General features: G+C 37.6%; 38 protein-coding genes, 1 other RNA gene and 2 pseudogenes. 20 read left to right on the forward strand and 21 right to left on the reverse strand.

Going from position 1 to position 56,946, the window contains the following annotated elements; all coding sequences use genetic code 11:
* Positions 1-1,216: 1,216 nt before the first annotated feature.
* From SAGCYANO_RS10030 to SAGCYANO_RS10050, 6 genes and pseudogenes are all read left to right on the forward strand, one after another.
* Positions 1,217-1,810, forward strand: a pseudogene (locus SAGCYANO_RS10030) (NTP transferase domain-containing protein).
* A gap of 610 nt (positions 1,811-2,420) precedes the next feature.
* Complete coding sequence (gene sufU, locus SAGCYANO_RS10035; RefSeq protein WP_202219946.1) at positions 2,421-2,861, forward strand: Fe-S cluster assembly sulfur transfer protein SufU; 441 nt, start codon at positions 2,421-2,423, stop codon at positions 2,859-2,861.
* Between the two features lie 504 nt (positions 2,862-3,365).
* Complete coding sequence (locus SAGCYANO_RS10040; protein ID WP_202219947.1) at positions 3,366-3,689, forward strand: CU044_2847 family protein; 324 nt, start codon at positions 3,366-3,368, stop codon at positions 3,687-3,689.
* A gap of 146 nt (positions 3,690-3,835) precedes the next feature.
* Positions 3,836-3,958: a hypothetical protein gene (locus tag SAGCYANO_RS47460; protein WP_255502521.1), complete on the forward strand. Its 123-nt coding sequence runs from the start codon at positions 3,836-3,838 to the stop codon at positions 3,956-3,958.
* A gap of 444 nt (positions 3,959-4,402) precedes the next feature.
* Positions 4,403-5,890: a SulP family inorganic anion transporter gene (locus tag SAGCYANO_RS10045; protein ID WP_202219948.1), complete on the forward strand. Its 1,488-nt coding sequence runs from the start codon at positions 4,403-4,405 to the stop codon at positions 5,888-5,890.
* A 531-nt stretch (positions 5,891-6,421) separates the two neighbouring features.
* On the forward strand, positions 6,422-7,432 hold the full coding sequence (locus SAGCYANO_RS10050) for a Gfo/Idh/MocA family protein (protein WP_202219949.1): 1,011 nt from the start codon (positions 6,422-6,424) through the stop codon (positions 7,430-7,432).
* Between the two features lie 633 nt (positions 7,433-8,065).
* On the opposite strand, the gene SAGCYANO_RS10055 is transcribed toward SAGCYANO_RS10050, so the two are convergent.
* The gene (locus tag SAGCYANO_RS10055; RefSeq protein ID WP_202219950.1) at positions 8,066-10,153 is read right to left on the reverse strand and encodes a sensor histidine kinase; all 2,088 of its coding nucleotides are present in this window, start codon (positions 10,151-10,153) and stop codon (positions 8,066-8,068) included.
* A gap of 955 nt (positions 10,154-11,108) precedes the next feature.
* Here SAGCYANO_RS10055 and SAGCYANO_RS10060 point away from each other — a divergent pair.
* Both SAGCYANO_RS10060 and SAGCYANO_RS10065 read left to right on the forward strand, forming a co-directional pair.
* Complete coding sequence (locus SAGCYANO_RS10060) at positions 11,109-12,761, forward strand: cryptochrome/photolyase family protein (RefSeq protein ID WP_237396033.1); 1,653 nt, start codon at positions 11,109-11,111, stop codon at positions 12,759-12,761.
* A 984-nt stretch (positions 12,762-13,745) separates the two neighbouring features.
* Positions 13,746-13,970 (forward strand): DUF2811 domain-containing protein, encoded by a 225-nt coding sequence (locus SAGCYANO_RS10065; RefSeq protein WP_202219979.1) that lies wholly within the window; start codon positions 13,746-13,748, stop codon positions 13,968-13,970.
* 165 nt (positions 13,971-14,135) lie between these two features.
* Here SAGCYANO_RS10065 and SAGCYANO_RS10070 read toward each other — a convergent pair whose 3' ends face one another.
* Positions 14,136-14,270, reverse strand: coding sequence for a helix-turn-helix domain-containing protein (locus tag SAGCYANO_RS10070; protein ID WP_375339911.1), 135 nt, complete (start codon positions 14,268-14,270; stop codon positions 14,136-14,138).
* Between the two features lie 172 nt (positions 14,271-14,442).
* On the opposite strand from SAGCYANO_RS10070, the gene hemG reads away from it, so the two are divergent.
* Positions 14,443-15,885 (forward strand): protoporphyrinogen oxidase, encoded by a 1,443-nt coding sequence (gene hemG / locus SAGCYANO_RS10075; protein WP_202219951.1) that lies wholly within the window; start codon positions 14,443-14,445, stop codon positions 15,883-15,885.
* Positions 15,886-16,940: 1,055 nt separating this feature from the next.
* On the opposite strand, the gene SAGCYANO_RS10080 is transcribed toward hemG, so the two are convergent.
* From SAGCYANO_RS10080 to corA, 7 genes are all read right to left on the reverse strand, one after another.
* The gene (locus SAGCYANO_RS10080) at positions 16,941-17,627 is read right to left on the reverse strand and encodes a response regulator transcription factor (RefSeq protein ID WP_202219952.1); all 687 of its coding nucleotides are present in this window, start codon (positions 17,625-17,627) and stop codon (positions 16,941-16,943) included.
* A gap of 494 nt (positions 17,628-18,121) precedes the next feature.
* Positions 18,122-20,278 carry a tetratricopeptide repeat protein gene (locus SAGCYANO_RS10085; RefSeq protein ID WP_202219953.1) on the reverse strand — a complete coding sequence of 719 codons (2,157 nt, stop codon included), beginning with the start codon at positions 20,276-20,278 and terminating at the stop codon, positions 18,122-18,124.
* A 1,430-nt stretch (positions 20,279-21,708) separates the two neighbouring features.
* On the reverse strand, positions 21,709-21,882 hold the full coding sequence (gene psb34, locus SAGCYANO_RS10090) for a photosystem II assembly protein Psb34 (protein WP_202219954.1): 174 nt from the start codon (positions 21,880-21,882) through the stop codon (positions 21,709-21,711).
* 73 nt (positions 21,883-21,955) lie between these two features.
* Entirely contained in the window at positions 21,956-22,792 is an 837-nt protein-coding gene (locus SAGCYANO_RS10095) for a thiazole synthase (RefSeq protein WP_202219955.1), read from the reverse strand.
* A 1,728-nt stretch (positions 22,793-24,520) separates the two neighbouring features.
* Entirely contained in the window at positions 24,521-25,390 is an 870-nt protein-coding gene (locus SAGCYANO_RS10100; RefSeq protein WP_202219956.1) for a phytanoyl-CoA dioxygenase family protein, read from the reverse strand.
* 704 nt (positions 25,391-26,094) lie between these two features.
* Positions 26,095-26,484: RNase P RNA component class A (gene rnpB, locus SAGCYANO_RS10105), an RNA gene on the reverse strand.
* Positions 26,485-29,163: 2,679 nt separating this feature from the next.
* Positions 29,164-30,330, reverse strand: coding sequence for a magnesium/cobalt transporter CorA (corA, locus tag SAGCYANO_RS10110; protein ID WP_202219957.1), 1,167 nt, complete (start codon positions 30,328-30,330; stop codon positions 29,164-29,166).
* 510 nt (positions 30,331-30,840) lie between these two features.
* Between corA and SAGCYANO_RS10115 the strand changes: the two genes are divergently transcribed.
* The gene (locus SAGCYANO_RS10115) at positions 30,841-32,058 is read left to right on the forward strand and encodes a lipid-A-disaccharide synthase-related protein (RefSeq protein WP_202219958.1); all 1,218 of its coding nucleotides are present in this window, start codon (positions 30,841-30,843) and stop codon (positions 32,056-32,058) included.
* A gap of 670 nt (positions 32,059-32,728) precedes the next feature.
* On the opposite strand, the gene SAGCYANO_RS10120 is transcribed toward SAGCYANO_RS10115, so the two are convergent.
* The 4 genes from SAGCYANO_RS10120 to SAGCYANO_RS10135 all read right to left on the reverse strand — a co-directional run bounded on the left by SAGCYANO_RS10120 (position 32,729) and on the right by SAGCYANO_RS10135 (position 36,766).
* Positions 32,729-33,442, reverse strand: a complete 714-nt coding sequence (locus tag SAGCYANO_RS10120; RefSeq protein WP_202219959.1) for a hypothetical protein — start codon at positions 33,440-33,442, stop codon at positions 32,729-32,731.
* Between the two features lie 597 nt (positions 33,443-34,039).
* Positions 34,040-34,672 (reverse strand): hypothetical protein, encoded by a 633-nt coding sequence (locus SAGCYANO_RS10125; protein WP_202219960.1) that lies wholly within the window; start codon positions 34,670-34,672, stop codon positions 34,040-34,042.
* Between the two features lie 278 nt (positions 34,673-34,950).
* A complete protein-coding gene (locus SAGCYANO_RS10130; protein ID WP_202219961.1) occupies positions 34,951-35,982 on the reverse strand; it encodes a leucine-rich repeat domain-containing protein in 1,032 nt (343 codons plus the stop codon).
* 637 nt (positions 35,983-36,619) lie between these two features.
* On the reverse strand, positions 36,620-36,766 hold the full coding sequence (locus tag SAGCYANO_RS10135) for a hypothetical protein (protein ID WP_202219962.1): 147 nt from the start codon (positions 36,764-36,766) through the stop codon (positions 36,620-36,622).
* A 391-nt stretch (positions 36,767-37,157) separates the two neighbouring features.
* Between SAGCYANO_RS10135 and SAGCYANO_RS10140 the strand changes: the two genes are divergently transcribed.
* Positions 37,158-37,310 (forward strand): hypothetical protein, encoded by a 153-nt coding sequence (locus SAGCYANO_RS10140; protein ID WP_202219963.1) that lies wholly within the window; start codon positions 37,158-37,160, stop codon positions 37,308-37,310.
* Positions 37,311-37,393: 83 nt separating this feature from the next.
* The gene (locus tag SAGCYANO_RS10145; protein WP_202219964.1) at positions 37,394-37,597 is read left to right on the forward strand and encodes a hypothetical protein; all 204 of its coding nucleotides are present in this window, start codon (positions 37,394-37,396) and stop codon (positions 37,595-37,597) included.
* A gap of 319 nt (positions 37,598-37,916) precedes the next feature.
* Here the strand turns inward: SAGCYANO_RS10145 and SAGCYANO_RS10150 are convergent, their stop codons facing one another.
* Positions 37,917-38,639 (reverse strand): M15 family metallopeptidase, encoded by a 723-nt coding sequence (locus SAGCYANO_RS10150; RefSeq protein WP_202219965.1) that lies wholly within the window; start codon positions 38,637-38,639, stop codon positions 37,917-37,919.
* Positions 38,640-39,084: 445 nt separating this feature from the next.
* On the opposite strand from SAGCYANO_RS10150, the gene SAGCYANO_RS10155 reads away from it, so the two are divergent.
* The 3 genes from SAGCYANO_RS10155 to SAGCYANO_RS10165 all read left to right on the forward strand — a co-directional run bounded on the left by SAGCYANO_RS10155 (position 39,085) and on the right by SAGCYANO_RS10165 (position 41,595).
* Complete coding sequence (locus tag SAGCYANO_RS10155; protein WP_202219966.1) at positions 39,085-39,624, forward strand: EF-hand domain-containing protein; 540 nt, start codon at positions 39,085-39,087, stop codon at positions 39,622-39,624.
* 246 nt (positions 39,625-39,870) lie between these two features.
* On the forward strand, positions 39,871-39,999 hold the full coding sequence (locus SAGCYANO_RS47465; RefSeq protein ID WP_255502522.1) for a hypothetical protein: 129 nt from the start codon (positions 39,871-39,873) through the stop codon (positions 39,997-39,999).
* Between the two features lie 12 nt (positions 40,000-40,011).
* A complete protein-coding gene (locus SAGCYANO_RS10165) occupies positions 40,012-41,595 on the forward strand; it encodes an AMP-binding protein (protein ID WP_255502524.1) in 1,584 nt (527 codons plus the stop codon).
* A gap of 551 nt (positions 41,596-42,146) precedes the next feature.
* Here SAGCYANO_RS10165 and SAGCYANO_RS10170 read toward each other — a convergent pair.
* Positions 42,147-43,304, reverse strand: coding sequence for an alpha-hydroxy acid oxidase (locus SAGCYANO_RS10170; protein ID WP_202219968.1), 1,158 nt, complete (start codon positions 43,302-43,304; stop codon positions 42,147-42,149).
* Positions 43,305-44,069: 765 nt separating this feature from the next.
* Here SAGCYANO_RS10170 and SAGCYANO_RS10175 point away from each other — a divergent pair.
* Positions 44,070-46,508 carry an RNA polymerase sigma factor gene (locus SAGCYANO_RS10175; RefSeq protein WP_202219969.1) on the forward strand — a complete coding sequence of 813 codons (2,439 nt, stop codon included), beginning with the start codon at positions 44,070-44,072 and terminating at the stop codon, positions 46,506-46,508.
* Positions 46,509-46,735: 227 nt separating this feature from the next.
* Positions 46,736-47,332, forward strand: coding sequence for a hypothetical protein (locus SAGCYANO_RS10180; RefSeq protein WP_202219970.1), 597 nt, complete (start codon positions 46,736-46,738; stop codon positions 47,330-47,332).
* Between the two features lie 172 nt (positions 47,333-47,504).
* Here the strand turns inward: SAGCYANO_RS10180 and SAGCYANO_RS10185 are convergent, their stop codons facing one another.
* Complete coding sequence (locus SAGCYANO_RS10185; RefSeq protein ID WP_202219971.1) at positions 47,505-47,657, reverse strand: hypothetical protein; 153 nt, start codon at positions 47,655-47,657, stop codon at positions 47,505-47,507.
* Positions 47,658-48,290: 633 nt separating this feature from the next.
* Between SAGCYANO_RS10185 and ltrA the strand changes: the two genes are divergently transcribed.
* Complete coding sequence (gene ltrA / locus SAGCYANO_RS10190; protein ID WP_202219972.1) at positions 48,291-49,955, forward strand: group II intron reverse transcriptase/maturase; 1,665 nt, start codon at positions 48,291-48,293, stop codon at positions 49,953-49,955.
* On the opposite strand, the gene SAGCYANO_RS10195 is transcribed toward ltrA, so the two are convergent.
* Positions 49,939-50,805, reverse strand: coding sequence for a reverse transcriptase domain-containing protein (locus SAGCYANO_RS10195; protein ID WP_202219973.1), 867 nt, complete (start codon positions 50,803-50,805; stop codon positions 49,939-49,941). The two genes, ltrA and SAGCYANO_RS10195, sit on opposite strands and share 17 nt — an antisense overlap.
* A gap of 34 nt (positions 50,806-50,839) precedes the next feature.
* Here SAGCYANO_RS10195 and SAGCYANO_RS47470 point away from each other — a divergent pair, with 34 nt between their 5' ends.
* On the forward strand, positions 50,840-50,974 hold the full coding sequence (locus tag SAGCYANO_RS47470; RefSeq protein ID WP_255502523.1) for a hypothetical protein: 135 nt from the start codon (positions 50,840-50,842) through the stop codon (positions 50,972-50,974).
* Between the two features lie 259 nt (positions 50,975-51,233).
* On the opposite strand, the pseudogene SAGCYANO_RS50195 reads toward SAGCYANO_RS47470, so the two are convergent.
* A pseudogene (locus SAGCYANO_RS50195) lies at positions 51,234-51,428 on the reverse strand (hypothetical protein); the annotation flags it as partial.
* 220 nt (positions 51,429-51,648) lie between these two features.
* Entirely contained in the window at positions 51,649-53,274 is a 1,626-nt protein-coding gene (locus SAGCYANO_RS10205) for a flavin monoamine oxidase family protein (protein WP_202219975.1), read from the reverse strand.
* 293 nt (positions 53,275-53,567) lie between these two features.
* Between SAGCYANO_RS10205 and SAGCYANO_RS10210 the strand changes: the two genes are divergently transcribed.
* Positions 53,568-54,071: a hypothetical protein gene (locus SAGCYANO_RS10210; RefSeq protein ID WP_202219976.1), complete on the forward strand. Its 504-nt coding sequence runs from the start codon at positions 53,568-53,570 to the stop codon at positions 54,069-54,071.
* Here SAGCYANO_RS10210 and SAGCYANO_RS10215 read toward each other — a convergent pair.
* Together SAGCYANO_RS10215 and SAGCYANO_RS10220 are read right to left on the reverse strand one after the other, a co-directional pair.
* Positions 54,068-54,553, reverse strand: coding sequence for a hypothetical protein (locus tag SAGCYANO_RS10215; protein WP_202219977.1), 486 nt, complete (start codon positions 54,551-54,553; stop codon positions 54,068-54,070). The two genes, SAGCYANO_RS10210 and SAGCYANO_RS10215, sit on opposite strands and share 4 nt — an antisense overlap.
* A gap of 358 nt (positions 54,554-54,911) precedes the next feature.
* A partial coding sequence (locus tag SAGCYANO_RS10220; protein ID WP_202219978.1) for a vitamin B12 dependent-methionine synthase activation domain-containing protein occupies positions 54,912-56,946 on the reverse strand: 2,035 nt, incomplete at its 5' end.

Genomic DNA, 56,946 nt, shown 5'->3' on the forward strand with positions numbered 1-56,946 from the left:
TAACTTCATTTATGCTGACTCTAGATTATGTGATTAGTATTTTGACTTTTCTAATTTTTTTTTATTCCCTTAGTTTTGTATTTTTTTGCTGCTAAAATCTTTAATCAAGTCTATATAATTTTCTATTTTTTTCTAGGTAAATTAAGTTTTAACTTTAGATTCAATTGCTTAATTTTTACCAAAAATATAGGTATTTTAACAAATGAAAAAAAGAAATTAAGCGGTCAAAAATTCAATATGTACAACAAGTCAAAACCAGTGGTTTTAAAGGAAATAGATTTTCATCATGGGGCTTATTAATCAAAACAGCAAATCGAGAGTATAATATTCTTTCCTATCAATCTTATGACAAAACTAAATGGCTAGGTCATGTTATTGCCGCGTGGGCTAAAGTCAAATACCTGCCATTATCGAAGGAGTCAGGAGTCAGAAGTCAGAAGTCAGGAGTTAGAATTAATCAAAAAAATTATAAAATAGGACAGCAATTTTAATAGTTTAAACTTTTATAGCTGTCCACATAGAATTTATCAAATCCGGTTGAATACTTATTAGAGTTGTTGGGGCGAGTAGGGAGTAGGGGAGTAGGGGAGTAGGGAGATTGAAGCCTTGAAGTATAGTTATAAACATATACTATATAACCGGATTCTATATAATTTATCAAACTGTCAAAATATATAGCAGAATGAAAAAGAAAAAAGGCAGAAGTTTGATTATTGATATTTGATTGTTTCTCCTGCGGAGTGCTACGCAAACAACTGTTCCATAGTAAGCATTTCCTCCGGAATGCTGCGCAAACAGCTGTCAGCTATTAGCTAGCCTCCTATGGTCGGAACTGCGCAATTCAGCTATTAATGTTGGGAAAGGCAAAAGAAACCTTTGAAATTTAGAAATAATAAAAAGTTAATGTCAAAGTCTCTTTCCCCAACCTGATAAGTAATTATTCATTATTAATTGCTGAATTGGAGCGCATTCCAAAGAAATAGCTAACTGCATTTAGGAATACTCGGACCCTGCAGAAGAACCGAAAAATTATTAGCAGAAATTTCCATAGATGAGCAATACAAAAAACGTTTATATGCTCCAGTTGGTCTAGATATTGGTGCTGATAATCCACAATAAATTGCTTTAGCAATTATTGCAGAAATTCAAGCAGTAATTTCTAACCGTTCAGCAGGTTTTTTACGTCACCGTAACCTACCAATTCATAGTCAAAATAATGAATAAATCTATCGGAATTATAATTTTAGCTGCTGGTGCATCAACCCGTTTAGGTCAGCCCAAACAATTGTTGATTTACAAAGGGAATAGTTTGATTTTCAATACTGTTGAAATTGCTGTTAATTCTGGTTGTTCACCAATTATTGTAGTGCTTGGTGCTTATGGCAATCTAATACTTCCTGAAATTAGTAATTTACCAGTAAAAATTGTAGAAAATTATGATTGGCAGGAAGGCATGAATACTTCAATCAGAGCTGGTATTAATACTTTGCAAACTACTCAATAAATTATAGAAGCAGTAATAATAATGGTTTGCGACCAGCCTTTTTTATCTACTCATTTAATCCAGAAAATGATTGATATTTATTATTTAAAATCAAATCCAATAGTTGCTTCTGAATATACTGGAGTTTTAGGAGTTCCAGCTTTATTTAGTTCTAGTCTTTTTCCAGAAATGCTCAACTTAAAAACAGATAAAGGTGCGAAACAAATAATTAATAAATATGCTCGCCAAGTAGCAACAGTTAATTTTCCTAGAGGAGAAATAGATATTGATACTTTTACTGATTATGAATCTCTAACAAGGGAGTAGGGAGTAGGGAGTAGGGGAGTGGGGAGTGGGGGAGTGGGGGAGTAGGGGAGTAGGGAGTGTGGGAGATAAGAATAATTAATAGAATAATTAATATGCTACTGGCTAATAATCAAAAATGTCATTGCATCTGTGTTATAGCAACTGCCAGGTTGGTGTTTGATATCAAATCCGTTTAATTCGGTATAAAAAAATGTTCTATCTTCAACAATTACCAAATATTTCTTGATCTACCCCTAACCCCATCTCTCCATCTCCCTACCTCCCCATCTCCCCACCCTCCCCACACTCCCCACCCTTTAATTACACCGATGCTACCGGATTTGATATGACAATTAGTGCGAGCATCTTGCTCGCGTCATAAATCATCATACAGCACTTTGCGACTTTATGAAGTACACCCATCGCGGGCAAGATGCCAGCACTACAAGATTTTCACCATTTACCTTGTACATCATTTGACTGAAATATGCTGTAATTACCCGATTTTCTAACTATAGTGGCGACTGCTATAATTACTTAATAATTGAAGTTTAACCTCACAAAAGCATTCTTTTTTCACGGTTGATATAATACCTAAAAGCTAAAACCTAACACCTAAAACCTACCACCTATGAATACTCAAAACCATCTTCGTAACCTTCAACATCAAACAATTCTTGAACGCGCTAAATATCCAAAAAATCAAGGAAAAACCAACCCTATAGACCGCTATCAAATAGGAGATAACCCTTCATGTGGCGACCGCATTGAACTGACAATAAAATTTAGTCAAACAAAGCAAATTATAGAAGATATAAAATTTCAAGGAAAAGGTTGTGCCTTAACTATTGCTTCTGCAGACTTAATGGCAGAAATATTGTTAGGAAAAACTAGAGAAGAAGCTTTAGAAATTACAGAAAAATTTCGTCAAATGCTCAAAGGAGAAATTAGTCTTTCCGATAATTTACCAAAACTAAATATCTTTCAAGGAGTTGCCCAATTTCCCATCAGAATTAAATGTGTTTTACTAAGCTGGCACACCCTGAAAACAACACTAGAATCACTAAATTAAAGCATTCAGCAGTTCAGCAATCAGCTTTTTTTACAACTGTTTGCTACAAATAGCTAGGCTATTTATTAGGAGTCAGGAGTCATAATGAATAGCTTTGATCCAATTTTTTAGGTCGTAATTTATCTTTTTAGTTAAAAGAACATTTTCTGTAGATTCTTTTCATTGCCCTTATTATTAATAAAATTATTTTTTAAATCGGTATTATTCTGAAAATCACTAAAATGTGCTTGAATAGAATGTAAGCATTTCCTACGGAATGCTGCGCAAACAACTATTAGCTGTTAGCTATCAGCAACAAGACTCTCTCCTTTAAGGACAGTGTTTAAATTAACAACTGACTTTAAAGGCAAGGGAGCCAATTTTTGTAGTAAGAAAATTAATAAAGCTTTTATCCTAAATTAAAAGCAATAGCTGATAGCTGATAACGCAGTTCCTCCGATAGGAGGCTGGCTGACGGCTGAATGCTTACAATAGAATAGCAATTAAATCTAGCAATAAACATATATGGCCACCAGATTAATTAAACTAGAAGATGGGATTTTAGTTGAAGCAGAAGTTCCAGACAATGAAGCTAAACCAATTTCTACTAACGCTATTAAACAAGTTAAATCTAGTTTTGCTAAAGTTAAACCTATATTAATAAATATTAGTCGTCCAATTACTGAGACTTGGCAAGAAATTAATAAAGATATGGAAATTGAACAAGCTGAGGTGGAAGTTGACCTTAACTTTGAAGGGGGAGGTAATCTATATATTCCAAAAGGAAAAGCTGGTACAAATTTAACTTTGAAATTAGTCCTGAAACCGAAAAAGTCAGAGAATGAATAATACCAAATATCAAAAACTTTTCTATATTTTCTTGAGTGGGAGAGTGGTAGGGGCGTTAACGATAGTTATGCGAAGCAAACGGCCGTTTACCCCTACAGATGGTATATAATTTGATATTTTTCATAAGTCTTTAATTACCATTACTATTGACAAATAAAGCAAATGTTATTGCTACTGGGTTTCCTTTTTATCGGGAGAAAAATTATACTGATTTTCTAACTTGTGCCCATGTTGTTGAAGATGGGGTAGAAAAGAGAATGTATTGGTAAATAATATTCCCTCGCTATAACAAGATGAAAGTTAATATCATTGCCACATTAGAAAACTCATTAATAGCAAATATTTCCCTATAAATCTGTCTAATTTGATTACTTTACCTAATTTACTTAGGGATATGATGAATCATGTTAAGATACCACGCCTAACTGTAGACTCTTCGCGGAGCAAAATGTGCCTCTGATACCAATTTGAAAAAAGAATGTTACAAATAGTTTCAAACTTTAGATGTCGAATAATTTACTGAAATTACTGAAGAATCAAAGTGTTGAACTATAAAATCTGACTTTTGACTTTTGACTTTTGACTGTCTTGAGTGCGTCTTACATTCTGAGGGGACCTCAGAATTATGCACTCGCTTTTGACTTTTGAATTCCGTGAAACGGTATGACTTCCAGGGAAAAGTATTAACTATTATTGTGCTAGAAATGGGGAAAATGAAAGATATATTAACTAAACAAGCCTGGTTTTCCAATGTCCAAAAAGATTTATTAGCAGGCGCTGTAGTGGCTTTAGCCTTAATTCCTGAAGCCATTGGTTTTTCTATTATTGCTGGTGTCGATCCGAAAGTAGGGTTGTATGCCTCATTTTGTATTGCTATTGTGACAGCTTTTTTAGGTGGGCGACCGGGAATGATTTCCGCAGCAACCGGAGCTATGGCATTACTGATGACAAGCTTAGTTAAAGATTATGGTTTAAATTATCTATTTGCAACCACTATTCTCACAGGTATCCTGCAAATTTTTCTAGGATGGATTAAGTTAGGAAATCAAATGAGATTTGTTCCTAGAGCAGTCATGCTAGGATTTGTCAATGCTCTGGCAATATTAATTTTTGATGCTCAACTAACTCAGTTTGAAGATGCTTCTATCTGGGTTTATATAATGGTAGCAGCAGGATTAGGCATTATTTACGGGTTGCCTCGCATCACTAAAGCAATACCTTCTCCTTTAGTTGCTATTGTTGTCATCACTGGGTTCGCACTAACTACGGGATTAGACATACCCACTGTAGGAGACATGGGAACATTACCCGATACTCTACCCAGTTTTACTCTACCAATAGTACCGCTAAACTTTGAAACCCTTGATATTATTCTGCCTTATGCTTTGGCACTTTCTTTAGTGGGGTTACTAGAATCATTCTTAACAGCTAATGTTATTGATGACTTCACCGATACTTCTAGCGATAAAAATCAGGAAGCAGTAGGACAAGGAATTGCTAATATTGTCGCCGGATGTTTTGGTGGAATGGCTGGATGTGCGATGATCGGTCAGTCTATGATTAATGTTGGGTCTGGTGGAAGGACGCGACTCTCGTCTCTGAGTGCAGGCATTTTTCTGTTTGTTTGTATTATTCTGCTGAATGATTGGGTGGCGCGTATTCCCATGGCAGCTTTGGTTGCAGTGATGATTATGGTCTCTATCAGTACCTTTCACTGGGCCTCCATTCAAAATCTTCGTCGAGTTCCCAAGAGTGAAACAGCGGTGATGATGACAACTGTGTTTATGACTGTTTTGACTCATAACTTAGCTATTGGAGTAGTTGTTGGGGTGGCTTTGAGTGCAATTTTCTTCAGTCGTAAAATTGCTGCGCTGATTTTCGTTGACTCTTATTTAAAAGAAAATGGTGTTGAGCGTATTTACAGTGTTAATGGTCAAATATTTTTTGTTTCTGTGGAAAATTTTCTCAACACCTTTGATTTTCGGGAACATATAGAGTCTGTGACTATTGACCTAACTCATGCTCATTTATGGGATCAATCTGCTGTCGATGCAGTAGATAAGGTTGTACTACGTTTTCGCAGACGGGGTATTAAGGTACATTTAATTGGTTTGAATGAGGCAAGTGCAACTTTATTAGACCGTTTGACTACTCATTCTAGTAAACAGACTATTTTTAAAGAGGGACGGGTTATTCATTAGGGAGTAGGGAGTAGGGAGTAGGGAGTAGGGAGTAGGGAGTAGGGGAGTAGGGGAGTGGGGGAGTGCTTACAGAGATAGGTTTTTAACAAAGGGATGAGTATATTCAGTCCACCTAAGCGCGCTACTCTAGCAGAGACAATATAGCAACGGCCAAGTTGGTGTTTGACAATTAGTGCGAGCATCTTGCTCGCGTTATGAATCATCATAATATTACCCGATGTCCTAACTGTAGTGGCGACTGCTATATAACCTGTTAATTAGACATCTCCAGAAAATAAACTTGCTCTTTATTTAAGATAAGCTAGACTTGTAAAAGTCACTGAAAAATCATTTTTCGTACCTTCTTTACCGTGAAAATCTATTCCCTGTTCCCTGTTCCCTGTTCCCTGTTCCCTGTTCCCTGTTCCCTGTTCCCTGTTCCCTGTTCCCTGTTCCCTGTTCCCTGTTCCCTGCTATAATTGCCATATTAGCCTCAATATGATAGGGTGAAAAAACTCCGATCAAATCACCTATATTTTTACATCAAAACTAATGGAAATAGGAATTGCTATATTTGGTGCAGGTCGTTGGGGAACTCACCTAATTCGTAACTTCTTCAATCATCCTCAATCTCGTGTTGTCGCCATAGTAGACCCTAACCTAGAACAGTTACAAGCAGTTCAAAAGCGCTTGCAATTGGACCAAGATATCGTATTACTAGAAGATTGGACAAAAGCTTTAGAGTTACCAGGAATAGAAGCAGTGGCGATCGCTACTCCTGCTTCTACCCACTACGAAATTATTAGTGCTGCTCTGAAAAAAGGTTATCATGTTCTTTCGGAAAAACCTTTGACTCTTGAATATTCAGAGTCAGTGGAATTATGCAAATTAGCCGAACAACAACAACGTCAACTTTTTATCGATCATACTTATTTATTTAATCCAGTTGTCCAAAGTGGTCAAACTATTGTAGCAGAAGGTAAATTAGGAGAGTTACGCTATGGGTATGCTACACGCACTCATATTGAACCTGTACGTCCAGATGTAGATGCTCTCTGGGATTTAGCAATTCACGATATCTGTATTTTGAACAGTTGGCTCAATCAAAAACCTGTGGAGGTACAAGCAAATGGTACGGTTTGGCTACCTCAACAACCCCCACAATCAGATTTAGTGATGGCTAAACTAACTTATCCTAGTGGTTTTCAAGCTTTTTTACATTTATGTTGGCTCAATCCTGATAAACAACGTCGTTTAGGAGTAGTAGGTACTCAAGGAACATTGATTTTTGATGAAATGTCAGCAGATGCACCTTTAGTTATTCAGCATGGTCATTTAGAAGAACAAAATAATCGCTGGAAAGCAGTAGATGTCAGTCGGGAAGTTCTAGCGATCGCTAAAGCTGAACCTTTAGGTCAAGTATGCAATGAATTTTTAAATTGTATTCGTCAGAATACTGCTTCACAAATTTCTTCTGGTTGGGTGGGTGCTGAATTAGTGGGAATCTTATGTGCTTTAAATGATTCTCTTGAGCAAGGAGGAAAAGTAATACCAGTTCATTGACGAAGTCAGAAGTCAGAAGTCAGAAGTCAGAAGTTATTTTTGTAACGGGGATGGGTGAGCAACTCTCCAATTATGTTAAAAAAAAGTGCCAGCTTTTCGATTAAGAAAGCTCAAAAAACTAGAATTTTGTGCAAGAGTTGGGCAGAAAAATTAAGGGACAATTCTTCCAACTACATCCTCTGTAATACCAATTCCTAAAAGTAACGCTATACTTGGGTAAGACTTCAGTTATTAATTAATCAAAACAGGTAGAATCACCTTTTTGCTAAAAATAGCCCAGTTATATCATGATATAAGGGGAAAAAAGCTGTCGTTACGTAGCTTCCCGAAGGGTGGGATGGCGCAATTCGGAGCGGCTCTGATAAGAGCGGGTCTCCTCGCCATATCCAATCGACCAAGAGAAAAAATAATATTTCCTTATATTCAATTCCGTAGCGGTTTTAACCAGAGGTAATTATCAATTATCAATTAATGAATTCTCCTCCACTCCCCCACTCCCCTACTCCCCCACTCCCCTACTTCCCATCCTGGGAGGGGTTAGGGGTGGGTCCCCTGCTCAACAAAATGTAGAAAAGTTTTTGAGAAATGGTATAATTATTCTGACTCCTGACTCCTGATTCCTGACTCCTTCTTCTATACTACATTTTGTGGTGCGGAATGTGAGTTAATAGCTTGTTTTGCCTTGATTGGCATCATAATATCAACTGTAGTTCCTCGGTCTACTCCCTCACTATAGAGATGAATACTGCCATTCATCATTTCCATCAGACCGCGAGAAATAGCTAATCCTAATCCATTTCCTCCAAACTTACGAGTTTTTGTACCATCTACCATCACAAAAGGCTGAAATAGTTTATCTTGTTGTTCTGGACTAATACCAATTCCTGTATCTTCAATCTTAACTAAAACCTGATCGTCTTTTCCTCCATAATTATCAGATAAATTATTTGTATTTTCAGCAAAATTTGAGTAATTGTTTTCTTGGCTAATATAAATATTAATACTGCCTTTTTCCGTAAACTTAATTGCATTACCTATCACATTTTCAAACACTTGCTTCAACTTTTCTTTGTCAGCTTTAACAATTATTAGTTTTTCAGGAATATTTAGTTTCAATAATAAAGATTTTTGTGCAATATCTTGCCTAAATGAATCTATTGTTTCATGTAATAATTTGCCAAGGTCGACATCTTTTAAATAGATAGATAAAGTTCCTGAATCAATTCTACGAATATCTAGGATATCATCAATAATTCCTAGTAAATAAATGGCAGAATCATTAGCGTGTTTCAAAAACTCCATTTCTTCTTCTTTCGTGTCACAAAGTCCATCAGAAATCAATTGAATAGAGCCAATAATTCCATTGAGCGGAGTTCTTAATTCATGGGAAATATTAGCCAAAAATTCGCTTTTTAACTGGTTAGCAACTTGAGCTTCTTTAGAAGTAACTTCTAATTGATCTGCCCACCTTTTTAGCCTGTATACCATACTCTCCAATGCAACTGCCAATTGATTAAATTCACGAATTATTATAGTTTTAGGTACTTTATTGGGAGAGTCCAAATCATTGACAGCAAGAGCATAATCTCTAAGTTTTTCCAAAGGACGAGCTAAATCGCGAGCCAAATAAATAGTTGCTATAACACTAGCAGCAACTAAACCAAAAATCATAATAATTAGAACTTTTTGAACTTCTCTAAGACCGGATAAAGCAAAGTCTATAGGTGTAATAGCTAAAACAATCCACTTTTTATCATCATCACGGTTTACAGGACTAGAAGTAGGTGCATATCCTACTAAAAATTCATCATCTGCTGATAATTTGAGCCCCAATAATTCAGGCAATATCTTTTTAAATTCATCAATAAATTCTCTCACAGGACTACTCTTACCCTTTTTTGAAATATCTATTTCTTCAAAAGAGAATATGTGGGCAAAATCTTTTCTGCCTTCCTGTGCATTTCTGATAATATGTTTTAACCTTTCTGCATCTGGTCCATCAGAAATATTACGCCCTACTCTATCAGGATCTGGACTAGCTAAAATTGTACCTTTATAATCAATTACTACAGTTGAACCTGTCAGTGAACCTCTTCTCCGATTTGTTTGCATTGGTAAATCTGACTTAATGCTTAAGGCATAGCGCAATTGTCTTTCACTACCTTCAGCAACATATACTGGTACACTTAAACCTAAGCTGACTTGTTTTTTCTGATTAACCGTATTATCACTTGAGAAACTATCTGAGTTTAACTGTTCTGGCCATATATAACTTATCTCCACATTAGACATATCTCTAACTAGCTGTCTCTGCTGCGGAGGCCATATATTTAGTGATGGAGAATTTATTGACTTATCATCACAAGTATTAGCTATAATCTCAGCAGTTTGTAAGTTACTCAATTGAACGCATCTTACCTGAGTCGGTAACATTTGGTATAACTTCTCAACATATTTTTGATACTCTTCAGTTTGACCAGATTGAAATGCATAACTTTCGCTAGCATTAATTAGATTAGATTCTAAAGATTTAGCCCAAAGTTGAATATCTTCGGCCTTTCTGTCTGCGCTTTCTTTCAGATTTTGACGAGCAGTGTCTAGGAGTGTAGAACGTGCTTTTCTGTAGATAACATACTGCCCCAGTATTAATACTGGTACAGTAATTAGTAAAATTCGCGACAGCAGAATCCTACGGAAGGAGGATTGAACTTGCTTAATCATAGGATGTTTTACTCAAGCTGGAACTTGCAGCAATTTTGACAATTATTTGTGTTTTTACTTCTGAGGATCTCCGAAAACTATAATTATTATCTATGAATATGGAACTTATCAGACTTCAGTGAATTTGATTTTAGTTTTTTATATATTGACTCTTCCATGGTATACCGCATTTGATAATATTGCCTAGACAATATAAAGTGCTAAACTCAAAAACCTTTGATATTATCCCATTAATACAAATTTACTTTCATCGCATAACTACTGTAAGCATTTCCTTCGGAATGCTGCGCAAACAGCAGTCAGCCAGCCTCCTATGGTCGGAACTGCGGACTTCAGCTATCAGCTATTTGTTATTAACTCATTATCATACTAGAGGATAATTATCCACCAAGGATAATTAAAATTAATTAATAAAATTGGCTATAACCTAACCTAAGTTATTATTTTAATATGTTCAAAAGCTGAATGCTGTTTGCGCAGCATGACCTAGGAAATACTAATAGCTGAATGCTTACTAACTACTTACATTTCAAGTTATATATGCTAGATATTGTTCATAGATTTTTTTTTATATGTAATTCTACTCATTATAAAATATCTCTTTGGTGGCTGCCATATTATACCAATAAAAAAACAATACCAAAATAGTAAAACTAAGAAGTAAATAATGAAGAATAAAAGAAAAATCAACAATGAGATAAGTAGATAGCAAACCAGATTAAATCGGCTACCTCTAGAGATAAACTTTTAATTTACTTTTTGTATAACTGCTTTTTGATAATTAATCTTAATTCTCTGGCGCACATGATTTTTGTTAACTTGAAATCCCTCATTAAAAATTTATATACCGCCACAAGTATTTTGATAAATTATTCAATAATTGTAGTTAATGCTCATCATCTTTAAATACCCTGAAAAACATCTCTAAAAATTTCAAACTCAACAAAATATACTTATGAATATAGGAATATGGGTCTTAGGAGACCAAATCAATATTAATCAAGCAGCTATTCAAAGTTGTACTGAAAAAGATAACATTTTTGTAATTATTATTGAATCCTTAGAATATATCCAAGTTCGACCATACCATCAGCAAAAATTGGTATTAATTTGGTCAGCTATGCGTCATTTTGTTGTTGAGTTGCGTCAAGCAGGTTGGCAAGTTACACACACAAAATCCACAGATTTTGAAACACCACTTAAACACTGGATCGAAACTAATCAAATTACTGAAATACGGGTAATGAAACCCAATGATAAACCTTTTCTTGAAGTCATTAAAAATCTCCAAATCCCCTGCGATATTAAAATAATTCCTAATAATTTGTTTATTTGGCATGAAACAGAATTTCAAGCATGGGCTAAAAAGAGAAAACGCTTATTAATGGAAGATTTTTATCGAGAAGGACGTAAACGTTTTAAAATTTTAATGAATCAAAATAAACCCGTAGGAGAAAAATGGAATTTTGACAAAGAAAACCGCAAATATCCCAAAGGAGAATTAAATACACCAGAAGTTTTATGGTTTAAACCAGATGAAATTACTAGAGAAGTTATTAATGAAGTTAAAGATTTGAACTTTACTAAATATGGAGAAATAGAGCCTTTTCGTTGGGCGGTAACTCGTCAACAAGCACTGCAAGTACTAGACAATTTTATTCAATATAGCTTACCTAATTTTGGTGATTATCAAGATGCTATGGTAACGGGGGAAGAAACCTTATGGCATTCTCTACTTTCTCCCTATATTAATCTTGGTTTGCTACATCCTTTAGAAGTAATTAAAAAAGTAGAGTTAGCTTATCACAATCAACAATTAAAACTAAATAGTGTGGAAGGTTTTATTCGGCAAATTTTAGGTTGGCGAGAATATATGCGGGGTGTTTATCTTCTCATGGATGATGAATATTCTCAGTCTAATTGGTTTAACCATAATCAACCACTTCCAGAGTTTTTCTGGGATGCTAATAAAACAGATATGAATTGTTTACATCAAGTTCTAACTCAAGTACAAAATACAGGTTATGCTCATCATATTCAGCGTTTAATGGTATTGAGTAATTTTGCTTTAATTTCTGGTATTTCTCCTCAAGAGATAGAAAATTGGTTTCATGCAGTATTTATTGATGCTTATGATTGGGTCATGCAAACTAATGTTCTAGGAATGGGATTATTTGCTGATGGAGGTATTCTGGCATCAAAACCTTATGCTGCTTCTGCAAATTACATCAACAAAATGAGCGATTATTGTAAAGACTGTGTTTATAACTGGAAAGTTCGAGTTACATCACCTCAAGGCAAGGTTGAAGAAGGAAGAAGGAAGAAGGAAGAAGGAAGAAGGAAAAAGTTGATGGGGACTCAAACCCCAACCAATTATAAAAACCATGTAGATAGCGGGGTATTAAACCCAAAAGACAAAGGTAATAATTCACCAGCTTGTCCATTTAATTATTTCTATTGGGATTTTATGGCCAGACATCGGGATAAACTTAAATCCCAGGGTCGTATGAACTTTGTTTTGGCTAACTTGGATAAAATGGATTCTGAAGAATTAGAAAACATTCATCTCAAAGCAGAAAAATGGCACTCTCAAAATATAGCAATATGATTTTAGTTGTGAGATATTGGAGAATTTTGTTTTAGGGAATAGGGAATAGGGAATAGGGAATAGGGAAGAAACGAATATATATGAATAAGATAACTGCTATATTCTATACTTTAAAGGAACACCTCAATTATCACATCTAATTCCTGATTGCTATACTTCTTGCAAAAGTCAGGGAATAGTTCAATAATTAACAATTAATAATTAATAATTAATAATTACCTCTCCTTTAAAAGAGAGGCTTTAAACCTTAATTATTTGGTAATAGGGAATAGGGAGATGAAATTTTTTATTTCATAGTCTTGAATTGATTTAATTAACACTTTTGCAAGAGGTCTATTGTATTTGAAATCTCAAAAGCTTAAAACTCAGACAACGCCAAATTCTTCCTTCTTCCTTCTGCTATAGCAGAGGCCAAAAGGGAAAAACTGGCTATATAGCGCTACGCATTAAGTGTTTGACATGAATAGAAGCTGAAGACCTTTTGTATTCCCCTGTTGCCTGTTGCCTGTTGCCTGTTGCCTGTTGCCTATTGCCTTGCGCGTAGCGCTATATGACTTTTGACCTTTAAAATTTGATCTTAGTCAAGAGTTCAGAATTCTTATTTTTTGTCATAATTTTCCACATAGATTCCACAGCATTTCCACAAGCAAGTTCAATGTTTTCCACAAATTAAACAGGGTTTTCCACAGACTTCAACGACATGATCATACTCTTGCAAATGAATTGGGGATTTTATTAAGCGGGTAGTAAACAGCTTCATATTAGCCAGTTTTTATAAAGTTTTATTACAAAAAGTACCCTGAAACACTGATTATTTCGTAAATCTTTTATTTGTTGAAAGCCTGCTGTAACATTTCTCTACATTGACAACCATACCCCCCCTTAGTACACAATAGTGCGACATTGGTAGTTCAAAGTCAGTGGTTTGTGGCCACAACTAGGGACTATGAAGAAGAAAAAATATACAGAGAATCTTACTTAAACATGAACTTAAGCGTTAGTATTTTGGCCGAAATTCCTGAAACACTTCATGAATCTCTTAAAACCTACTTAGAAACTCACCCTGACTGGGATCAAGACCGTGTATTTTCAGCAGCTTTGTCACTATTCTTGTTACAAAATGGAGATAGCGGTACACCAGAAACATCTCTTTGTTATCGGCAAGCTGCTAGAGTTTACCTAGAAACTCTCTTCCAACATCATGTATAAAGCATTTAGTGGTACAGATATTGAACCTATCTTTGCTGCTCATAGTGACATACTCCCACACTAAGCTGACGCTATAGTGTGGGCTTCTCGTTTCGCAGTCCTGCCACTGCATCGGACAAGGGCGTGCTTTAAGGACGGGATGCCCCACCTCCCTATTTTTTATATTTATTGACGCAACCGCTCACCTAACCGATAGTTGTACTGCCGACGCAACAAGTCCAGCCATAGTTCTATGGTAGACACTTGTTCTTTATTAGGCTTTAATTTGTACTGATAAGCCGTCCGCATTACTATCAACATTAGTTCGATGGTTATTTATGATAACATCAACTTTTGAGTCTTGAGCAAAAAGCAATATTTGTAGATTAATGGGGCCTACTCACCCCATTAATTTACCGCCGATTCATCTCGCGCCAAATCAGAGATTATGGCGCAAGGCTTCTCGAAGATTTAGCTAAATTTTTAGGAAAAAATGACTGAAGTTTTAGATGTCTTAGTTGTTGGCGCTGGTATTAGTGGGCTAAGTTTAGCCCATACACTGACAAAATTAGGTAATAATTCCCCATTAAAGATTTTAGTTGCTGAAAGCCAAAATCGAGTGGGGGGAAATATCACAACAGTTTCTTTAGGAGACTTTCTTTGGGAAGAAGGGCCAAATAGTTTTTCTCCCACACCGGAATTGTTAAAGTTGGCTGTAGATGTTGGCCTAAAGCAGGAGCTAGTTTTTGCCGATCGCAAACTGCCTCGCTATGTTTACTGGAATGGTCAATTATTACCAGTGCCTATGAGTCCAACAGCTATGCTACAGTCTAAGTTACTGAGTGATGGTGGTAAGCTACGCGCCTTGGTTGGTGCTTTGGGTTTTGTATCGCCTGCTATTGGCGATCTCTCAGAGCAAGGGGGAGAAGAAACTGTATCTCAATTTTTCCAGAGACATCTTGGTCCTGAAGTAATGCAGCGACTGGTTGAACCTTTCGTTTCTGGTGTTTATGCAGGAGACCCTAGTCAACTTAGTGCTACTGCTGCTTTTGCTAAAGTGGCTAGAATGGCTGACTTAGGTGGTGGACTTGTAGCTGGTGCTTTGCTGTCTGCTAAAAAAAATCGTAAGTTCAAGGTTGCTCCAGACCCTAATATTCCTAAGACTAAAACTGGAGAATTGGGTTCTTTTCGAGGTGGTTTGGAGGCATTACCAAAAGCGATCGCCTCTTCTTTAGGAGAAGCTGTTAAGTTAAATTGGCATCTTACTGGTATTAGTCAGACTGAGCAACAAACTTATATAGCAGAATTTTCTACTCCCAATGGTACTGAGCAAGTAGAAACTCGTACTATTTCCCTTTCTACTCCCGCTCGTGTTTGTGCAGAGTTATTCAAAACTTTGCAACCTGAAATTGCTTCTGTATTTGATGAATTTTATTATCCTTCTGTTGCCTGTGTAGTTTTGGCATATCCTGATACTTCTATCAAGGTTAAGATAGACGGTTTTGGTAATTTGATTCCTAGAGGTCAAGGTATTCGGACTCTTGGTAGTATTTGGTCTTCTACTTTATTTTCTGGTAGGACACCTCCAGGATGGCAAATTTTTACTAATTTTATTGGGGGTGCAACAGACCCGGAAATTGCGAACTTAGATAGTGAAGCAATAGTGCAACAGGTACATCAAGACCTTTGTCAAACTCTGTTAAAAGAGGATGCTGAACAACCAAAAGTTCTCGCGGTGCATTTATGGTCTCGTGCTATTCCTCAATATAATTTAGGCCATAATTCTAGGTTAGAGCGGATTAATAATGGCTTAAAGTCTCTGCCTGGTCTATATCTGTGCAGTAATTATACTGGTGGTATAGCTTTGGGAGATTGTGTTCGCAGCGGCACAGAAGTCGCTACTGAGATTTATCAAGGTTTACAAGTCAAAAGTTAAAAGTCAAAAGTCAAAAGTTAGAAGTTAGAAGTTAGAAGTTAGAAGTTAGAAGTTAGAAGTTAGAAGTTAGAAGTTAGAAGTTAGAAGTTAGAAGGAGAGGAGTTAGAAGTTAGAAGGAGAGGAGGTAGTCGGATATATTTATCATTTGATTTTTTTTGCAGTAGTGGCGTTGGTGAAAAGAGGTATGATATTTTCATTCCAGTTAAGATTGAGACAAGGGTTTCTTGCCTTGAAAGATTTTCAGCTAAAAAAGTGTTCCAGTCTTATTCATAATGACTATATCTGTCCGGATAAGAGCGCGATAAAACTCCGTGACCTTTACCCGACCAAAAAACTTTCTCCTTATACTCGGGGTTTCTTCTTCTTTCTTCCCTCCTGACTCCTAAGTAATTAAGATTAGTATCATACCCGCGCTTCACCAACGCCACAGTAGTATCCCAAAATCTTAACTTTTTGGTCGATCGAGCTTAAAACCCACATTCCGCACTTCAATTTGTCTCATTAAAAGTAGTATATAAATCCGTAGCTTGGTAGGTATTTATACTATGCAAATCATATTAATTACTTTTTTCGTCGATCAATCTTCCGAGTAAAAAATTTACGCATAAATACTTGCTATATTTGATTACTCAATCACGGCAGCTATGATTTTCTTCTAAAATTCTGTCTCCTTTCTCCTGACTCCTTCTTCGGTTGCTACATTTTGTGGTGCGGAGTGTGGGTTAAAAAGTTGCATTTTTTTTAGTTCTAAAAAGTCTAAAACCTTTACCTGTAAATGCTTTGAGATTTATTCAGCAAGCCCTAATTAAGCGGACATCATATCAGAAGAAAAAATAGGCGTTACTGAAATGTAATGGTAAGCAGATGAAGGTAAGTTTGAAAAACTTATGTTTTGCGTTGATATTTAATCGGGACTTACCTATAATCAACAATCATGGTAGGGGTTAACGGCCGTTAACCCTTACAAAATTCTCAATTAACCTAACTTTTCTTGGTAATATTATCTGTTCAAATTGAGCTTTTTCCTGAGCTTAATTTGTCTATGATTATCTCAATCAAGCATCAAGCTTATAGCCAATACCTCTAACCGTTTTGATCTTTGGAGGATTGTTATCATTATTCTCTAGCTTTTTGCGTATTTGGCCAATATGCACGTCAACGACTCGCTCATCTCCCATGTATTCATAATCCCAGACTTCTTGGATTAAATCAGAGCGCTTCCAAGCACGGCCAGGTTTACCTGCTAGGCAGTGTAATATATCAAATTCCAAGGCGGTCAAAGCAATTAATTCTCCATTAACTTTAACCTCTCTACTCTGAGGGTCAATTGTTAGATTTCCTAATTGGATACCTTCTGGTTGTGAGCTGGAAACTAACCTCTGACGTTTTAATATCGCTCCGACACGAGCGCCTAATTCTACTAAACCAAAAGGTTTTGTGATGTAATCATCTGCACCCTCTTTAAAACCGTGTAATTTACTATCCTCATCTGCAAGACTGGTTAACATTAGTACATATACATTTGTATTACTTTGCATTTTTTTGCAAAGTTGAAAGCCTGTTGTATCAGGCAAGTTTACATCTAACACTACTAAGTCTGGTGAAAATTTATTGAATAATTCTAGAGCTGTTTTACCATCTCCAGCAGACTCTACTTGATAGTTTTGTTGGCTCAAATACCTATGAATTAAAGTTCGGATGGCTGGATCGTCATCAACCGCAAGGATCTTTACAGGGGCCATGACATAAATATCAGGATAAACTAAGTACGATATAACTGAATTGCTTTCCTCAATTAAGAATTAGCAATATTCTGAAAACAAAGTGGAAAAGTTGTTTTCTTTTCAAACTCAAGCATGGTTTTTATGATTGCTTATGACTAAACCTAAACTATCGGTTAAAGCCTAAATTAATTTATTGTAGTCATTTATTTAATTTAATCAAGAACTAAAGTTTAAAATTTTTTCTTGAGACAATTTTTTTAGATATATTTTTGAGAAGTTGAAATTTGGTTAATACCTCACTATTAACTAACTATAGTAATAGCACAAGTACAGTACTTATGCCTACAACTGATAATTATAATTACAACTAAACATACCTAAGTTATTATATCATAGCAACAGTAAATTACTAAAACTAATTCTTAGTCTGAGTTATGACAACAACCGACTAATTTGTAGATTTCATCCCTCAACAGCTATAATACTATAACCTATATTTCTTGTATTTTTGATTACAACATAGTTAAAATTTTAGGTAACAAATCCCTAGGAATCTTGGTAAGAGCTACATTTTGCCCTTGTATTCCATACTTATTGTAAAATGTACGGATAGTCCTGACGATATAATTCACAGTAGTTTCTTTTCCTTGTACTGCTTCATTATTAATATTAGTTCGTTGCTCGCCAGTATAAGCCAGTAAGTGATAATCCAAAGCTGATTCTAAATTACTCATTTGACTGTCTTTGTCTGATTGAATATTGCCTTCTATAACTATTTGATAATAAGCAAGTCCAATATTATTATAAGTGGCCAGTAAATCAAAAGTAAGCTGAGAAGGAGAAAAATGTTGAGCTATGTTAATAGCTTGAGAATAAGCAGCGATCGCTCGATCAAAAAGTTGATTCCGTATTTGAGGTTTCTCAAATTGTTTGGCTAAATGCCAATAAGTAGTACCTAAGTTATTTTTTGTTGCAGCACAAGCAAGAGGAGCAATTTCTGGAGTTCGATATTTTAAGGCTTCTAAATAAGCATCTACAGCTTTTAAAATCAAGGTTTCTGATGAGTCTTGCTGAAATTGAGCTAAATTCCAATAAGCTATACCCAAGTTATTTTGAATCATAGCATAGTTGAGAGGTTCAATTTCTGGTGTAAAGTAATCAATAGCTTCAGTATAAGCTGAAATTGCTCCTTGCAAATGGGCAACTGCTTGAGTATGTTGAGCCAAATTCCAATAAGCTGCACCTAAATTATTTAAGGTCGAAGCATAATCTTGAGTATTAGTCACTGCATCTAAGTACAAGATTGCTTCTTGATAGGCCATAACTGATTTTTCCCAATTATTTTCTGCTTCCTGATAATTAGCTAAATCTCCGTAAGCTAGACCTAAGTTTTTTTGTAATCTGGCATAAGTCTCTTCCTGAGATGGGTTAATCTCGCCTATAGCCATTTGATATAAAATAATGCTTCGCTCTAAATAAATTAATGAATCAGATTTACTAGATTTGATTTGACGAGATAACATCCAGTAAAGTGTGGCAAGATCGTTAAAAATGTCAAGAACAGGAATTTGGGATGAAGAAAATTGGTTCATATTTTCTGCATCTTGAAATGTCCAGTCAATTACCATTTCATAAGCACGAATGGCAATAATTAGACTTTGTTCTGATATTTCTCCTCCTAAGACGCGATCGCGATGAAAGTCCCCTAAAGCTTGATAAGCTATGGTTAGTTCTGGAGATGGATATTTGGACTTGTTTAAATCTTGAATCTGTTTGAGAATTTGAAACTGTTGTTTTTCTAGGGATGTTTTTTCTTCACCAGACTTTCTAGAAATTTCTGACCATACTAAATTTGCTAGTTCAACTAATTCCCACTTTGGCAGTAGCATATTCTGCCGTTCTTGGTCAATGCCAATGGACAATTCTGGTAATTTTTGTGGAGCGGGGGGGAGAAGATGAACTGTCAGATTTTTTGATTCAACATCAATAGTAGTGTAAGACTTTTGTTCTAATGCCATTAATGGTCTTACAGTATTGATGGCAGGTGGGCTAATTTTTGGAGATAAGAAGGATTGAGAGTTTTGTTGATTTGGTAATGATGATTTATTTTTTCTAGGAGCTATGGGGGTGGGGTCTCCTTCAAATTCAAATATTCCTGTGTGCCAATGCCAAAATTCTGGGGCGGACTGTTTGATAGTATTGAGCCAAGGTCGGTTAATCCAAAGTAATATACTGGATTCTAGGGTAGATAGATTTGTTTCTATTTTTTTGAGATTACTAATAAATGACCATTGAACTGTTGAAGGTTGTTTGGTTAAGCTTTCTACTCCAATAATTTGAAATCCTAATATTTGATATTTTTGTGTTTTTTGATATTCAGGATTTTCGGTAAACCATTGATTAATTTGAGTTAGTGGATTAGGATTACTTAAATTTAAGTTGAGAGTAACAAATAAAATATTTTTATTATTATTTGGCGTTTTTTCTGTGTAGTCGATAGTATTGGTTAAATCTACTTCTAAGTTTTCTACTAGGCTGTTTCTTAGCTGTTGATTATCGCATACGGCTATAAAAATTTGGCGACGTAGATTTAATGATAGAGCTTTTTTCAAGCGTTGATAGGTTTGCCAGTTCAATTGAGAAATTGTTGTGGACCCAATGTCTATCACAGTTTTATTAGGGGGGTAGGTGGTAGGTTTTAGGTGGTAGGTAGTAGGTATTGGGTGTTATACCAATGTTATGTGAGATGGCACAGAATTATGAAATTTATTCACTTATTTATTTCGATCTAAACTCAATTCTGATTAATTTATTATTTTATACAACTTCTTATGAACTTGGTATTAATTTTATAACTATAGCAATTAGGAATCAGTTGTGATAATTGAGATTTTCCTTAAAAGTATAGAATATAGCAATTATTATATTCATACGATAAGCTTTTGTCTTCTTATGTGTTCCCTGTTTCCTGTTCCCTATAAAGTTTCCAATATCTCACAACTCAAATCATATTGCTATATAAAATATCAAAAATCAGAGATTATTAGGTATGAAGGAAAAAAGCAATAAATAGGGTTGAAATTGTAAATTTCTATTGATTAAAAGTTATTAATGGATAAATCAAAGCAATAAAAATATTTTTCGGAGTTTAGCGAAGTCAAAATTTATCAAGTTTTCAATAACTTTCCAGGTTTCTATTATCTGTCTTGTCTTTTTTTTTAGATAAAATCTGCTTGAATCTGAATGATATGGTTTCCTTTATTATAATTATTGGTAGGCAAATTGCCGTTTTATCCTACAATCATGGAAAGCTCCTGCAATATTGACTCTTGTTCCTTCACAGTTTAATATAGTGTTTCTAAAATTAGTGAGATAGAGTTGTTTTTTTTTCTTTTCTATCCTTTGTTTCCCAAATTACTATTCTCTATTCCCTCAAACAAACGAATTTTGTATCTCAAAACATAGGAATTGCTATAATACTTATACTACCGGATTTAATATTACTCAATCAACAGATTTTTATAACTGTACTTTGATGATCGTTGATGCTAAATTTTTCAACTTCCTAAAGCTCAGTAAGGAATAATTTTTCTGGGGAGTTTTACAAATTTGAAAAAATAATGTTACAAATAATTTGAGTATTTTAAGGACTTTACTCATGATTTTGAAAAAATAAAGCCTAATTATCAGAATTTTTGTAATACTTATCTCTTCTAACCAAAAAAATCAGGTATCAAACCTCCCTTTTTAAGGGAATAAAAAGTGGTCGATCTTCGGAGCGACTCTGCATTCTTCGTGGTTCTTCGCTATATCGAATTAACCAAGAGAAAAGAAAATTATGCATCTTATCGCCTCCCTATTGCAGGAGCTATAACAATGAGCGCTGGTATATTTACAAATTGCAGGAGGGGCCAAATAGCTAAAAGTCTTATATTATCGGCAATTTATTCCCCCTTCCGGAGCTGTTGCTTTCCGGAGGTGTTGCCTGCGCACAACGCTATACTGTTAATTTAATTGACTCCTAGTTTATTAAAATGAAAACCAGACTCTTGAAAATTCAAGAACCTGGTTGAGTCTTTAAATAATTTTCACTTAAAGTTTAAGCAGAAACAGAAAAAGCAACAAATACTAAACTACCTACTAATACAGCTCCTAGAGTTCCTAAAACTAAATAGTTAACTTGTTGTTTTTGATCTGGAGCGTCCGCTTGATAAATTTTTGGCTCTGCAGCAAAATTATTTAGACGTCCACCTTCTTCTGTTGTATATGGCATAATTAAAAATCCTTTATCTTTTTTTTATGTTTACCTAGCTTAACATAAATTTGGTGAATATAGGAAATTATTACTAGCTTTGAGCCGAATTAATCCTTCCAGTTAATGGTGAAGAGGCGATCGCATAATCTTTTTTGGGTATCCTTCCTGCTAAATAAGCCAAACGTCCTGCTTCTGTTGCCATTCCCATTGCTTTGGCCATTACTGCTGGATTTTTAGCTAGAGCGATCGCTGAATTAATTAGTAAGGCATCTGCTCCCATTTCCATTGCTTGAGTTGCTTCACTGGGAGTACCGATTCCTGCATCGACTACCACGGGAACCTTAATATTGTCAATGATTATTTGAATATTAGCTGCATTTTGGATTCCCTGGCCAGAACCTATAGGAGAACCCAGGGGCATAACTGTGACACAACCAGCTTCTTCAAGTCTTTTGGCTAATAGTGGGTCAGCATTAATATAGGGTAAAACTGCAAAACCCTCTTTTATTAATTGTTCTGCTGCTTGTAGTGTACCGATAGGGTCTGGGAGTAAATACTTAGGATCGGGAATAACTTCCAACTTGACAAAATTATTATCTTCTTGCCCCAATAATTTAGCCATTTCTCGTCCGAGTCTGGCAACTCTCACAGCATCTTCAGCAGTTTGACAACCTGCGGTATTTGGCAACATCCAGATTTTTGTCCAGTCTATAGCTTCTGCCAAACCTTCATGGCCAGGAGCTTGAGTTTGTACCCGTCGTACTGCTACAGTTACGATTTCACATCCACTAGCTTCTATACTTTGCTGCATTTTTTCTATGCTGGGATATTTGCCTGTACCTGTCATTAGACGGGAGTTAAATTTTTTACCTGCGATAATTAGAGGTTGTTCTGGAGTTTGTGTAGTTGGTTTTTCTACTGTCTGCATTGTTTAATTTTGATATTTACAACTATTTTAAATTTTTTATTTCAATCCCAGTTTTTATGTTTATTGGAAGCTACAGAAGATGAAGATATTTCTGGTATTGCTTGTGGGGAAAATTCCTGAATATTCGGTCGCGCAGCGAAATGGATGTTCTATTATCTCTGAGCATGGAAATTTAGTTGAATAAAAAGTCATGCGTAGGGGCGAACGACCCCTTATAGTCTTTATGATATCACAAAAATTGCGAGAATGCAGCCAAAAATCATTTGACACGCTGATTTTTTTGAGCTTCACAGAATGAAAAAAAGTTAGTTATTTTCCACTGAGGAGGTTTATAGATGGAAAAATTAGATGATAGGAAAAACCAACGAATGTTCTATTGTCTCTGAGCAAGGAAATTTAGTTGAATAAAAAGTCATGTGTAGGGGCGAACGACCCCTTATAGTCTTTATGATATCACAAAAATTGCGAGAATCCAGCCAAAAATCATTTGACGCGCTGATTTTTTTGGAGCTTCACAGAATGAAAAAAAGTTGGTGGTTTTCCACTGAGGAGGTTTATAGATGGAAAAATTAGATGATAGGAAAAGCCAACGGATGTTCTATTGTCTCTGAGCATGGAAATTTAGTTGAATAAAAAGTCATGCGTAGGGGCGAACGACCCCTTATAGTCTTTATGATATCACAAAAATTGCGAGAATCCAGCCAAAAATCATTTGACGCGCTGATTTTTTTGAGCTTCACAGAATGAAAAAGTTAGTTATTTTCCACTGAGGAGGTTTATAGATGGAAAAATTAGATGATAGGAAAAACCAACGAATGTTCTATTATCTCTGAGCATGGAAATTTAGTTGAATAAAAAGTCATGCGTAGGGGCGAACGACCCCTTATAGTCTTTATGATATCACAAAAATTGCGAGAATGCAGCCAAAAATCATTTGACGCGCTGATTTTTTTGGAGCTTCACAGAATGAAAAAAAGTTGGTGGTTTTCCACTGAGGAGGTTTATAGATGGAAAGATTAGATTATAGGAAAAACCAGCATTTATTTAGGATTTGCTGAAAAAGTCTTTTTCAAGGAGTAGGGGAGTAGGGGAGATTTTTTTTACCCAACTATGTGCCCAAAATACCAACTTTTTGAGCATGAAGAGCAGAAAGCCAGGTATTTTTTAAAGACCAAAAATTGCTTAAACCTTTATATGTAAATACTTTGAGATTTAATCAGCAAGCCCTATTTAAAGCTTCACAGAATGCAAAAGTTAGTACTAGCTGACATAGCAGTCTAAGGGAATAAATTTTCTGATTCTAATCTTAAAAAGAGGGGAGTATTTTTCAATATTTTTCCTGTATTGCCCCTATTCCAGATTACTCAACTGACATTTGAAGGTAATTATTATTTCTCAAGCCTAAAAAACTTAATACTAAGTAAATTCTATAATTAATTATTGCTCTGCTGATTAAATCTAAAAGCATTGACATATAAATACTTTAGCCTTTTTAGGAGCGAAACAAGTGCATCTGTTTCAGTCTAAAACACTCAAAAAGTTAGTATTTTAGGCGCATAGTTAGGAAGAAAAATCAAGGTACAATTCTTACTTCTACCTTCTCTAAATTCCCATTTATCCTGTCTTCCCATCCCCTCCTGGGAGGGGTTAGGGGTGGGTTGGGAGGGGCGAGGGGTGGGTTGTCTCCTGTCTCCTACCCCTACTAAAAGACCTTTCAGCAAACCCTAATTAACCATAAGCACCATGAGGTAGAAATCCCAAAATTCGCTTCAATCTTTCATCTGCTTCTTCATAACAATGACTAGGCATTTGATAATTCATAAATGGTGCATATTTATGTCCAACTAATCTTTTCCCATAGGTAATTTGTGTAATGTACCGGGTGACAGAAGATGAATTTCTAGAACCTCTATGCCAAACTTGATTGTTAAAACAAACTGCAGTACCCATTCCTCCAAGACAACTATGAATTTTATCTTCATATCCTAAAATATTGCCATCACAAAACTTACCAAACAGATGTGAAGCTGGAATAACTTGGGTTGGTCCGTTGTCTGGAGAAAATACATCAGTTAAGTAATAATTAACGGAAAATGCTAGAACATTCAAGCGAATATTGTTTAGGGGTTTACCATCAAGAGAAAGAACGTGTGGTGTATCATCTTGATGCCAGGCATTTTTTGCTAATCCATCAGTTTGAGGAGGAACTTTAAAAGAATTGTTGTGGATAACATGAACAACATTAGCATTAGGAATTCCATCATTTTTTGAGTAACCTGTTCCATTTGCTCCACCGATTAAATGTTCTGCAAATGTAACAATGGGTTCCATGGCAAACAAGTCTAGATTATCTTGGGAATGCTCAAACATTCGCTCCATTATTTTGATTGATGTGTAAGCTTTTGCTACTGGATTAGACCTGTCAGATTTTTCTTCTTCAGTTTTCTTTAAAATTTCATCTAAGTCATTTCTCAGAAGTTCACATTTTTCAGGTGTTAATACATTGGGAATAACTAAAAAACCATTAGTATGAAAATCTTCAATCCATGAATTTAATTGTTCTGTTGATGGAGTTTTATCAGCTAAATATTCAGGCATTTTTTCTCATTATTTTTTATAAGTGTTAATGGCTTTGTTGCACGAAAGTATATAGCTGCCGCACTTGCTTCGCATATCTACTTCATCACGGGCGGAAACTGCTGTAACTATTGGACAATAGATGAATAGAACATTAATGTTTGACAGAAAAAGGCTGAAACTTTTACCTGTAAATACTTTTAGCTTTGATCGGCAGAGCAATAACTATTGGACAATAGATGAATAGAACATTAATGTTTGACAGAAAAAGGCTGAAACTTTTACCTGTAAATACTTTTAGCTTTGATCGGCAGAGCAATAACTATTGGACAATAGATGAATAGAACACTAATGTTTGACAGAAAAAGGCTGAAACTTTTACCTGTAAATACTTTTAGCTTTGATCGGCAGAGCAATAACTATTGGACAATAGATGAATAGAACATCATTAACGAAGTCAGAAGTCAGAAGTCAGAAGTCAGAAGTTAACCCACCCCTCGCCCCTCCCCTCCCAACCCACCCCTAACCCCTCCCTGGAGGGGAGGGGAAGTAGGGGATTTGAGAAAAGCTCCAAAAATATTACGCCTTAAAAGGCGGGGTTGCGCGACCCATATTATTTTGATAATCGCGAAAGATAGCTATATAGCTGCGGAATGGATGTTCAGAACGCTACTTTCATGCAACAAAGCCAGTGTTAATTGTTAATTACTTGAGGATAAAAAATAAGGAAAAAGTAGGGAGTAAGCCGGGTTCTGTTCCCTTAACTGAAACCAGCTAAGAGGGCAGTTATCTATCTGGGACGCCTGTTACCAGACACCTCTAGCGGTACACTTAAAAACGGAGCTGGAAAAAGACCAACCATTGCCCCTCCGACCTTGCTCCCCGCCGGGGTTTACCTAGCCAGTACCTCACGATACTGCTGGTGCGCTCTTACCACACCTTTGCACCCTTACCTCAGAGATTTGAATAATATCTCATCTCCAGGGCGGTATTTTTCTGTGGCACTATCCTCACGATCGCTCGCACTGGGCGTTATCCAGCAAGCTTGGTCTTTTGGGAGCCCGGACTTTCCTCAGACCCAAGATATTGAGTCCGCAACTGCCTCACCTACTTTATCCTTATATTTACAATATGTTAGCAAATAGTACCAATTTTATGTGAGGCTACACAGAATTAGGTGGTAGGTCTTAGGTCTTAGGTCTTAGGTCTTAGGTCTGATTAAGACCGGGACTTAGGCAAATGCACTATATATAGTAGATAAAAACTATAGCACTATGGTATATATAGTGTTTTTGTCGGAAAAATCTGTATGAAATTGATTAACTTGTGTATCTTGAGCTACAATCAACTCTGATTAAGACCGGGACTTAGGCAAATGCACTATATATAGTAGATAAAAACTATAGCACTATGGTATATATAGTGTTTTTGTCGGAAAAATGGGTAAGTCCTGAATATATTATTCTATGGAACTTAGAAATGAATTTGATATAAATCGCCTATTGTTAATTTTTTACCCAGAATAATTGTGATGAATATAGAAACAATTAATAGGGAGCAGGGAGTAGGGAGTAGGGGAAAATTATTGATGAATAAGAGTGCAATAATTGATTGAATTTTTTATTATTGGAGATGTCTATTAGCCATATATCTTAAATTCCAAATCATCTAAGATTAACGTAGCAGCGTACTTTACTTATTTTCTAATTTTTCTAATCCCTACTATCTTGTGGCTACATTTCAATTTTCAACCTAAAAAACAGTCTATAGCAATCCTATTTCAGTTGCAGGTAATTTCAGTTGCAGGTAATTTCAGTTATCAGTTATTAGTATCTCTGCAATCAGGAAGCTTGCATAAAGAATATTCTTTTTTTATCCCCTTAAAAGGGTCGGCGCATACCTAGAATTTTTCGGTAAAAATATCTTTGAATTTAGGGAACAGGGAATAGAGAGTAGGGGGAAAAGCTTCAGAGTTTTTATATATCCCGCTCTTTTTTACAAATCATTTGAGATGGTTATATTATCAAAAATTCATTGATCTATCCTGTGGCTAGATTTTAATTTTAAAGCTCAAAAAAATCTATAGCAATTCTATTTCAGTTGCGGGTCATTTCAGTTATCAGTTATCAGGGATCAGTACCTCTATAATCAGGAGGCTTTAAATCTGGAATATTCTCTTTTTTTATCCCCTGAAAAAGTGAGGCGCATACCCAGAATTTTTCGGTAAAAATATCTTTGAATTTAGGGAACAGGGAATAGAGACTAGGGGTAAAAGTTTCAGAGTTTTTATATATCCCACTCTTTTTACAAATAATTTGACATTGGTATATCATCAAAAATTCATTGCTCAAACAATATGAATAAATTATTGGCTATGAATGTATCCTCATCTTCTACTTCTATAGTAGTTGAAAGATTTTTGAACCATTAACTACTATCTATCTTGTAGCTATATTTCAACTTTAAAGCTCACAAACAGTCTATAGCAATCCGATTTCTGTTGCGGGTCATTTCAGTTATCAGTTATCAGGCACGCTTCCTATGGTCGGAGCTACGCTAAAAGTTATCAGTACCTCTGTAATAAGGAGGTTTTAAATCTTGAATATTCTCTTTTTTTATCCCCTTAAAAAGTGAGGTGCATACCCAGAATTTTTCGGTAAAAATATCTGGGAATTTAGGGAACAGAAAATAGAGACTAGGGAATAGATAATATGGGTAAAAGCTTCAGAGTTTTTATTTTTATATATCGCGCTCTTTTTTACAAATCATTTGGCATTGGTATATTCTCAAAAATTCATTGCTCAAACAATATGAATAAATTATTGGCTGTGAATATCTCCTAATCTTCTGTTTCAATAGTAGTTGAAAGATTTTTGAACCATTAACTACTATCTATCTTGTAGCTATATTTAAACTTTAAAGCTCACAAACAGTCTATAGCAATCCGATTTCTGTTGCGGGTCATTTCAGTTATAAGTTATCAGTGATCAGTACCTCTGTAATAAGGAGGTTTTAAATCTGGAATATTCTGTTTTTTATCCCCTTAATCGGTAAAAATATCTGGAAATTTAGGGAACAAAAAATAGGGAACAGGGAATAGATAATAGGGACAAAAGCTTCAGAGTTTTTATCAAAATAACATGGGTTTAAAACCCCGCATTTTAAGGCGCAATATTTTTGGAGAGTTGCTCACGCATCCCCGTTACAAAAATAACTTCTGACTTCTAACTTCTGACTTCGTTAAATATCCCGCTCTTTTTTACAAATCATTTGGCATTGGTATATTCTCAAAAATTAATTGCTCAAACAATATGAATAAATTATTGGCTATGAATGTATCCTCATCTTCTACTTCTATAGTAGTTGAAAGATTTTCAAACTATTAACTACTATCTATCTTGTGGCTATATTTCAATTTTCAAGCTCACAAACAGTCTATAGTAATCCGATTTCTGTTGCGGGTCATTTCAGTTATCAGTTATCAGGCACGCTTCCTATGGTCGGAGCTATGCTAAAAGTTATCAGTACCTCTGTAATAAGGAGGTTTTAAATCTTGAATCTTCTCTTTTTTTATCCTCTGAAAAGGTGAGGTGCATACCCAGAATTTTTCGGTAAAAATATCTGGGAATTTAGGGAACAGAAAATAGAGACTAGGGAATAGATAATATGGGTAAAAGCTTCAGAGTTTTTATTTTTATATATCGCGCTCTTTTTTACAAATTATTTGGCATTGGTATATTCTCAAAAATTAATTGCTCAAACAATATGAATAAATTATTGGCTGTGAATATCTCCTAATCTTCTGTTTCAATAGTAGTTGAAAGATTTTCAAACCATCCTCTTCGCCAAAAAAAGTAAATCAAACTAATAGCAGTAGAAAACATTATGACTAAGCAAAGAGGATAACCATAATACCAGTCTAATTCTGGCATATTCCAAGGAGATTGTGCAGGGTCAAAATTCATCCCATAAATTCCGGCGATAAAAGTTAAAGGAATAAAAATTGATGAGATAACAGTTAGTAACTTCATTACTTCATTCATTTTATTATTTACAGAGGACAAATAAATATCCATTAAATCAGAAGCTAAATCTCTGTAAGTTTCTACTATATCTCTGAGTTGAATTGTATGTTCATAACAATCTCTAAAATAAACCAATACATCAGGATTTATTAAATTACTGCCATCTCGAATCAGAATATTCATTGCTTCTCTTGATGACCAAATAGTTCGTCGTAATGTTAATAATTCTCGCCTCAGTTTATAGATTTTTTGCATGGTATGACGGTCTGGTTTAAATACTACTTCATCTTCTAGTATCTCTATCCGTTCTCCATATTCTTCTAATACAGGAAAAAATCCATCAATAATTGTATCTACTAGAGAATAAGCTAAATAATCTACTTTTTGTTTCCGAATAATTCCTCGATTATTTTTGATTCTTTCTCGTACAGGTTTCAGACAATCATATTCAGGATTTTCTTGGACTGTGATTAAATGTTTTTCTCCTAAAATAATACTGACTTGTTCTTTTTCAAATGGTTCTGAATCTGATTTTATTCTTACCATCCAGGCAATAATTATGAGTTGATTTTTGTCATGTATAACTTTAGGTCTTTGTGGTACATTAACAATATCTCCAACACTCAGAGGATGTATTTGAAATACTTTTGCCATCTGTTGCCAAGATGTTTGATTGCCCAAACCAAGTACATTAATCCAAGAAACTGATTCTGATTTTAGGTAGGGAATACAAACTTCTGGGTTTACTATTTTTATTCTGGTAGCTATATTTTCTGTATAATCTATTAGAGCAATTTCTGGTGGTGGAGCATCAGGTTCTAAATCGAGAGTTCCAGGTAAATCTTCTGGATCGTCATAATAATAGTCAACATAAGATTCTTCTTCCTCTGAAGGTAATTCATGAGGATTAGGTTGTATATTGATTGAATGTGCCATAATTTGAAAATTATTTGAAAATTATAAGTACTACTTCTAACAATTTTAAGTTTGATAAATAAACTGATATAAGGTGATTTTCTTTTAACTTTATTTTTTTGATAAAAGGGGTTTAAATATAGCAATATGATTTTAGTTGTGAGATATTTGGAGACTTTTGTTTTAGGGAATAGGGAATAGGGGATAGGGAATAGGGAAGAAGAAAAAAACTAATACATAAGAATAAGATAACTGCTATATTCTATACTTCAAAGGAAAACCTCAATTCTCACATCTGATTCCTGATTGCTATATCTTTTGAAATTGACCTTATATCATGTCTGCTTAATTAGCGATCAAAAACTTTCTTCTTCTTTTCCTTCTTTATTTCCTCCTGACTCCTGACTCCTGACTCTTGACTCCTCCGTCGTTATTTATTAAGTATTCAACCGGACATGATATTATTCCTTCTTGTCTTTAATTTTGACAATTAGAAAACTTAAAAAATTTATATTTGTCTCAATAATAATTATGAAAACAAAAAATATACTGTTTTTAAGTAATGGTCACGGAGAAGATACACATAATTGTCAAATTATTAAAGCTTTTACAAAAATTTGTTCAGATACAACTATATCAGCTATGCCTATTGTTGGTGCTGGTAATAGTTATAAAAATTTAGGAATACCAATTATTGGCCCTACAGCAAATATGCCATCAGGGGGTTTTTTTTATCTGAACCCTTTATTATTATTTAAAGACTTAGGACAGGGATTAATTAGTTTAACTTGGCGACAGTTACAAACAGTTCGGAAATTTGCAAAAAACTGCGATTTAGTTATGGCTACTGGAGATATTGTAGTAGCAGCGATCGCTTATTGGACAAAGTTGCCTTATGTGGTGTTTCTTTCGGCTGATTCTAGTTATTATGAAGGTCGAATTAATTTGGGTTTAATATTGCCAAAATTACTGAATAATTCTAGATGTTTAAAAGTTTTTGTTAGAGATGCTTTGACTGCAAAAGATTTAAACCGACAAGGAATAAAGAAGGCAGAATTTGTTGGTACGCCTGTGATGGATAATTTAATTTCTACAGGAAAAGATTTACAGCTTAAACCTGGATTATTTACTATTGGTATTTTACCTGGTTCTCGTTTGCCGGAGGCTGGCAGAAATTTATCTTTGTTACTTAAATTGGTAAGAGAAATTGTTAAAGTTATGGGAGAAAATGTTTGTCAGTTTCGAGTAGCTGCCGTTCCTATTTTAATGTCTGAATTAGAAGCCTTTGTGGAGAATTCCGCAGGAATCACTAATTTTCAAAATTGGCAATATCAAGCAGGCAAATTGACATTTTTAACTGAGGAATGTGGGATAGAAGTAATTTGTTATGAGGATGCTTTTGCCGATATTTTACAACAATCAAATTTGGTAATTGGGATGGCAGGAACTGCAATTGAACAAGCAGTAGGATTAGGAAAACCTGTTATTACTATTCCCGGTGAAGGTCCTTCATTTACTTATCGGTTTGCGGAAGCTCAAACCAGACTTTTAGGTTGTTCAGTACAGGTTATTGGTAAACAGCCAGCTAATAATTTTATTCTGGAAGAAGCAGCTCAAAAAGTAAAAGAAACTTTGGCAGATAAGGAGTATTTAGAAGCTTGTATTCGGAATGGTATTGAAAGGATGGGTAAACCTGGTGGTAGTGAAAAAATAGCCGATTATTTAATTCAATATTTGAGTAGGGAATAGGAAACAAAAAATCCCCTTGAAGAAGAAAGAAGGAAGAAGGAAGAAGGAAGAAGAAAAAAAGGAAAAAATGGATGGGGACTCAAACCCCAACCAATTGTAAACACTGTGTAGACAGCGGGGTATTATACCAATTTGAAAAAAGAATATTACGAATAATAAGTGCGATAGAACTCCCTTCCGCTGACGCGACTGAAAGATTTTGCAAGAAATGTCCCTTTGACAAAAAAGAGAATTTATGACCTAAAAAATCGTATTGAAGCCATTCATTCTGACTCGCTGACTCCTGACTCCTGACTCCTAAGAAATACCCTAGCTATTTGTAGCACACATTTATCACGCTTGGTATTAAACCCAAAATAAAAAGATAATTAAAATTAGGATATTTCGGGGAATTTTTATAGAAAAACAGAATTATTTTATTTTGCTCTGAGTTATTTTGACTGAATTTTTACTACTTAGTAAAAAGGATACAGATAGTCACACAATAGACATCTCCCATAATAATAAATCAAATCAATTATTGCACAGAAATTATCAATTCTTTTCTCCTACTCCTTACTCCCTACTCCCTTTTTTCTGGAGATGTCTAATAATAACAGATTAAAGTTGAATTTCCGTTTCAATTGAGATTGCCGACTATTTCGTTCGAGCAGGCAATTTTTCAATTAAGTTAATCCTCTACTTCATCATCGTCATCTATTAATTCATAATCTATCGCTATTAGTCCTGATCTCTCCTCTTCTTCCTCGTAATGTATTGATTCTATCCAGTTCTTTTCTTGGTTGTAATATATCAACTCTATACAAAATTTAGTCACAAAACGCAGAATTTTTTCTATTTTTGTATTGTTAGCAATTATAATTTCATCACTTATAGAATCAGTTTTATCGAAAATTGTAGGAATTAAAATTTTCTGATACTCATACATATTTATGTGTTGTTTTGAGATTGCTTCTATAGTTGTTTCCATATCACCACTACTAATAATATTGGCAATAATCTCTTCTGTATTACGCTCCCAAACAACTCCCCAAAAACCATCATTACAATCAGCATCACCTATATTAATAACTATTCTTAGAGGCAACAATAATTCATCCATTCCTACAATATCAAAATCAAACCAGTAGTATCTTCCTGTATCATAATCTGGATCGTTTTCATATCCTTCGGCGTGATACAAATGGTGTTCAGGGATATTAGGGCAGTCAAGATACATCGCTGTACTGCAACGACCTAAAATATTAACTATACGAACAGGCATAAACATTTCATCTTCATTAAATATCCCTTTTTCGTTGAAAGCAACCTTCAACAACTCTGGTATTTCTTCGCTAAAGTTGCCTTTAAATGGAGATAGCTTATTTATACAGGTTGGCCACATAATTATTCCTGATATTTAAGAGTAATCTTTACCTAATTATATATGTTATTTGAAATTTTAGTCAACCAAGTACATTAAGTTATTTTATGCTTTAAATTAGTAGTTAAAAGACAAACTAGAGTCTATTTTTAAGCTATTCAATACAGGGGTTATATCGAAAATCAGCTAATAATTTTACTCTGCAAGGAGCAGCTCAAAAAATCCAAGAAACTTGAGAAGAAGGAAGAAGGAAGAAGGAAAGAGTAGATGAGAACTCAAACCTCAAGCAATTGTAAACACTGTGTAGACGGCGGAGTATTAAACCCAAAAGAAAAAGATAATTAAAATTAGGATATTTCTGGAAAAACTTATAGTAAAACAGAATTATTTTATTTTACTCTGAATTACTGTGGGTTAATTTTTACTGCTTAGTAAAACTGATACAAATAGTCAAATAATAATAACAGATTAAAGTTGAATGCCTCTTTCAATTGAGACTGCCGAATATTTTGTTTTATCGGGCAATTTTTCAATTAAATTAATCCTCTACTTCATCATCGTCATCTATGAATTTTATACCATCATTTCTCTTCATATAGATTGATTATATAATTATCGCTATCTGTCGATTATATAGGATTTGTAATGTGACTTCCATTCATAGAAAAACTGAATCGCTAAACGTATAATTTTCTCTAACTTTAAATCCTTAGCAGGTATAATATCATCTAAAAGACCACCCCTATCAATATTATCAAAAATTTTAGGAATTACAATTTCCTGAGATTCACACATATTTATGTATTGCTTTGAGATTGCTTCTACCGTTGTTTCGCAATCACCACTACTGATAATATTAGAAATAATCTCTTCTGTATTGCGATCGAAAACAACCCCCCAAAAACCATCATTACAATCAGCATCACCTTCATTAAAAACCATTCTTAGGGGCAACAATAATCCATCTATTCTTAGAATATCAAAATCAAACCAGTAATATCTTCCTATATGATAATCTAGAGCTTCTTTACGTCCTTCAGTATGATACAAATGGTGTTCAGGAATATTAGGACAGTCAAGATACATCACTGTACTGCAACTACCTAAAATATTAACTATACGAATAGGCATAAACATTTCACCTTCATTAAATATCCCCTTTTCGTTGAAAGCAACCTTCAACAACTTTGGCATTTCTTCGCTAAAGTTGCCCTGGATAGGAGATAGATTGTTTATACATTTAGGCCACATAATTATTCCTGATATTTAAGAGTAATCTTTACCTAATTATATATCTTATTTGAAATTTTAGTCAATTAAGGGCATTAAGTTATGTTTATGCTTTAAATTAGTAGTTAAAAGGCAAACTAGACTCTATTTTTAAGCTGTTCAATACAAGCGTTATATCAAGAATCAGCTAATAATTTGACTCTGCAAGAAGCAGCTCAAAAAATAAAAAAAACTTGAAACGTAAGATTTTCCCTCTTCCCCCTTTGCTCTTCCTTTTTCCCTCTTCCCTCTTCCTTCTTTTAAAAACGACAAATTGATTCTGGTTGGACGGGGCAAATTCTAGCAACTGGGTTATTTCGCAAATTCAATACATCTAATTTAATTAAAGTTGAAAGAGAATTAATGTCTGTAATTCTGTTACGACTTAAATCTAGAAAACTAAGATTTGTCAAAGTTGATAAAGAATCAATTTTTTGAATTTGATTGAAAACCAGAATCAGAATTTTCAGATTCCTTAAACGAGAAAGGTTGGAAACTTCAGTAATGTAATTATCGCTCAGATTAAGATAAGTTAGATTAGTGAGGTTAGAAAGAGAAGAAATGTCACTAATTTGATTGCGATACAAATACAAATTAGTGAGGTTAGTTAAGTTAGATAAGGGCGCAATTTTTCTGAGTTGATTATCGTTAAGATATAGGCGAGTTAAATTGGTTAAATTTGCTAGGGGTTTAATATTTATAACACGATTAACTCCGATATTTAGTTCAGTTAATGTTGTTAAATTGGATAGAGAAGATACATTTTCAATTTGATTAAAAATTAGACTCAGATGAGTTAATTTAGTTAAATCAGATAGAGGAGATATATTTCTTATTCTATTATCGTTGAGTTCGAGTTCAGTTAAATTAGTTAGTTTAGACAATTCAGAAATATCTTCAATTTTATTACTATCGAGAAATAAATGAGTTAAATTAGGAAGGTTAGATAGAGGGGATAATTCTTGAATTTGATTAGCATTTAGGGATAGTTTTGTGATATTTTTCAGGCTGGATACAGGAGCAAGATTTACAATATAATTATTATTGAGGGAGAGAGCAGAAAGACTAGAAAGTTTTTTGTCTGCTTCAATACAGTCATTCGTTCTGGCTTTTTGCAAGAGAGTTTTAACTGTATATTGAGAAGAGGGAGAAATATTTGTTTGATTTAAACACCATTCTCTAAAGGTAGAAAAATTTTCTGGCGAGGTAGAATTAGCCTTTAAATAAGGTTGCATCAGCAGTATCCCTACCCAAATATAAATTCCCAAAAATATGACTTTTAGTCTTTTCATTGCACCTTCTACTCCAAAATTTTATTAATATTAAAGTAATTATAATCAATGCGATAACAGGGAATAGGGAATAGGGAATAGGGAATAGGGAATAGGGAATAGGGAATAGGGAACAGGGAACAGGGAACAGGGAACAGGGAACAGGGAATAGGGAAAAAACATTTCCCTACCTGGGGTTTACGATCGGTCTATGTCCTAAGCAACTTGTTCCCTGCTATATGTGTTGAAAAAACTATCAAGACATAGCATTTATTTTAAAATCTTCGCAGAATACCTGTTCCATTAGGTACATTGGAGTCAGATATAAACGTCGATAGAACAACAAAAAAAAGAAGAAAGCTGATAGCTTCGTTATTATATACAGCAAATTTCAGGATGAGGTACAGTTTCAGACTAATCTATAATTTTTCTTCATTTCTTGTTCTCTATTTCCTGTTACCTATTTCCTGTTCCCTAAAAGTATAAAACTTTTTACCCGATCAACTCGAAAACTGCTGTATTAATTCACAGATGAATAAGTTTTACCATCTTGTTTTTAATTAGTAAAATTAGATAAATTTTTCACAGATAGCGATCGCCACGATACACCAATACTCATACCTTCGCGATCGAACGCTTGTTTGACTCGCAAATGAAATTAACCTCCCAATCCCCACGGTTTTAATTTTAATGGAGGTGTTTTTATCCATACTCGAATCAATATTCCACTACGGGAAACTTCATCTACTCCCAAAACTTTTGTAGACTCAATAAAACTATTTTGCCATTCAACTTCACTTTGCATTGTTTCATACCAAATCCGCCTTAGCAAGAGGGTACTTTTAAAAGTTGTAGCCTATGCTATATATAGGATTTGTGGATAAAATAAGTCTCCTTTTCTTTTATACCCGGATTTGGTCTCAGCTACTGATTGAATTACTTCTATAGCTTTTTTCATATCTGCAGTTATATGGGCAACCCAAAAGCATTTTTCTACTTTGTACAGACGTTGCATACAACGTCCCTACCTACTCCCTACCCAAAAATAATTTTGTGGTCTACTTAAATGAAAAGCGCTGTAATTGGAAAATTGTACTAGATTGCTTAACAAAGTTTAACTAAAATGTAAATTTTGTTACAGAATTAAACATAGCAGTCTTGAGATAATATAAATGAAATTGTCCCAATAATCATCAATGAACAACTTCGCTTCTTTTGTATTGCCCGCCATCTTAGGACTAATAACTGGAGTCGGTCACGGAATCATTTCCCATAAAGCAGACCTTCCAGTATCTTTAACAGAGCAAGTTGCATTGCCCCTACAAATTGGTCAGTTCCCAGAACCTTAAAGATAAATTTTTATTAAAAGTATCTGTTAATACAAAAATATCTGAGATAATGAAAAAGTAAGGAATTGAGGAGACTTAGTTCTATGAACTCTCAAAACTCTCAGCACTTAGATAATATATCTGCTTTAGATCGAGTTGTGGTGACATTTTTGGTAGCATTTTCTATGTTCATTGTTAGTTATAGTGCAACCCGTGTTTATCTAACTCAATCATCTGAACAAACCCCTCAAGTTGAATCTAATGTTATTCCCCATCCAGCTTCTTTGTGGAGCGATCTGGGTCGATAATTTATACCATCGAAGCGGAGATAATCTTTGATTTTCAACACCCATAAACAAGTTATTTTTCTGAATATACTTTTATATAAGCTGTAACTTTTCAATATCAAAATGTTACAGCTTATAATAATTTTAGATGTTATTTGACATACTCCTGACGTTGCGCTTGAGCGACAACGCTGGATTCTTCAACCCGCAAAGGAGTTGCAGTTTATACAGAGGTGATGTCCTCCCCCTGTCTTTTTCAGTATACCATGTTCTGGTTCTCCCATACGGCGCTGAATCAAATTTGAATCCCACAGCATACCCCTGATAACTGATAACTGTTTCAATTTACTCGTCCATACCGCGCCACAACCTCACTTCCACCATTCTCCTGACTTGTCAACCAAGCCCACATCTGGTCGCCCAGAGAAAAATGCCACCATTCATGTTGATGTTGCTTAAACCCCACCGATAACATCACTTCTGCCAATAACTGTCGATGTTGATGATATTTCTGAGCATCCTCATTTTTGCTATCCAAAAAATGATTCGGATAAGAGCGGGGAGACAACTCATCAATAGGAGAACCCATATCAACAGTTTTGCCATTAGCATCCACTAAAGTTACATCCACAGCAGCACCAGTGCTATGAGATGGTGGGGTAGCAGGGTCTAGACTAGGAGCCGCCCAAAACTGATAAACTAACTCTAAAATTTCTTGACGTTTTGCTTCTGTCAGCTCCGGACTATCTAATGTTAAACCTTCAGCTTTTACTGTTTCTACAAAAGTGTAATCTACCATAAATTTTTGTACAGCAATGGGGCGATAAGCATCAAATATTTGGATGTGCCAATTGGGATATTTTTGTTGTAGTTTGGTTTGAGCTGCCATCAAACGATCTAATACTTTTTGACGTAAAAAATAAGGTGAATTTGCTGGAGATAAATGATAAGGTGCGCCTAATTTTTGATAGGGATGGGGTGATTCAATGGCAAATTTTTCTAAGGGAATTGGGATGAGTGGTTCGTGACATTCTTGGATTTTAATTTTCTGGTATGGTTTCATTATAAATTGGCACTCAGTTATCAGTAGTCAGCTTACAATTATCAGGTGGAAGTACTCAATTATTGCTAAATTTAAAGCAATATTTTACATTTAGTAGCTTGGGTTGAAAATTTTTAGGGCGGTTATTTGCAGGATAAACCTAACACGATATCTGATTTTGTTGGGTTGCACTACCGTTTAACCCAACCTACAGTATTATAACTTCCCATTACCTAATTTCAAACTTCTGTAAAATCTAAAATAAATTCCGGCAATACATTTTCCCCATATTAACTATTAGGATTTTCCCATATTTATACTTAATTATTTTTCGATAAATCTCAAATTTCCAATTTTTACTATCAATTAAATAACCCTATTTTGCACCATTTAATTGACATTTGACTTCAAGTATGATAGTTTACAGCTCAAGACATAACCGAGAAAATACAACAGGAGAAAAATTATGTTATCACCGTTTGTGCAACGCAAACTTGCTTCGGCATTTTATAAGTATGACCAAGAGAAAAATGGACTGCTAGAAAAGGAAGACTTGCAGCTAATTGCCAAAAGAATAGCTGAGTCTTTTGGTCTCAAAAAGGAAGATAGCAAATATCAGGAAATTCTTGATACCTATGCTAAAGTTTGGGATCATTATTTGAGTGCTGCTGATACAGATGGAGATGGAAAAGTTTCTCTAATTGAATTTTTGGAAGTTCGAGAAAAAATGCCACCCAGTCAACTAGAAAAAAATCAAGAAGTCAACAAACTAATGTTTGATTGCTTGGATATAGATGGAAGTGGCACAATTAGTTTTAAAGAATATGAGATATTTTTGAAAGCTCTGGGAGAAACCAACGAGGAAAGCATTAAACGTGCGTTTGAAAGTATAGATATCAACAAGAATGGTTCGATATCACGAGATGAATATGCTAAAATCCGTAGCGACTATGGGTCTTCGGAAGACCCAGAAGATCCATCGAAGTGGTTTTTGGGAAGCTTCTAACACTGGTCGCAGCTAGTCAGTAGACTTGTCGCTTTATAACTTAAAAAATCCCCAAAAACCTTGTTCTATAAGGATTGTAGCTATTGCCAACAAAAATACCTTGGAATGATTGCTCTGTCTAGGTTGGAGCGATTTTTTCCCTCTATTTAGCGACAACTCTAGTAATGAGTGACAGGCAATGCATGATTGCTCCTTCTCCTCGCTCAATTTGATATATATAAATTTTTGCCAACACCGATCGAAAAAATGTTTTCTCACCAAAAAGAAGATTTAGCTCAAACCAGAGCGATCGCCTATGGAGGAACGGTAAATTTCTCAGAAAACAGTCCAACTATCCTCGGAGAAATTTTACAAAAAGCAGCTACTACAGAGTAAGGAATAACTTACATCCAACCAGATAAGTCTGAGACATTTCAATCCTATAAAGACTTATTTTTAGAAGCGCAACGAATTCTGTCTGGTCTAAGAAAACTAGGATTGCAACCTCAAGATAAAGTAGTTTTTCAAATTGAATCTTATCAAGACTCGCTCAGTGCTTTTTGGGGATGCGTACTAGGCGGTTTTGTCCCAGTTCCTGTAGCTGGTATCGTTAATATTAACGATAAACAAGTCAACAGAACCATGGGGAAACTTTGCCATACCTTACAGATGCTGGAACAACCATTATTGTTGACAGATGCTAGTTTTGCTGCGGAGATTCCTAATTTGCCAAAACTTTTGCAGCTCGGAAAGTTTCAGGTGCGGACAGTTGCAGAGTTGTGCGACTGCGAACCAGACTCCAACTTTTACCATAGTCAACCGGATGATGTTGCTGTTATGATGTTGACTTCGGGTAGTACAGGTATGCCAAAAGGAGTTTTACTGAGCCACAAAAATTTGTTGAGCCAAACTATGGGTTCAGTGCAAATGAACGGTTTTACCAGAGAAGATATTAGCTTAAACTGGGTTCCGATAGATCATGTAGCAGGGCTGATATATTTCCATATTCGGGATGTTTATCTAGGAAGTAGACAGATACATTTTCCTTTGCAATTATTTCTACAAGAACCGCTTATTTGGCTAGATTTAATCGATAGATTTCGGGTTAGCATCGCCTTCGGCCCGAATTTTGCATATAGCTTGGTTAATGACTGTGCTGATGCGAACCCAAAAGGGCAATGGAATTTATCGTCGATGAAATATTTCTTAAACGGAGCTGAAACCATTGTTGCAAAGACAGCACGGCGTTTTTTGCAACGACTGACTCCTCACCGACTAGCACCTACAACTATGCGTCCTTCTTGGGGAATGGCAGAAGTATCCTCCGGCATCACTTTTTCCAATAACTTTTCGCTCTCATCAACCACAGACGACGATCTATTTGTAGAAGTTGGAGCGCCCATTCCTGGAGTTGACCTGCGAATTGTAGATGACCAAAACCAGGTAGTTGCAGAGGGAGAAATTGGTGCATTACAGGTTAAGGGGTTAACGGTAACATCTGGTTATTATCAAAATCAGGAGGCGAACCAACAAGCTTTCACTGAGGATGGATGGTTCAACACGGGAGACTTGGGGTTTCTCAAGGATGGGCGTTTAACCATTACTGGGCGGCAGAAAGATGTGATTATTATTAGTGCTGAAAATTACTATAGCCACGATATTGAAGCTGCCGTGGAAGAAGTTGAAGGAGTTGAAGTTACTTCTACTGCTGCCTGTGCGGTCAGAAAACCTGGGGACAATACTGATAGATTAGCAATCTTTTTCAGTGCAACTGAGACTAAGGATAATTCCTTAAACGCACTGATACAGAAAATTCAGAACAATGTTGTCGAAAAGATTGGGGTGAATCCAGATTTCCTAATTCCGGTGTCCAAAGAGACAATTCCGAAAACAGCGATCGGCAAAATTCAGCGTCAGGAACTCAGAAAAAGGTTTGAAGCGGGTGAATTTAATGAGGAGTCAGGAGTCAGGAGTCATATAGAATCCGGTTGAATAGTTATTTTATAGTTGGGAATAGGGGAGTGGGGGAGATTATATCAAATCCGGTTGAATACTTACTATATAGTTGAGAGTAGGGGAGTGGGGGAGTGGGGGGAGTGGGGGAGTGGGGGAGATTAGATAGACATCATTGGACAAGAGATAATCGAGGGCTGTTTGTTTGATAGTAGTCAATTCTAACATATAGGTACGATCTTCAAATATTTACATAGGCAGTATGGTTAACTTTCAGCCAATCGCCGAGAAAGCGATGCCTTCGGCTAGCTTCGCAATCGCGTCATTATTGGTATTGCTTCCTCGCTGCTATAAATTTCTAATACCGCTTCGATTACTGGATTAATAATCCACCCCAAGCCAGTAATAGAGAAAAAACGAGCGCAGCGATCGCCTCTCTACTTAACAGCAATAAGGCAAATCGAAGTTAGGTGCAAGCTATGAGGAATTTGTTGGGAATACAGTTCTTTCTCGGTATATTTGTAGGGTGAACAAGCCTAGGTCGGAAAATTCTCAATTCTTTCATTAGACCTTGCCCACCCTACGCAGCTTCATCGTGAGTGATGAAAGCGTAGATTATCTCTACTCAATTGATCGAGCTTGGTCACTCCCATCAATTTCATATCACGCTCAATCTCAGTGCGCATATTACCTAAAACACGCTCAACTCCTGCTCTCCCAGCAGCGGCCAATGCAAAAAGATAGAATCGCCCACCTGAACATGCTTTAGCTCCAACAGATAGCGCCTTAAGCACATGGGTACCGCGCTGAATACCACCTTCGCAAATGACATCAATTTTATCCCCAACAGCATCACAAATTTCTGCGAGTTGATCAAAGGGGCTACGGCAACCATCGAGCTGACGGCCACCGTGGTTAGAAACCATAATACCCGTACAACCAATATCAACAGCACGCTTGGCATCTTCCACACTCATTATCCCTTTCAGTGCAAACTGCCCATTCCACTGTGAGCAGAGTTTTTCAGCATCATTCCAATTCATGGATTGATCTAGCATCGTTGAGAAGTAATCGCCAACAGAGACTGCTAAATTCGTTCCCTGCGAGACATAGCCAGACAAATGTGGCATATCGAACTTTTCTTTTGTCAAAAAGTTCCAAGCCCATGCTGGGTGCGTCGCAAAACTCATTAAGGAGTCAAGTGTTAATTTGGGTGGCGAAGTAAATCCGGTACGCAAATCCCGCTCGCGATTACCACCAGTAATGGTATCGACAGTTAATGCCAACACATTAAAGTTTGCTGCTCGTGCACGTTCAAGCAACGCATCATTCAAGCCGCGGTCTTTATGGAAGTAGAACTGAAACATCTTCGGCGTGTTTGCGATTTTTGAGATTTCTTCAACGGTGACAGTCGCCAGTGAAGACACCCCAAACATCGTGCCATATTCTGCAGCAGCTCTCGCAACCGCACGCTCTCCTTCGTGATGAAAAAGGCGTTGCAATGCTGTCGGGGCACAGTAGATAGGCATATCTAGTTTTTGCCCCATCACCTCAACTGACATATCCACATTTTCCACACCGACAAGCACGTTCGGAATAAGATCGCATTCTTCATAGGCTTGAGTGTTGCGCCGATAAGTCTGTTCATCATCGGCCGCTCCATCGATGTAATTAAAAATTGGTCCTGGTAGTCGGCGTTTCGCTAATTTTCGGAAATCCTGAAAATTGTGACAGTCATTCAATCCCATAAAATACATTCAGTCAGATTTATGTTTACTAGGCAGTCCATAAAGTAAAATTAAGATTGCTACTATATTATCTGCTTTTAAGTATTATAATAGTTATTCCCTTCAATTGTTGTCTTCAGGTTGGATCAGGTTAAGCCAGTTTTGGTATAGGTTTCGGGGTGCTTGTCACCCCGTGAGAAGTTCGTCGGCAGTATCAAATGCTACTCACACGCCGATAATTGAAAGGAATGCTTCATTAGTAATACGCTTTGAAGTACGAAATGTGGGTTGATGATTGAAGTTGGTTGAGTCGAGATTAAAAAAATTAGTGCTAAGAGCTGATTTATAAAGTAAATCTTAAGGCCCTGAATTACTTGCTATTCTTAGGTTTTAAGAGTTATTTTTAAGTAAATTTATAAGTTCTAAAAGCTAGTTCAATAATTGATAATTGATAATTGATAATTGATAATTGATAATTACCTCTCCCTAAAAGGAAGAGGATTGAATAAAAGGAAAAAAAGAAATTTTTTCCCCTTGAAAGGGGAGGCTTTAAACCTGAATTATTTAATTATTGAATTATTGAATTATTAATTCTTCGGTAATATAAGACTTTTAGCGAAGTTTACAAATCAGCTCTAACTCGAAAAATTCAGAAATTGGGTTTGGAAATTGTCTTATTTAAGGAGAGAGGATCGAAATTAACATTTTGTCCAAACTCCAATCAGAAGGACAAAACCAATTTCATTTTTTATGACCTCCAGCACTGCAAATACAAGACGAAACTTAATGGATCATGCTGGGACAGAGAACGATCGCTCCCATATTCTCTCCCAGTTTTGGCAGCAATGGCAAGAAAGTCGAGGCCTGCTTTATCGCTGCTGTCTCAAGATGATGAATTCTAACCCAATGGATGCCGAGGATGCTCTGAGTCAGGCAATGGTAAAAGCTTGGGAAAAGGTGCAAAAGTTCGGGGAAAAAATTACTAATTTAAAGGCTTGGTTGTATCAGGTAACTCGTAATTTTTGCATCGATCTTATCCGTAAAGGTTCTCGTGCTGCTGTGGGTGTTGAAAGTATTGAATGGGTGGGTAATACTGAGGAAGTTATTACTACAGGAACGGTTGAATGTCCAGAGTCAGTTCTGGAGAGAGAGGAGAGGTCCGAACGGATACGAGGAGCGATCGCTGAGTTGCCGGAAAAGTATCGAGAGACGTTTATTTTGCATTTTTATCGGGAGCTTTCCCATAAAGAAATTGCCGAACAGCAAGGGATATCTTATGATAATGTCTGCAAGCGGATCTCTTTGGCACGGAAACGCCTTAAAGAGAAGTTGAGTGCCTATTTTCTAGAGTCGGAGTCGGAAGTAAGTGCAAAAGGCCATTCGTCCCTACAGATGTCAGTGGAGAGTCAGTTTCCTACTCCAGAAGAAAATGGGGAAAAACAGCAGCAGATAAGGTCGCAAGATGATAAGAGTGTTTTGGAGACGCAGACTGTATCGGTTGAAAGTGAGATAGCAAAAGTTCAACCATTTCCCAAGAATAATGCTATGTTTGGTTGCCATTCCATTACTCCATCAGGCGATCGCCCTATTTCTCCATCACAACCAAAGGCAGAAAAGCATGAGACTGTTGATTGTTTTGGTGAGTTAGATCGAGTTCGGATAATTAGTTATGAAAAAACCGATCTTCGTTACACAGAGGAAATCTCTCTATTTTCTCCTTTCCCCGCTCCTTTATTTATAAGTATTCAACGGTCGATGAGATTAAAGGCGATCGTGGGGTTGAATATTACTGATGTGGTTAATGTTAGTAGAGACCCACCTTTTTTATCCAGACTTTCTGTTTTTTGGCAGAATTTTATGCAGGGTGTGGGATGGAAGGGAGGAGGAGGGGCGATAATCCGAAGGAAAAAATCAATTTCATTTTTTCTGACCTCCAGCACTGCAAATATAAGACGAGACTTAATGGATAATGCGGAAACACAGAGCGATCGCTCCCATCTAATCTCTCAGTTTTGGCAGCAATGGCAAGAAAGTCGAGACCAGCTTTATCGCTGCTGTCTCAAGATGATGAATTTTAACCCAATGGATGCCGAGGATGCTCTGAGTCAGGCAATGGTGAAAGCTTGGGAAAAGGTGCAAAAGTTCGGGGAAAAAATTACTAATTTAAAGGCTTGGTTGTATCAGGTAACTCGTAATTTTTGTATCGATCTTATCCGCAAACGCTCGAAGGAAGCGGCGGGTACAGATAGTCTCGAATGGGTGGGAGCAACAGAGAATGCGATAGCACCCCGTGGGGTGGATGCCCCGGAACAGATTTTGGAGAGAGAAGAGCAAGTAATAGTGATTCGGGCGGCGATCGAGGCTTTACCTGAACTGTTGCACGAGACATTTAGTTTGCATTTTTATCGACAACTCAGTCATCAGGATATAGCCTCGGAACAAGGGATATCCTACGAGAATGTTTGCAAGCGAATCTGTTTGGCACGGAAACATCTGAAACAGCAGTTGAGTGACTATATCCGAGGCAATGATAACGATGTAAGGGGGATTAGTGCGCAGAGCGTTTGTCGCACGAAGAAGGAAATAGGGCATACGGCGAAAAATGAGGCAAAAGCCGAACACGCGAATCAGCTTTTGGCGATACCGCCAGAATCGATCAATTTGCCGTCGGCGGTTGCAATAGAGGCAGAAATCCCTGCATCGGCAGAGCGTTTTGTGGAACCATCGGTCGTTGCTGAACAGGCAATAATGGAAAAGGTGATTGTCGCGGCAGAAGGAGATGGTGTTGAGAGAGTGGAAGCGGACGACCCGGATGCGGAAGCGTGTGCTGTAGTGTCTGGGGTGAGTGTGTGGACTAATGTTGTTAGTACTCGCTGGATAATGCCGCACCGGCCATCGGCCAACGATGTGCCTTCGAGTGGGATGGCTCAGTTGAAGGAAAGGGTAAGGAATATGAACCAGGTGACACTTCCCATCCTTGATCTCGTGGTTTCGTGGTTGAGGCGATCCGCTCATAACTCAGCCATTTATATATGTTCAATATCATCGCACTTTACACCATTCTGTTCGTGCCGAGCGTGTTATGAGCCAAAAATCGGGCCGCCTAAATCAAGACTTAGGCCACGAAGTCAGCCACGTGCCATACCCACAAGCAGGGGTAACGACAGCCAAATCAAACATCAAGCCCTAGAACCACCCGATACTCAGCATGTTCTACTAGTTTAGATATGCGCAAAAGTGGATTGATGACTGTTCGTAATACGAAAGATGTAGGACGCTCCACGAGCTCGGCGGGTTGCGGCCCTCAAACAAAGACACTCGTGCCCTACACCAGCACCGCATCCGCACATAATCTTTTCTTCAGATGTCAACGCTAAACGACGGTAAGAACCAACGCCGCGAACCCGTCTAGTAAACGTACAAATAAACCGACAAAAGGCAGGTACGAATTCATGACAACCCAAGTTACATATGCAGAAGCAGTAGAGATGCTGCGTTTGTTCGGATCAAGCGATATGCGGGCTCCTCTCCCCATCCCCGGTGAGATAAGTAGCAAACTATCGTCTTTCAGTACGAACCTGCTCAAGGCCAAGTCCGACGATGATCAGGTAGCCGCGCGCCTAAAGGAGATCGAGGACGAACTAAAAGCATGCCTAAAAGCTAGTCACGAAGTTGCGAACACGGCCCGCAAGCAAAACATCCAAGAAAATCTGCCGAGTGGCGGAAACCCGGACATCGACGCGTGGCAAAAGCGGGAGAAAGAGATTGACTCCGAGTTAAGCGAATCCGAACAAAAGTGTCGAAACAAAAAAACTGACGAGGTAGCCAAGTTACTAGAGGAGCACAATGATTCGCCCGATATCATAACCCAAATCACCGAATGGCTAGCCGACGTTTGGGAACGAATCGTTGCCGCGCTTAAGGAAGTATGGGAAGCCATCACAAATTTTTTCAACAAAGTGTTGGACGCAATTATTTCGGCTCTGGAATATCTTGCGGATCTCGTGAATGATATAGCCAACAGTTTCGCGAAATGGGTTACAGGATAAGCCGTCGTAGGTAGCCCACCCGGGTATGGAGAATAGTGACTTTTAGTAGGAAGGAAATCTAGGGTCAAAGCTCTCTTGCAAGCGATCATGGTATGGGTGTGTGAGCCGCGAACAGCGTGATTGCTTCTTCCCCTGACCTTCCCAACTCAACTCTCCGAACACCACTTCTAACTCAAATCCACCAACGGCGAGCGTATTCCTCAATACGACTCGCCGTCGCATTTTGCTCGTAAAGCCGACGAACACGCTCCATAAACCGTTCCACCGTAACCACTGCCACTGCCAACCCCCGGGTTGAAAACCAATAGCCTAGAACCCTTGGCAACTCTCCCGATGAACGTTTTATCCGGATGTGCGCGACCTGATAAGGTCAATTGAATTGGGACACAAGGGTCCTCTGGAGATTTTCACCTCCAGCCTCCATAGAAAAGACTGTACAACAGTCCAGCTACTAACTCAAATGTTAGGAATGCAAGCTCTAAATGTATTTGAAGCTGCCAGGGAAAGGCGGTCAGAAACTAGGGGGATGAAGTGGAAAGATGAACATAGTCTAAGTTACTGATTAAACTGTGTAACAGAAAGAATAGCCAAAATCCCTGAAAGGCTATGACCAAAAGGTAAGTGGGTGGTTTAATGGTTGCATCCTCCATTGAACGTGAAAACACAATTCCCACCGCAGAAAAGGTAGCCATCTTAACCACCGAAGCGAACTTCAATTGACACAACAGGGTAAACTCTACAGAGTCTCATACGGTAGGTCGAACCGATGAGTAAGTCCGAGGTAACGAAGACCGAATACTCTGGAGGGCAGAAGATGAGAGAAAAAGCGAATGTCATCTTGTAATGAGATGAATAGGGGTTCAAAATTTGCCCCTGACTGAAAGGAATAGCAAACTTCTCTTGGGTCTTATACGAAAGAAAACAGTACCAGTAAAAGCCCAACGGAGACATAAGTTAGTTGTCAAATATTAATTTGATAAATGGAGTCAACGGACAACTAGCGGACTGGTCACAAGTAAACTGGAAAAAAGCCCGCAAAATTGTTAGGAATTTACGTTACAGAATCTTTCGTGCCCGAAAGCTTGGTCAATGGAAGCAACTGAGGAGGTTGCAGAAATTGTTAATCAAAAGTCGAGCCAACTTGTTGCTTAGTGTCAGACAAATCACTCAGGTTAACACCGGAAAGCAAACAGCAGGTATTGATAAGGAGGTCTGCAACACACCTGCAAAGCGAGTGAAACTTGTCAAGGAATGGGCCATGCCAACAGCCAAACCCACAAGACGGGTATATATCCCGAAATCAAACGGCAAGAAACGTCCTCTCGGAATCCCAACCGTGAAGGATAGAGTCGCTCAAGCAATAATCAAGAACGCACTAGAACCCGAATGGGAATCCCAGTTTGAAGTCAATTCTTATGGCTTTAGACCAGGAAGAAGTTGTCTTGATGCCATCGAACAATGCTTTATCCACTTAAGGCGAGGTGTAAGAGGCGGACATACTTGGGTTCTAGACGCTGATATTCAGGGCTTCTTTGATAACATTGCCCATGAATCCATACTTGAAAAGATTGGCTCTTTTCCTAATGCTGAGTCAATAAAAGAATGGTTAAAAGCAGGATTTATCCATGAAGGTATATTAAACCCAACGGAAACAGGCACTCCTCAAGGTGGTGTAATCAGCCCATTATTAGCAAATATTGGGTTGCACGGGTTAGAAACATATATTAAACAAACCAACCCAAAGCTAGGCATCATCAGGTATGCAGATGACTTTGTTGTTACTGCAAAGGATTTTGAATCCTTGGAACAAGTGCTAGTTCTGATCAAGCAATGGTTATCAAATAGAGGACTGGAAATTAGTGACCAGAAGACAAGGATAGTAAGCATCAAAGAGGGCTTTAACTTCTTGGGGTTCAATCTTCGCCACTATCAAGGCAAGTTACTCATCAAACCTCAAAAAGAAAAAGTATTAGCTTTGTGCAAAAGGATAGGGGAAAGACTATCACAAATGAAAGCTAGTACGCAACAAGAAGTAATTAAAGCCCTTAATCCCCTTCTGATGGGTTTTGCCAACTACTACAGAGGTGTGGTTAGCAAGAAAACCTTCTCATACATAGGACACCGTGTATGTATTTACCTCTATAAATGGGGATTGCGCCGACACCCCAACAAATCAAAAAAATGGGTTAAGAAGCGCTACTTTGGTAGCTTCAGAGGGAACAACTGGACATTTATGTGCAAAGGGACTGGTAGAGCAGGGAAAGAAAAACTTTATATTCTCTATGATATCAGTAGTAAACCCATAGTAAGGCACATAAAAGTCAAAGGGAACGCTAGCCCTGATGACCCCTCGCTCCGTGAATATTGGGAAAAACGAAACACATCAAACGGGAAGAAATATTGGGCAAAAGGTTCTAAATACGAACGAGTAGCCAAACAACAAAATTGGAAATGTCCTGTGTGTGGAGGGAACCTATTCAACGGAGAAGAAATTGAAACCCATCACATAGTACCTGTGCAAAATGGTGGAACTGACGACTCAGAAAACCTAATGCATCTGCACAGAGCGTGTCACAAACAGGTACACTCACGCATCCAAATCCAAGTTAAGGGCTGGAAGTAAGGCTTGAGCCGTGTGATTGGAAACAGTCACGCACGGTTCTTAGGGGAGGGGCGGGAAGTGATTCCCAAACCTTACCCGATTTAACCACCCGTAACTCACTCATCACCTGGTTAGTTGCCTTGATGGCTTTTCTCAACTTCCATCTCGTCGGAGCCAGAATCACCCAGTCATCCATATACCGGACGTAAAAGCAGCCCAATGTAGCCATGCGGTCATCTAAAGGCTTCAAAAACAAAGCCCCCATCAGTGGAGATAAGGGACACCCCAAAGAAATCCCCTGGGTAATATCAATATATTCACCCCCATCGGAAACATAGCGACGTAGATAACCCCATAACAAACGTAAAACGGCATCGTCCTGGACATATTTCCCCACAATATCCATCAAAATCCCATGATTGATGCTGGCATAATACCCCTTAACATCAGTGCGAAACACAAATGGATGCTCCTCAACATTAGCCGCAACCTCTCGCACCGCCCCCTTCAACCCACCATTCCCGGCTAAGTGAAAACACCGGGTCGAAAGCACAGGTTTCAAATGTTCCGTCAAAACAATAGTCATCGCCTTTAACACCAAAGCATCCAAAGACGACCACCATTCGATTGACTTCTCCTCACCTCGAATCAAGCGCAACTCCCGAAATTGAAAATTGCCCGAAAGAATTTGCGCCTGTAGAATGGGTTTTTTCTCATGCCACCATCGTCTGAGCTGCCAGACATCGGCATTAGGATGATAATGTTTGCGTTTTTTACACAACCATTGATAAGCAGTATCAATCACCTCATCGGAGGCTATTTTTTCGATCAGAGTGGACAATGATGTAAAAGTCGTAAGCTCTGTCGCCATATATTGCTCAAGTGTATTCCGGAGAAAAGGCCGAGTGACAAAAGAAGGCGAAAGACACAACTATGTCCAACAGGCTAAACCCATACTAATTTTACACCGACGAGGGAGAGGAAACAATAAGGTGCGTGTAGCAAAGGGTCTGGAGGCGTTGGATAAATTAAGTCTTTAACTGAGGTATCGGAATTTCAATACTTAGCTTATGCGTAATAGTTATAGTTAGCCTCGGACTTCTCCTCCAGCCTTTTTAACCCCAAAGCAATTCAGCTTGGAATGCATTGGAGGATAATTATGCTGGAGAATGATAATTATTCTCATAATTAACATCACAGAAAAAAACTTTTTATTTACAACTGTGTCGGGTTAGGGACATCACCATAAAAGGCTTTTGGGCCAAATGTTTTTTTTGACTTTTAGCTAATTAACAGTCCACCCGCTATAATTTCCGTCAGCTTCGTCAACCGATCGTAAGTGCAAATATCCCCTTCAAATCTGCGATTGTCATAAATCAAATCGCGACATACCTGTTGATGTTCTTCGGCAATCTTCGATAACGGCAAAATCTTGGCAGCCGAGACATTCGCCCCATCCATCCCAGCTTTCATCGCTTCATTCAGCAAGATCGAAGTATTTATTTACAAGGCGTAAACAACGTCGGTTTTGCTTACAGCGCTTTTCAGATTGATGAACCACATCGCCACAACCAAAACCCCGTAGGGACGTTCCATGGAACGTCCCTACTGTGGTCTACTAATTATGAAAACTGCTGTAAGCGATCGTCAGATGTGGCTCACGCGGAGTAGAACCACATATCTTCAGGTGTCACTCATACGAGAAACACTAGCCTCAACTGGTACTTGTTTCAGAGGGCAGCATAGCTGGAAAGTTAATGTCCCCATTTACTTCTTGAGCCACTCGAATTCCAGACTCGACAGCTCCTTCAATCCAGGCAACCTTCAGAGAGGTGAGGTCACCACCAAAGTAAACATTTCCTTCTGGTTCTGAAATATAGTACTTTAATTCCTGAATTTGACCGGGACTAAACATCGCCGCCTCACCAAAAGAGAAGGTATCAATTTGCCAACTTTGTGAAGTCCCCACAACAAAGTAATCCTTGATGTGTTCGCCGTGGATCTGAGCCAAAACATCGAGGGAGTTTTGAACCCGCTCCTCTTCCGTAAGGGAGTCCCAACCACGAGCCTCTCGTGCCCAAGTATAGCTGGAGATGATGATTCCTCCCTTTTGGTCCTTGTTCTCTGGTGTCAGGTAATAGATAAAACGATTTGCTAAATCCGTGATGGTATGACCACCATACATTCCATCTTCAGTCTCCCAGAATCGCTCAGAGAATTGTAAGAAAACCTTAGTTGAGGCATCGTAGTTGAGTTCTCGGATGGCCTTGCGCTTATTGTGGCTAAACTTTTCGAGAGGCTGGACATCAACAAAACGCAGGGCAGGGAAAGGAATCGTCAAAACAACAGCCTCATATTCTACGGGCTCTGGACTGGGAACAGGCCAGATTCCATCACCCCCACGCGACTGGAGAGGACGGGGTTTTGTACCCGTAAAACTGAGCTTCACATTCTCTGTTTCTGTATATTCAATCTTGGTTAGGCGATGGTTGAAATAAATTGGTACTTTCAATGATTTGAGATGTTCTGCCATAGAGTTTGGCAGCAGCTCCATCCCACCCGCAATACCATAATAGTCGGTTCCAGGGCTGTGATCGGCTTCTTCGATGATCTGTTGAATTAACGAAAGAGCAGAACGTGATTCCAAATTCATCAAGACTTCGACGAACTCAATTGCAGCAGGTGAATACTTGGCGACGTGCTTCAGAAATTCATAGACGGAATAGTCACCATACTGTTCAATTACATCTAACCAACCACAGGCTGTTGTTGCTTGGTCAATTAAAGGCTGAGTTGCCTGTTGCCAAAGTGTTTCTGCTGTTTTTCCCTTTTCATCGTCTCTTAATCCAGGCCACTTGAGACAATCTGGATTCCTGATATATTCTCCCCGTCTGACTTTTACCCCATTCACAAAGATGAAGTTATTGCCATTTTCATCATAGTTATAAAACTTGGTGAGTGGTAGTTTATACTTCTCAATGAGATGAAGCACCAACTGATAGCTTGTGGGTAGACGCATTGCCCCAGCTTCAGCAGTTTGTCCCCATTTAAAGGGTTCTCGAATTGTCTTAACTCGCCCACCCACTCTAGTGTTGGCTTCATAGACTGTAACCTTGTGGCCTGCTTCAGTCAGTAGGCGAGCTGCGAGTAGTCCTGATACACCAGCACCAATCACTGCTACAGTTTTCTTAGTAGTAGTATCCTGGAGTCCATTTTTTAGAACATCAAGATAACTCTTGATAACTTTGTTTGTATAGCGCTTTGGGCCAGGTCCATTCTCTTCAAACTCTTGGAGCAAATCCCACAAAAATGGCTCTAGGCGATTGCGAACAGAAGACATAGTTTTCCTTACCTTTAAATTACATCATAGCTAATAGGCATCGAGAAACTAGGAGTTGTGTTATGGTTTCCCACTAACTGGAGAGTGCGAATTTATCTTAAAACAAGAAATACTCGCGCATGCTGAAACACTTTCCAGGAGAGGCATACAGCCCCTAAGTTCCTGCCTATCGCCCCTAGGGAGGTCGAAGGAGCTGAAACCCACTGATGACCTGAAGGGGCGACAAGTATTCTGTATGTTGGTCGGGGACAAGGGCTTTAACCATCATCCCCGACCAACATATAGACGGTGAATTGCCCTCAAAACTGACAATATTCGTCGAAGAAAGGAGATTTTCCAGCGATGCGAGCACAGTCGGAGCGTATCCAAGACCTGTCATTTCAGTTATCACGCAATATGCAACTTTTTTTCTAAATCAGGTTCAGCCGAGCTTAAAGAACAGTAATTTATGTATCCTTAAATACATTCAAGCGGGAATTGGGACCAAGCCGCAAGACATAAAAAAAGTCCCACCACTAAATTTTCAAAATACACAAATTGAAACTCGATTAGGTGGGACAAAGATTATGGAAGATTTTATCATAGTTGTTTATTGCTGCGTAGATGATTTACTTCAAGAAATAATTCAAGAATATCCACCACGAAAAAGAGGGCTTGCTGTTGTTGAGAATGATGCGATCCGCGAAGCGCACCTATCGCCAAATCTTGGGTTCTTTCAGCGGTTGCCCAGATCGCACATCGCATCAGGTCAAGATCGCCAAAAGCTACCAAGATCCGTTGCCAAGACCCGTCTCTAGTAACTCGGCTGCATGTAATGCTCCCCCCTTGGAAGTTGTTCGTCTTGCCCAGCACTAACTCCAGGCTGGAATTCATCCCAAGTCTTACATACTTGCTCGTAGCATTGAGGTGGTGTGATGGGTAGGTTTTTCAAGTAAAAGAACATCGCCTGCTCGAAAGACTCCAGCAACAACACAACCTCTGTGGTTGGATCATAATTATCGACTACTTCCAAGATGTGACCAATCATAAAGTCATGGCGCAAAATTGCAGTTTCAGGAGCCGCTAACCAGGCATTCAGGAATGGCGCTAGGCGAGAACGTCCGACAAAATGGGTTTGGAATGATTCTCCGCCAACCCCCAATGTTGGAGAATTTGTGCTACAAACTATCGCACCGCGCTTCTGACTGAGATGACCAACCCAAGCATTATAACCAATGACCAGCAAATTACTGGCAATAAAATCTTGATGCCAATTCGATCCATCGTTTGTTTGACTCATTAGAGACCTCTATTTTGAAAGCAAATCCAGCTTGTAGGGTGCGTTAGGCAGAGCCGGACGCTGCTGGCGAAATATTTCGTAATGTCGTGAAGCGACACCGAAGCCCCCTAAATCCCCCAATTATGGGGGACTTTGAGTCCAGGCTCCCCCAGGATTGGGGGCTGGGGGGCTTCAAAAATCTTCGTTTTGTTGCCAATATTTCGGAATGTTAATTTCGCCACCAGCATCGGCAGAACCGTAATGCACCGCAAATTCAGGTTTTGATGCGTTACGCTATCGCTAACACATCCTACAGAAACCTCCTTCGATCTACTTAGAGGTCGCCTGGATTTCAGCGCGACCCCATTGCCGATCGCTCTTACGCACTAAAATATCTAGCGACAGGATGATAGGTGACAAAAGCAGTAGTCGTTTGCTCTGGATAAAGCTGTTCGCTCTCATCAATCGATATCCCAATGCGATCGCATCCCAATAATTGCAACTGTGGCACTTGATCCATCACCGTCGGACAAGCTGGATAGCCAAAACTATACCGAGAACCCTGATACCTTTGGGCTAATACATCGCGAATGTTATCAGGTTCTAAATCCCCATAACCTAATTCCCGCCGAATTCTGGCATGACTCCATTCTGCCAAAGCTTCCGCCATCTGCACCGCCATCCCGTGGAAGTACAGATAATCGGTGTACTTGTTGTCTTTATAGAGTTCCTGTGCTTTCTCGGTGGCAATTTCTCCCATAGTGACTGCCTGCATAGGCAAGACATCAAATTGATTCTGTTCGACTGGGCGGATGAAATCAGCAATGCACAGCCGACGCCCGGATTTCTGACGAGGGAATGTCCAAGTGACGAAAGGGGTTGCTGTTTTCGGTGTTAACCCTTGCTCAATGACACTAGGATCATAAACATGAACAGAATTGCCGATCGCTGCACAGGGGAAATAACCATAAACTAGAGTTGGCTCCAACCATTTTTCTGTGCGAATTTTTTGCTTCCATTCTTCCAAGATCGGATGAACCTTTGATGCCAGGAACCAATCATATTCCTCACGAGATTGACCTTTTGGTTTACGGAATTGCCATTGCCCAGCAAACAGTGCTTGCAAATCCATGTACCAGAACAGTTCTTCTAAATCTAGATCGCCACTCTGAATAATTTTCGTACCCCAGAAAGGCGGCGTAGGACGTTCGATATCAATCGCCACATCTTCCGAGCGTTTGGTGTCAATGACAGTGGGTTCATCGGATTTCTTCCCATCACCATTGACTTCTCGATCTGAATCTTCAATCGCCTTGCGTCCCTTTTGGTTAAACTGAGCAAATTCCCCTGTAAAGCCTTCGGTATCCACCCAACATTCCTGTTCTTTGGCAGGCATCAGCCGATCCATAAAGGTCAAATCAGCAAAAGCATCTTTCCCGTAAATCACCTGCCCGTTGTAAGTATCTTGACAATCTCCATACACAAATTTTGGAGTTAGTGCTGCACCGCCCAAAATCACTGGAACTGTAATCCCTTTAGCATTAAATGCTGCCAAATTTTCTTTCATAAATGCTGTAGACTTCACCAGCAAGCCACTCATAGCAATACAATCAGGGTGATGCTGCTCATAGGCTTCGACGATTGCCTCAATGGCTTGTTTAATGCCCAGATTGACTACCTTGTAGCCATTATTAGTCAAGATGATATCCACCAGATTCTTCCCGATATCATGGACATCGCCTTTAACCGTAGCAATCAAGAATTTACCTTTACCGCGATCTTCATCCTCGCCTTCGATTTTTTCCATGTAGGGTTCGAGGAAAGCAACGGCAGATTTCATGGTTTCGGCTGACTGCAACACGAAAGGCAATTGCATTTGACCAGAGCCAAACAGTTCGCCTACAACCTTCATCCCATCCAACAAGAAAGTATTGATAATCTCCAGTGCTTTATGACCTGCATCTAAACCTGCCTTTAACGCATCATCTAATCCAATCCGCTCGCCATCAATAATATGTTGCTTCAAGCGTTCATCGATGGGCAAATCTGCTAAGGAAGCACTCGATCTAGCATCCTTTGCACTCACCCCCGCAAAAATTTCCGTCAGCTTCGTCAATGGATCGTAGGTGCAAATATCTCCTTCAAATTTGCGCTTGTCATAAATCAAATCGCGACATATCTGTTGATGTTCTTCGTCAATCTTCGATAAGGGTAAAATCTTGGCAGCAGAGACAATCGAACCATCCATCCCAGCTTTCATTGCTTCATTCAGGAAGACCGAATTTAAGGTGATGCGAGTGGCTGGACTCAAGCCAAAAGAAATGTTAGAGACCCCCAGCATAAAGTGAACACCAGGCAGATTTTCCCGAATCAGTCGAATTGATTCGATCGTTGCTTTAGCATTTTCCCTATCC

The sequence above is a fragment of the Okeania sp. KiyG1 genome, assembly GCF_014132355.1.
GTDB lineage: Bacteria > Cyanobacteriota > Cyanobacteriia > Cyanobacteriales > Microcoleaceae > Okeania.

Bases quoted from the DNA above. Each gene is read 5' to 3' on its own strand.
- sufU (WP_202219946.1), top strand. From the start codon at position 2,421: ATGAATACTCAAAACCATCTTCGTAACCTTCAACATCAAACAATTCTT.
- SAGCYANO_RS10040 (WP_202219947.1), top strand. From the start codon at position 3,366: ATGGCCACCAGATTAATTAAACTAGAAGATGGGATTTTAGTTGAAGCA.
- SAGCYANO_RS10045 (WP_202219948.1), top strand. From the start codon at position 4,403: ATGAAAGATATATTAACTAAACAAGCCTGGTTTTCCAATGTCCAAAAA.
- SAGCYANO_RS10050 (WP_202219949.1), top strand. From the start codon at position 6,422: ATGGAAATAGGAATTGCTATATTTGGTGCAGGTCGTTGGGGAACTCAC.
- SAGCYANO_RS10055 (WP_202219950.1), bottom strand. From the start codon at position 10,153: ATGATTAAGCAAGTTCAATCCTCCTTCCGTAGGATTCTGCTGTCGCGA.
- SAGCYANO_RS10060 (WP_237396033.1), top strand. From the start codon at position 11,109: ATGAATATAGGAATATGGGTCTTAGGAGACCAAATCAATATTAATCAA.
- SAGCYANO_RS10065 (WP_202219979.1), top strand. From the start codon at position 13,746: ATGAACTTAAGCGTTAGTATTTTGGCCGAAATTCCTGAAACACTTCAT.
- SAGCYANO_RS10070 (WP_375339911.1), bottom strand. From the start codon at position 14,270: ATGTTGATAGTAATGCGGACGGCTTATCAGTACAAATTAAAGCCTAAT.
- hemG (WP_202219951.1), top strand. From the start codon at position 14,443: ATGACTGAAGTTTTAGATGTCTTAGTTGTTGGCGCTGGTATTAGTGGG.
- SAGCYANO_RS10080 (WP_202219952.1), bottom strand. From the start codon at position 17,627: ATGGCCCCTGTAAAGATCCTTGCGGTTGATGACGATCCAGCCATCCGA.
- psb34 (WP_202219954.1), bottom strand. From the start codon at position 21,882: ATGCCATATACAACAGAAGAAGGTGGACGTCTAAATAATTTTGCTGCA.
- SAGCYANO_RS10095 (WP_202219955.1), bottom strand. From the start codon at position 22,792: ATGCAGACAGTAGAAAAACCAACTACACAAACTCCAGAACAACCTCTA.
- SAGCYANO_RS10100 (WP_202219956.1), bottom strand. From the start codon at position 25,390: ATGCCTGAATATTTAGCTGATAAAACTCCATCAACAGAACAATTAAAT.
- corA (WP_202219957.1), bottom strand. From the start codon at position 30,330: ATGGCACATTCAATCAATATACAACCTAATCCTCATGAATTACCTTCA.
- SAGCYANO_RS10115 (WP_202219958.1), top strand. From the start codon at position 30,841: ATGAAAACAAAAAATATACTGTTTTTAAGTAATGGTCACGGAGAAGAT.
- SAGCYANO_RS10120 (WP_202219959.1), bottom strand. From the start codon at position 33,442: ATGTGGCCAACCTGTATAAATAAGCTATCTCCATTTAAAGGCAACTTT.
- SAGCYANO_RS10125 (WP_202219960.1), bottom strand. From the start codon at position 34,672: ATGTGGCCTAAATGTATAAACAATCTATCTCCTATCCAGGGCAACTTT.
- SAGCYANO_RS10130 (WP_202219961.1), bottom strand. From the start codon at position 35,982: ATGAAAAGACTAAAAGTCATATTTTTGGGAATTTATATTTGGGTAGGG.
- SAGCYANO_RS10135 (WP_202219962.1), bottom strand. From the start codon at position 36,766: ATGCAAAGTGAAGTTGAATGGCAAAATAGTTTTATTGAGTCTACAAAA.
- SAGCYANO_RS10140 (WP_202219963.1), top strand. From the start codon at position 37,158: ATGAACAACTTCGCTTCTTTTGTATTGCCCGCCATCTTAGGACTAATA.
- SAGCYANO_RS10145 (WP_202219964.1), top strand. From the start codon at position 37,394: ATGAACTCTCAAAACTCTCAGCACTTAGATAATATATCTGCTTTAGAT.
- SAGCYANO_RS10150 (WP_202219965.1), bottom strand. From the start codon at position 38,639: ATGAAACCATACCAGAAAATTAAAATCCAAGAATGTCACGAACCACTC.
- SAGCYANO_RS10155 (WP_202219966.1), top strand. From the start codon at position 39,085: ATGTTATCACCGTTTGTGCAACGCAAACTTGCTTCGGCATTTTATAAG.
- SAGCYANO_RS47465 (WP_255502522.1), top strand. From the start codon at position 39,871: ATGTTTTCTCACCAAAAAGAAGATTTAGCTCAAACCAGAGCGATCGCC.
- SAGCYANO_RS10170 (WP_202219968.1), bottom strand. From the start codon at position 43,304: ATGGGATTGAATGACTGTCACAATTTTCAGGATTTCCGAAAATTAGCG.
- SAGCYANO_RS10175 (WP_202219969.1), top strand. From the start codon at position 44,070: ATGGATCATGCTGGGACAGAGAACGATCGCTCCCATATTCTCTCCCAG.
- SAGCYANO_RS10180 (WP_202219970.1), top strand. From the start codon at position 46,736: ATGACAACCCAAGTTACATATGCAGAAGCAGTAGAGATGCTGCGTTTG.
- SAGCYANO_RS10195 (WP_202219973.1), bottom strand. From the start codon at position 50,805: ATGGCGACAGAGCTTACGACTTTTACATCATTGTCCACTCTGATCGAA.
- SAGCYANO_RS10205 (WP_202219975.1), bottom strand. From the start codon at position 53,274: ATGTCTTCTGTTCGCAATCGCCTAGAGCCATTTTTGTGGGATTTGCTC.
- SAGCYANO_RS10215 (WP_202219977.1), bottom strand. From the start codon at position 54,553: ATGAGTCAAACAAACGATGGATCGAATTGGCATCAAGATTTTATTGCC.